Genomic DNA, 57,265 nt, shown 5'->3' on the forward strand with positions numbered 1-57,265 from the left:
TCTTTCCAAAGAATTGCCGCCGCACCCTCTGGTGTAATAACAGAATACGTGGAATTTTCCAGCATATGAATGTAATCTCCTACTCCAAGACCTAACGCACCACCACTACCACCTTCACCGATAACAATACAAATAACAGGGACAGTTAAGCCCGCCATTTCAAATAAATTACGGGCAATCGCCTCACTTTGTCCACGTTCTTCAGCTGCTTTACCAGGATAGGCTCCCTTCGTATCGATGAAACAAATAATAGGACGATTAAACTTTTCCGCTTGTTTCATTAGACGCAGTGCTTTTCGATATCCTTCTGGATGAGGCATCCCAAAATTACGACGAATATTTTCTTTCGTATCTTTTCCGCGTTGGTGCCCAATTACAGTTACAGGCATCCCCTTATATTTCGCAATGCCGCCGACAATCGCTGCATCGTCGCCAAATAGGCGATCTCCATGACATTCAAAAAAATTAGTAAATAAGTGCTCAATATAATCGAGCGTTGTCGGTCGTTCTGCATGACGAGCAATTTGAACACGGTCCCATACTTTCATATTGCCGTATATATCTTCCTCTAATTTTTCTAGCTTGTCTTCCAAAATACGAATCTCCTCACTGAAGTCCATCTGGCTGTTTTTCGTATAGTCTTTCAGTTCACGAATCTTATTTCTTAGCTCAACAACTGGTTTCTCAAATTCTAGCTCTGCCATACAGCCATTTCCCCTCCTTGATGAACTTCTAAAATCTTACGGAGCGATTCTCTCATATCATCACGATGCACAACCGCATCTAATTGACCGTGCTCTAATAAAAATTCTGCCGTTTGGAAATCTTCCGGTAGTTTTTCACGCACCGTTTGTTCAATTACACGTCTACCAGCAAATCCGATAAGTGCACCTGGCTCTGCAAGATTGTAATCACCAAGTGAAGCGAAACTCGCTGAAACCCCGCCCGTCGTTGGGTGAGTCATAACAGAAATAAATAACCCTCCTGCATTACTATGCTTTTTCAAAGCTACGCTTGTTTTTGCCATTTGCATTAAACTTAATATCCCTTCTTGCATACGGGCACCACCCGACGCAGTAAAGATAATAAATGGAACTTGTAAGTCGTATGCTTTTTCAACTGCACGGGCAATTTTCTCTCCTACAACAGAGCCCATGCTGCCCATTCGAAAACGAGAATCCATTACTGCAACAACAACAAGCATGTCATCAATTGTTCCTTCACCAGTTACAACCGCTTCGTTCAATTTAGTCTTCTTACGATCGCTCTCTAGTTTCTCTTCATATCCTGGAAACTCGAGTGGATTTAATGAAACCATTTCTTTGTCATACTCACGGAATGACCCTTCGTCCAATATACTATCAAGACGTTCCCATGCATTCATAGGATGATGATATCCACAATTCACACATACTTTTAAATTTTTTAGAAGCTCTTTCGTATACATGATTTTTTTACATTTCGGACATTTTGTCATAACGCCATCCGGTACATCTTTTCGTACTTGTTCTGAAGGTATTGCAGCGTACTTTTTCTTTTTCACGAATAAATCTCTTAGCACAATTTGACCCCCTTCATTGAGAGCTAAGGTTAGCGCAAGAAGAAAATTGGGCTAACACCAAAGTTTGATGTTAGCCTTATCTTCTCAATCTGTCTAATAACCTCACTCTTTACGTTTAACTTTAACCGCTACGCGATAGAATGTTTGTCATAACGTGTCATGGTCATTTCGACAAATTTTATACATTACGAGTGAAACTGTATATTCTCTACTAATTCATCGTAAATTTTTAGTGCATCATTTTCTTGTTTTTCTTCCAAAGTAGCATAAAGCTTTCTATACATATCGATAGAATCTCCTGAAACTTCACAAGAAAGAGTTGATACGTAATCATTTACGATCATCCAAATGCGATATAGTAAATAATTATCGACTTGTTCAATGAGTGTTTTAAAGAACGTTTGATGAAGCATCGGAATTGAGTTTTCATTTTCTTCAAGCACTTGATTTAATTTTCTTAGCACTTTAGAAAACGTTTCTTTCGGCAAATTACATACAATTCGAATCATATCTTTCTCAAGCAATCGTTTTGTTTGTAATAAATCACGAATTGTTTTCTCATCTTGCAGCAAGAACGGCGCAATCAATTGTACAAGACCGTTATCGTAAAAGTTTCGAATAAACGTCCCTTCACCACGTCTCGTTTCAATCAATCCTACCAGTTCTAAAGCACGCAATGCTTCTCTTACAGAGGAACGCCCTACGTTTAAACGTGAACTTAACTCACGCTCAGACGGCAAACGATCCCCCGCCACCAATCCATCTTCTTCCATAATGGAACGGATTTTTTTACAATTTCGAGATATACTTTTGTATTTGATGATGTCAATGGAAATTCCTCGCTTATTCTTTACCAATCAGCGCTAATTGTTTTGTTTTCTCAGCAATCTCATTTGGATCTACTTGACGGCGAGCTACTCCTGTCTCCATTGCAGCTTTCGCAACGTAAGCTGCCACTTGAGGCGCTACACGCGCGTCAAACGGTGCCGGAATGATATAGTCTGCATTCAACTCATCTTCTGCTACAAGCTCAGCAATAGCCTGTACAGCTGCCATCTTCATTTCTTCGTTAATTTGTGTCGCATGTACGTCAAGTGCACCACGGAAAATACCAGGGAACGCTAGTACATTATTTACTTGGTTCGCGAAGTCAGAACGACCCGTTCCAACAACAGCTGCGCCCGCTGCTTTTGCCAATTCTGGCATAATTTCTGGAACTGGATTCGCCATTGCAAAAATAATTGCATCGTCATTCATTGTACGAACCATCTCTTCTGTTAATGCACCTTCTGCAGATACACCAATGAATACGTCCGCACCTTGTACAACGTCAGCTAAAGAACCTTCGATACGATTCTTATTTGTATATTTTGCAACTTCATCCTTCACCGGATTCATACCTGTAGGACGACCATCATAGATTGCGCCTTTACGGTCACACATAATAATGTCGCGTACACCATAGCGATATAAAAGTTTAATAATTGCAATACCTGCTGCACCTGCGCCATTTGCGACAACTTTAATGTCAGACATTTTCTTTCCAACTAATTTTAGCGCGTTCACAAGACCTGCTACTGTTACGATAGCTGTTCCGTGTTGATCATCATGGAAGATAGGAATATTTGTTTCTTTTTTCAAACGTTCTTCAATAATGAAGCAGTTTGGTGCTGCGATATCCTCTAAGTTAACGCCGCCAAAAGTTGGCTCCATTAATTTTACAGTTTCAACAATTTTATCTACATCGTTTGTATTTAAGGCAATTGGGAATGCATCTACACCAGCAAAGCTCTTAAATAATACAGCTTTACCTTCCATTACTGGAAGAGATGCTTCAGGTCCAATGTTACCAAGACCAAGTACAGCCGTGCCATCTGTCACAACTGCTACCATATTTCCCTTCATCGTATATTCATATACCTTACTTTTATCGTCATAAATTTCTTTACAAGGTTCTGCAACCCCTGGAGAATATGCAAGACTTAAATCTTTTGCATTTTCTACTTTTACTTTTGATACAGTTTCTAATTTTCCTTGATGCACTTTATGCATGTGAAGTGCTTCTTCACGAAGTGTTGACAAACTATCCACTCTCCTCAAATTATTCTAGCTGATATCAATTTCTCCAAGTGGTCTGACCACGAACACTACTACTATAATAATCGAAGTGTAGGGAAATTGTCCATTATATTTTCACAACCACATTTTCTTCCCCGACAATTTCACGAAGTGCTCCTAAACATTCTTCACTTGGATGAATCGATAAACTTCGAGATAATTGTACCATTTTATGTTCCTTTTCATAATAAATTAGTACTTTCGCAAAACCTGAATAGTCAAACAATATTTTAGTAACCTGATTTAAAAGCTTTTTCTCATACTGAGACGGCAATTTCACGTAAACAGATGCGTCTTTCTTTTCTTCATACACATCCATTTCTTCTAATGGATATAGTCCATTTACAATCCATTGTAACTTATGATTTCTTAGCTCAATCATGCCGTCAACTAAAACAATTGCTCCTTCTTGTAACTTATCTGAGAAATGTATATACGTTTCAGGGAAAAGAACTGCTTCCATTTCATCATTTTGATCACAAAATGTAATAAACGCCATCTTTTGCAACTTTTTCGTACGAATCACTCTCACGCTTGTTATATACACGATAGCCCTTTGTACTTTTTTCTTATGTCGCATCGCCTGAGCAAGGGATGGAATTTCTAATTCTTTCGCTAACTTCACATACTGCGCTGTCGGATAGCTTGATAAATAAAAACCTAGTGCTTCCTTCTCTTTATTTAACTGTTCAATAAAAGAGAGCTCTTCTCCTTGCACGTATTTTGATTTTGGAACAGCATCTCCTAAATCACGTGCAAGATTTGCGTACTCTAACGCTCCTTTAAGGCTTTTCCATAAGTTTGTTCTCGAAACACCAAAATCATCAAAACACCCAGACCAGACGAACGCCTCTAAATTTCGCTCTGTTACAAACTTTGATGGCATACGAAGACAAAATTCAAATAAATCTTCAAATATTTTTTTCTCTCGTTCTTCGAGTAATGCTGTCACTGTAGCCATTCCAATGTTTCGAATTGAAAGTAAGCTGTAACGTATCGCATTACCTTCTATTTGGAAATTGTAACCACTTCTCTGAAGAGACGGCGGCAAAACGTGAAAACCTTTCCGCTTCGTTTCTCGTATATACTGCACAATCTTATCTTCATTTCCAATTGCACTTGATAATAATGCTGTCATAAATTCCAGCGTATAATTCGCTTTTAAGTAAGCAAGCTGATATCCAATCATACTGTAGGCTACAGCGTGACTTCGGTTAAAACCGTAATTTGCAAATCTTACAATTAAATCATAAATTTTCTCTGCGGATGTCTCGTCATAACCATTTTGTAAACAGCCTTGTACAAAATGCTTACGCTCCTGATCTAAAATATCACGATTTTTTTTACTCACTGCACGGCGTAATAAATCTGCTTCTCCGAGCGAGAATCCCGCCAACTTCGACGCAATTTGCATAATTTGTTCTTGGTATACAATTACACCGTACGTTCTTTCTAAAATCGGCTTTAAATCCGGATGTAAATATTCAATTTTTCTTTTTCCGTGCTTTGATTCAATAAAAGTTGGAATTTGTTCCATTGGTCCTGGTCTATATAATGAGTTAACAGCGACAATATCTTCAAATTCATTCGGTTTTAACCCGCGAAGTACATTTCGCATACCACCTGATTCAAGCTGGAATACACCTGTTGTATCCCCTCTACCTAACAATTGGAACGTCTTTTCATCTTGAAGTGGTAAATTTCTTAAATCAATTTGTGTCCCCGTCTTTTTCACAATAAACTTTATAATATTTTCAAGTAACGTTAAATTACGTAATCCTAAAAAATCCATCTTTAACAAACCAAGTTCTTCTAATGCATCAGCTGGATATTGTGTAACATACACATCGTTATGCCCTTCTTGAATCGCAACACTTCCTGTTAACGGCTCTTGGCTCATAATAACGCCAGCTGCATGAATAGACGTATGACGCGGTAAGCCTTCTACACGTTTTGCAATTTCAAACACACGCTCATGCAACAGATTCCCTTGTATGAACTCACGGAGTGATTGCGATTCCTCATATGCATCTTTTAACGTTATACCGAGCTTTGATGGGATAAGTTTTGAGAATATGTCAATATCTCGCGGCGGAAGCCCCATTACACGCGCAATATCTCTAATTGCCGCTTTCGCTGCAAGCGTCCCGAACGTTACGATTTGTGCAACACGAAGCTGACCATATTTATCTTTCACATATCGAATCATCTCATCACGTCTTATATCTGGAAAATCGATATCAATATCTGGAAGTGTCACACGTTCGGGGTTTAAAAATCTTTCAAATAATAGATCATATTCAATCGGATCAATATCTGTAATTTCTAATACGTAAGAAACGAGTGAGCCAGCTGCCGATCCACGTCCTGGTCCTGTTAAAATATGATTTTCATGCGCATACTTCATAAAATCCCACACGATGAGGAAATAATCACTAAACCCCATACTAGAAATAACGTTTAATTCATGATTCAAACGCTTTATATGTACTTCTTTCGGCGTACCATATCGTTTCTGCAAGCCTTCTTCACAAACGCGGCGTAAATACATATCATTCGTCTCGTTAGCTGGAACAGGAAATTTCGGTAATTGATTTATATGAAACGGTATTTCTACTCTGCAACGTTCTGCAATTTCTACTGTGTTATAAATCGCTTCTTCTACGTGAGAAAATAGTGCTTCCATTTCATCTGATGATTTTAAATAATATTGATCCGTTTTCAACCTTGGTCTATCTGGATCAGTCATTTTCGTTCCACTTTCAACAGATAATAAGCACTCATGAACAAGTGCATCACTTTGATTGATGTAGCGTACATCGTTTGTTGCAACAACTGGAACATTTATCCTACTCATAAATGCAGGTAATTTCTCTTGCAGGAGCAGTTCATCTTGAATCGCATGATGCTGCAAACTCATATAAAAATTGCCGAACATGCTTTGATACATGCGAGCTACTTCTTCAGCTTCACTCTCTTTGTCTTCTAATAATAATTGTTCAATTTCCCCATCTTTACCTGGTGAAATAGCAATTAATCCTTTCGCATAATGGGCAAGCCACTTTTTCGGAATACCTTCTTTTGACTTCGTCATAATGCTACTAGAAATCTTTAATAAATTTTGATAGCCCATTTCATTTTCAGCAAGTAAAACAAGCGGATAAGATTTTTCCTCTTCTTCACTAAAAATAGAAGCTGTTAAGCCGATAATAGGCTGTATACCATGTTTCTTACATGCTTTATAAAACGGAATAACGCCATACATAACATTTTCGTCCGTAATAGCGAGTGACGAAAAACCAAGTTCTTTCGCCCTGACTACAAGCTCATCAATTTTACAAGCACTTTTTAATAAACTAAAAACGGTTTGACATTGTAAATGCACAAACTTCACTGTTGTACCCTCTCTTTACCAATCTGACTACTTTTATTATAGGTGATGAGGAAAGCGGAAATCAAAACATACTTCTTATACTTTGTCCATATATATGAAGAAGAAAGGGGAATGACGATGGATGTAAGAGAACATACTTTTTTCTCTCTGCTTATTATTAGTTATTTTATTGCCTTTGGGGTTATACTTGGTGGTTCATTAATTGGTGGATTTGGTGCATTTCTTATCGGAAAACCAACTCTAACTTACATTAATCAATTCGCCCAAAATTTAAGAATTTGGGCACTCGTTGCAGCAATTGGTGGAACATTTGATACTTTTTATAGCTTTGAAAGAAGTTTCTTTGGCGGAGATATGAAAGATATTGTAAAACAAATTCTCCTTATTTTTTTCGCAACGGGTGGTATGCAAACAGGTCTTACTATTATTAAATGGCTAACGCAGGAACATGTATGAGAGTACCAAGTGCCAATACAGCAAAAAAATGGTATTTAGTTTTAGCTGGTGCTGCTGTTGGAGGCGTGTTGAGCTGGTTTGTTTTTTTGTACATATACGGTGTTTTTCAAGAAGAACAAGCTAGTAAAATAGCAGAGCAACGAGAAATTATAGAAAAACAAGAAGCAAAGCTCCACGTCCTTCTCGAAGATCAAGAAAAATTGAATACAGAAAATAAACGACTCTTAACTATTCAAGAGATTAAAATAAAAATAATCAATCGAGAAAAATACGATTTAGACAATCTTACACTCGAAAATATGACCACTTCTATTCATAATGACCTCCAGCATCTTTTAACGAAAAACATACAAAGTATCGCAAAAAATAAAGACCTACTCAAAAAAGCAATCGAAAATAAAACGTATAAACATTACGATCGTCTATACCGCTTTAAAGTCGATACAATATCTTTTGATACCGTGCTTGAAATTAGCATTGCTATAGAAAAAGAAAAATAAAATCCCTCCACTTTATCGACATATATGACTCGATAAATGGAGGGGCTTTTTATTTTATTATCGTCATGAGGGTTCTCTTAAAACATAAAAAAAGACGTTTTTGGGAGTTTTTCATTATTTCATCAAATCAATCTCATAAATAACAAAAAACCCCTATTTATTGATGTTTCATTTTAAAAACAAAAAAGAAGGGCTTAAGCGTCCTCCTTCTCTTTCGTTCAACATACAATTTTTTATCTACACAGCTCACGTAAATCAGCAAAAAGACGATCCGCTTCTTCCCAAGAAGATGCTTTTGCACCAGAAGCCATCGGATGCCCTCCGCCATTATATTGCATCGCTAATTTATTTATCACTGGTCCTTTTGAGCGAAGACGAACACGAATCACATCGTCTTCCTCTAAAAATAGAACCCACGACTTTAATCCATCAATATTACCAAGTGCTCCAACAACGCCAGATGCCTCAGAAGGAAGTACATCAAACTTTTCTAATACTTCTTTCGTTAATTTAATGTAAGCTGCTCCTTCTTCTACCATCGTAAAGTTTTGTAAAATATAGCCGTTTAAACGAGCAATTTTTTCTTTCGTCTTATACATTTCATTGTATAAATCTGTGAATTTCACATCCATATTAACAAGCTCACTTACGTAACGAAGTGTTTTCGCTGTTGTATTCGGGAATAAGAAACGACCTGTATCCCCAACAATACCCGCTAAAATAAGACGAGCTGCTTCTTTCGTTATCTGTAATCCTTTATCTTTTCCATAACTGTAAAACTCATAGATCATTTCACTTGTAGAACTTGCTGTCGTATCTACCCACGTAATATCTCCGTACGGATCTTCATTCGGATGATGATCAATTTTAATTAACATCTTCCCTTTTGCATAGCGTTGATCGTCAACACGTTCTTGGTTCGCAGTATCACATACGATAACAAGTGCATTTTCATATACACTATCTTCAATATCATCCATTACTCGTAAATATTCTAGTGACGGTTCATTGTACCCAACCGTATAAATATTTTTCTCTGGAAACGATTCTTGTAGAATTGTACCAAGACCGCCCTGTGAACCTAATGCATCTGGATCTGGACGCACATGACGATGAATAATAATTGTATCAAACTCTTTAATTGCTCCTAAAATTTGCTCATGCATATGTATAATCTCCTTTTTACTCAACTTCTCCACTTTAACGTGCAGTAACATCCCAATCGGTGCAGGCTAATCATTAGCACGCAGTAACATCCCCGCACTAATTAAAGTTTCACTTTATCCTTCATTATAACGGAAAGTATTTCATACATGCGAACAATTGCTTTATAATAAAAGTTAGAAAGTTTAGATATTTATTTTTTCTCCACTATTATTTTTCACAAAGCGATGGGAGTGTGCATTATGCCAGTATTAGTCTTCTGTATTATCGTCTCATTTATGTTGTACCTCTTCTACAAAACAAAATACTTTCGTACAAACCGCCCAATGGAGAAAGGTTGGCTCTCAGGAAAATCCGCAATGGCACTTGGTTCATTCGTCTTATTCTTCGGGATAAACCAATTCTTTTTAGAACTTTCAACCGCTCGTATTATCGTTGGTGTTTTATTTGTTCTATTTGGTAGTGCAAGTGTATTTAATGGATTTCGCCAATACAAACATTTCTTACCATTAGCAGTTGAAGAAGCTGAATCTGTCTGAAGCAACATAAAAAAGCATCAATATTGTGATGCTTTTTTACGTCCCCTAACTTTTAAAATCATATATGCAACAAACGCAGACGGTATATTAAAGGGGTTGCCTTGTACGTGAAAATGTAATTGTTCTTCTTCAAAAGACATTTTTTCATATAATTCTTGCTGAGATAATCCTGTTCGTTTCTTTTTTTCATGTAAACCTTGTAAATATAAATATTGAAGCGGTATCATCACAAGAAAGTAAAATAGTGCGATCCCACCAAAAAAGAGCACTTCTGATGACATAATGCATACCACCTTCCCTAAATCCATTTTCTTACAATTTAATTATAACATAGTATAAACTCTAATTAAATTAATATTCTGTTTTTTAGTTATACAATTGTCTCACCACATAATTCCTCTTCAGCATACTGAACATATCGCCGAATAAAAGCACCGGGATCTTTTCTAATAGGCTCGATATCCAGTCTTAACGGAATCTTTCCCGCCATATAAAAAATTCTCGAAGCAGTCCCAAGTCGAATAGCTGCTTCCGAAATATTTTCCCCATATCCCATCATGAAATTCCCCCATGCGTCTTCTAACTGTCCCGAAGCAATTAAATGCAATCTCGGAACACCAATATCAAACTCTTTATAGCCAAATCCACATTCATCAAAATCGAGTAAATACCAATCCTCTCTGTCTACAAGAACATTGCCAAAATGCATATCACCGTGAACAAATTGTTTTTCTCCTAGTTGAGTTGAATTTTCGAGTTCTTGTATTCTTTCTGCAATTCTTATGCACTTATGCTTATCCGCATGCGATAGAAATGAAGCATTTAGTAATCGTTGTAAAGGTTCATGGTTTACCTTTTGCTCACTATATATAGGCCTTTCATAACCTCTCCAAGTTTGCGGTACTCTTTTGAGCACTCCATTTGTTTTTTCATGAAACATTCGCATTAATGATCCAAGCTTTTCATAATCTTTATCCTTTGGTTCTAAAATTTCACTTCCGTTTATAAACCTAAAGACAACAAAATACTGGATACTTCCCTCACCTTTCATAATAGGTGTGATCAAATCACCACTTTTATTGACAACTACTTCTGGTACTAACATTTGTTTTTGTATCGCTATTAACCAATGTATTTCAGCCTCTATTTGCTCGCATGTATAACGTCCTTCTCTGTACTGCCTAACTACAAATTTATTTTTGTCCGATTCGAATATATATGTTTGATTTTCTCCCCCATGTAACAATGAAACTTTCGTAAGACTATTTAAATTATATTGCTTACATAACTGCTCTTTAGTGTGAAAATCCATTCTTCTCCCCCTAGTTCCTATAGTGAAGCGTAGTCTCTTTTATCCAATTACATTATTGTTATCTCTTAACGATTAGTAGCGTAATCGACTAACAACCAATTTTCTATCCACATTGATACATATCCTTCTATTTTTTCACTTCTCTACTTAAAACGCCCACCGAGCTTAAATAATAACTTCAAAATCCAATAAAACAATATAAAGTTAAAGAAAAAGCCTAATGGATTAAACGAAATTTCCCATTCGACACCTCCATAATTATTGTTCAAGCATCTTCAAATGATTACGTGTTCCTATTTATAAATATGAAACAGAATGTGATTTATTTTTCGCTTTCGCAATTCAAACCATGATAGATTCAGTTGCTAACTACATTTTAAAACTCCCTAATGTAGCGTTCTAAAAAAAAAAATGGAACAAACCAAAGCGGTCTGCTCCATCTTTTTATTTATCGATCAACTGCACCATAAGTAATGCTTTCCCGACGACATTACCTTCATGATGCACTTCTACATCAACCTTACCAAATTTACGTCCAATTTCTAATACTTTCGGATGAACCGATACAACATTGTCAATTTGAACTGGTTTTACGAAATAAATTGTTAAGTTCTCAACAATTAAATCACTCTTCTTTTGCGCACGAATAACGCGATTCGTTGCTTCCGTCACAATTGTTGCGAATACACCGTAAGATAACGTTCCGATTGAATTCGTCATTTGCGGCGTCACTGAAAATTGATATAAATGTTCATTTTTCGCTTCTTTCGGCGTCATAAATTGATTCGTTACAATATCATCGATTGTTTCGCCGACTTGTGGTTGGCGCTGAATCATTTGCAACGCCTGAAGTACATCTTGACGACTAATAATACCTTGCAACTTATTTCCTTCATCAACAACAGGAAGTAACTCAATACCTTCCCACACCATCATACGTGCCGCAGCTGCGACAGACATTTTTCCATTTACCGTAATTGGATGCTTTGTCATTACTTTATCAATTGGTGTTTCTTTTACAACACCAATCATATCCTTAGAAGTCACAATACCTAATACCTTTTTATTTTCATCAACAATCGGATATCTTCCGTGCATCGTCTCTTCGTTATACGCATGCCATTGCTGCACTGTATCATTTGGTTTTAAATATAACGTTTCTTCAATTGGCGTTAAAATATCTTCAACGAGTACAATTTCTTTCTTAATCAGCTGATCGTAAATCGCACGGTTAATTAACGTTGCAACTGTAAATGTATCGTAACTACTTGAAATAATCGGCAGTTTTAATTCATCTGCTAATTTCTTCACATGATCTTCCGTATCAAATCCGCCCGTAATTAATACAGCGGCTCCAGTTTCTAACGCTAATTGATGCGCGTTCGTACGGTTACCGACAATAAGTAAGTTTCCAGCTTCTGTATAGCGCATCATCGCTTCTAATTTCATTGCCCCGATTACGAATTTATTTAACGTTTTATGTAGTCCTTCTCTGCCTCCAAGTACTTGGCCATCAACAATGTTAACAACTTCTGCATATGTCAACTTTTCAATATTTTCTTTCTTCTTTTGTTCAATTCGAATGGTTCCGACACGTTCAATCGTACTAACATACCCTTTATTTTCTGCATCTTTAATTGCACGGTAAGCTGTCCCTTCACTTACACTCAAATCTTTTGCAATTTGCCTTACAGAAATTTTATGCCCTACTGGCAGGCCATTAATATGTTCTAAAATTTGGTTATGCTTGGTAGCCAAATGGTTTCACCATACTTTCTTTTCCCTAAATTCTTCATGTGTTGTATTTTTAGTATACTATATTTTCAAAACTGTTACACTCTCTCTTTATATATCTGTACTATTTTTTTTATAACAAAATACGCCTTACATGACACTACTTCTTCTATTACAACAATGTAATGGTATTGTCATCTCGTTCGATAGTTTGTCCAGCCGCTTCAATATACAATGAAGACAAGAAATGAAACAAAGGAGCGGATATATGATGAAAAAATTATTAGAAGTTGTAGGTGCTGTATTTTTAGCTTTCGTAGACGGAAAAAAAGTTGCAATGGAATTGAATGAAACACCTGAACAGCCACTTCCAAAAAGAAAAGAATCACCAAAACAAGTACAACCTTTAAAAGCTGTCCTACACACGTAAAAAACCCTTCACTTGTCTTTTCAAATGAAGGGTTTCTTTTCTATAGTGTAATACTTTCTCCAGCTTCTAATACTTTTCCTGTACAATCTTGTAGCTTTTCTACAAATTGATATGGGTCTTGCTCAATTACTGGGAACGTATTGTAATGCATCGGTACAACAGTTTTCGCCTGAGTCCATTTCGCTGCTAAAACAGCATCTTCTGGTCCCATTGTGAAATTATCACCAATTGGTAAAAACGCTATATCAATGTTATTCAGTTCCCCTATTAATTTCATATCAGAGAATATAGCGGTATCTCCTGCATGGTATACAGTTTTCTCTTCTGCTGTAAATAAAATACCTGCTGGCATACCTGTATATGTAATCGTCTTATTTTCTTCATCAATATAACTAGAACCGTGGAATGCTTGTGTAAACTTCACTTTTCCGAAGTCAAATTCATGCGAACCACCAATATGCATCGGATGTGTATTTACACCTTGCCAACTTAAAAATGTCGCTAGTTCAAATGGTGCCACAACAACTGCATTATTTTTCTTCGCAAGCTCTACTGTATCTCCAACATGATCACCATGTCCATGTGATAAAAGAATCGCATCTACTTTTACATCTTCGGCCTTTAAATCTGTCTTCGGATTTCCAGTTAAAAATGGATCAATTAAAATCACTTTTCCATTCGTTTCAATTTTTACAACTGAATGTCCATGATAAGATACTTTCATTATTACATTCCTCCCCTATTCACATTCTCACTTTTTATTCTACATGATTTTTCAATTCCCTGTCTTTTCTAACATCGATTTACTTGTCATAACGCTTTCCTCCGATGTAAAGTTATATTTGTAATTAAATATCTCGGGGGTGCCAATCGATGAATGCTAGATTAGAAAATTTAATGCAATGGCTAAAAGAAAAAAACGTAGAAGCTGCGTTCTTAACTTCTACACCAAACGTTTTCTACATGACAAACTTCCACTGTGAACCACACGAAAGACTTCTTGGCATGTTTGTATTCCAAGAAAAAGAACCTATTTTAATTTGCCCTAAAATGGAAGAAGGTCAAGCGCGTAACGCTGGCTGGGCACATGAAATTATCGGATTTACTGATACTGACAGACCATGGGATATGATTGCAAAAGCAATTAAAGACCGCGGCATCAATGCAAATGCAGTTGCAATTGAAAAAGAACATTTAAACGTAGAACGTTACGAAGAATTAACAAAACTATTCCCAAATGCAGCTTTCAAATCAGCTGAGGAGAAAGTTCGTGAACTTCGTTTAATTAAAGATGAAAAAGAACTTTCTATTTTACGCGAAGCAGCTAAAATGGCAGACTACGCTGTTGAAGTTGGTGTAAATGCAATTAAAGAAGATCGTAGCGAGCTAGAAGTATTAGCAATTATCGAACATGAATTAAAAACAAAAGGCATACATAAAATGTCATTTGATACGATGGTATTAGCAGGTGCAAACTCTGCTCTTCCACACGGTATTCCAGGTGCAAACAAAATGAAACGCGGCGATTTCGTACTATTTGATTTAGGCGTAATCATTGAAGGTTATTGCTCTGACATTACACGTACAGTAGCATTCGGTGAAATTTCTGAAGAACAAACTCGCATTTATAACACTGTACTTGCTGGACAACTACAAGCAGTTGAAGCATGTAAACCAGGTGTTACACTTGGTGCAATCGACAACGCTGCTCGTTCTGTTATCGCAGATGCAGGTTACGGCGACTTCTTCCCACACCGCCTTGGTCACGGACTTGGAATTAGCGTACACGAATATCCAGATGTAAAAGCTGGTAACGAGTCTCCATTAAAAGAAGGTATGGTCTTCACAATCGAGCCAGGTATTTACGTACCAAACGTAGGTGGCGTTCGTATTGAAGATGATATTTACATCACAAAAGACGGGTCAGAAATTTTAACGAAATTCCCGAAAGAATTACAATTTGTGAAATAAGAAAAAGGCAGCTTAATTGCTGCCTTTTTCTATTTTTCTACTATTTCACATTTCTCTACAATCATTTTTGCTGGATAACTTTCAAGTATTTGAGAAAACCATACTTTTATTTTATCCCCTGTTTTTAATTGATTATATGCGCTTTTATCCTTAAAGCTCAAAACCGTATGTGATGGATATTCTTTATTCATTTGTTGTTCTATATAATTTTGCAACTCTACTTTTGTTTCAAACGTTTTATCATCGACAAAAAATGCCGTGTCATTTCTTAATATGACATACCCCTCTTCAGATACTTTTTTTACTGCTACTTGCTCTACTTGTTTTGTAGTACACGCTGATAATATGATTAGAAATGCACCTAAAAACATAAACATAGAAAATTTTATATGCCTATTCATTTTTATCCCCTTACTCTATGCTATTTCCGCTTTAAAACCATTTTCTCCTCATACTTATCATCCCATTTAATCACAACTTCTATCGGTTCATCTTTAGATAGAGGTGCACAACTTACACAAGAAGATTTCATTTCAATCCTTGCTCCTTTATGAACTTCTGACGTTTCTTTCATTGCACTAAAGGCTCTATTAATAGCAATCTCTAAATTCTTAAATTCTGTATTCCCATCTCCGCCCTTATACTGAAATGTAAACACTCCATCTTCACTGTCATCCTGAATATGCCCTTTATATTGTCCCGTCCAACTTTTGCTCTCGCTAGAAAAAGTAACATACGAAATCGAACAACTTCCTAAAAAGAAAATACTAATAAAAAAGAATAATGCTCTCTTCATAACGTCCCTCCATTCAAAAGCACTTATTTATTGTCTATTTCTTCCTCTTATTATATTATAAAAATACAGAATTTTCTAAAACAGGAGGTTTATATGTTACAACAACAGTTAGAAGAAATTCGTAATAATAATTACATACTGAATAACACACTTAACATTGATTCTTTAAGTTCCAATATGCTTGAGCATATCGGTGTTACCGATAGCTATTTAAGAGACAAACTTATTTACTCTACTTTTTTTCATCTCATCAAAAAGGACTACATTTCACACACGCAATTAGAGAAACTATTATTAGAAAGCATTAGTGAAAAATATTTATTGTATAAAATTCATTCGGATGACGAAGATGCTGTATTTACCCGCGCATTTACGACATTATTACTTGCGCTCATTATTGATGCTGATACAAAATATAATTTCTTATCACAGAATGATATTTTAACTGTAAAAGATCAATTGATTCTATATATGAACAATGAACATGATTTCCGTGGATATGTTCAAGACCACGGCTGGGCACATAGTATCGCTCATGCTTCTGATACATTTGAAGCGCTTGTTCGTAGTCCTAAACTGGCAACTTTATATTACGAAGAAATATTACAAACTTTATTAAACAAAGTTTGTGTCCATTCTATTTACTATAAATATGAAGAAGACGAACGACTCGTTTATCCGATCGTCTCAATGCTACAAAATGGTCTAAAGGAAGAAGTACTCATAGCAGCCCTTCATGACTTAGTAGCCCAATTACCAGTCCAAAAACAAACACTACATATTGAATCGTACGAGTTTCTATACGGAAATATAAAATCTTTCTTACGTAGCTTATTTTTCAGACTACGCACACTTTCTATATGTGAAGAAACCGAATGCGAAATTGAAAATTTGCTACGAAAGCTTCCAAAATATTATTAAAAAAAGAAGGCCACTTAGAAAGTGCCTTCTTCTATTTCACTAATATTTAATTGAAATTTCACGATCCAAACTGAGAAAAGGTGGACAAGAAGTGCAAACGCCATACATGCTCCGCTCAAAAAAGTTAGTATAGGATGCGAATACACGTGCCCTAATCCATAGGATATCGCCACGAAAAACATTGTTATGTAAATATAAATTGCTCCATGTATTTGCCTCATATGAACCTCCTTTTCCCATATTATAACATAAATTTTCTGATTATTCACATTAATAGCTTGTAATCAATATTTCTCAACTGTTACACCTCTAACAGCAGCCTTAATATATGGTGCTCCTTGTAAACTTTGTAAATCCTCTGTTTTGCCTGTTACGACTACACCGTATATTTGTAAGTCTTTCGGTTCGGTGTTTTTTATTTCTTTATACGAATCTTTCGCATCATCCATATGTCGTTCATCTTCTGCTAATGTTTTCATTGCTCCTATAAATTCTTTTGAATTCCTCTCAAAATCCATTTTCATTTCCTCTTCCTTTTTTGCATAACTTCCCGTAAATCCATAAACACGATTAGACATTGTCGCATTTAAAACTGCACCTGTTGAGTCTATTAAGCCAACATATTTATCCGATTTCTTTTCATCATATGTATCAACCCAAAACCAAACTGGTTGTACATTTTTTGGTAGTATTCCCATAATTTCATCCATCGTATACGCTTTATCAAACGATAGGGCCACTTCCGCAACTTTATTTTTCAAATCCCCAATTTGTTTTAAATCATTCACGTAATTTATATATTTCATGAAAGGCAAGTAAAACCTCATTTCGCGTTGCATCGTTTGTATATTGTAATCCGGCAATTTCTCAGCTGCGTCTACATTAAATCTCTCTTCCTCTAAATGCGTATTTCCATTATGACTTCTTGACATATATCCCCACACATCATATTCATATATTTCATCTATCCACTTAACTGGTTGACCCGAAATATTTTTATATGAACTATACATAATAGAATCGCTCATTAAACCCATATTTAATTTTCTGTGAGAATAAAATTTTATGTTAGGACCCTTTACAGTTTGCTCTGCAAATACTCTTCTTTCCATCTCATTAAAGTTTTTTTGTTTCAAATATACTATTAAAGTGAAAGATCCAATAATCACTAAAGTAGATGCAAAGATTGAGATGAAAAAATTTCTAAAAAACTGCTTCCTCTTCGCTCTCTTCATCAAAGTCTTCATCTGCTTATCATCCATATTCAAATCAAAGTCCTTCCGACTCATCGTTTCTCCTCCTATACAATTTTTTAAATTGATTTCTTGCACGGTACAAACTTGTTTTTACTGTATCTTCTTTCATACTTAATAAAATGGCAATTTCCTTATAAGATAGTTCATATTCATATTTCAACAGTAAAATATGACGATAATCCTCCATCATCGTCTCCAATATTTCTTGTACCTCGCCTTGTAGTTCACTTGTTAAAAGCACTTCATCTAATGACTTTTGGCCAATAAGCACAACAGATTCAATCGCAATGGGATTTAGCCTTTTTTCTTTCCGATATAAATCTCGGTGTTGATTGATTGCAACCCTAAAGAGCCACGGTGTTAAATGCTCTAACGGTATTTCCTCCATAAGCAATAAAGCTTTATACAGCGTATCTTGCACAATATCTTCCGCTTCTTTTCTATCTGCTCCAATCTTAATTAAGTATCCAAACACAGCTTTTGACTTCTCTATTAATAACGATTCAAACGTATCATGACTCATTCTGCTCTCCCTTCTATATACTCAACGTTTGAGAGCGTAAAATGTATACAGCTTTTCTATAATTTTTTTCAACATAAAAAGCACACCTATTTTGATGTGCTTCTCTCCAACATACTATTCTATTATTTCATCGCTTCCTTCACAACATCTTGAATCATAACGACTTCTGTTTTCATATCAACAGACGGTGCTTCTTCATCAATACATTCATACCAAAACGCTACATGCTTTTTATCAATTTCATGATGAGAATTTTCGACAAGAGCCCCGCCTTCTCCTTGCACAGAATACCAATATAAGTACTCTTCTCCATCTCTTATTTCCCGGAAAATTGTCTCAACGTACATCTTCTCGTCGTTTAGTGTCAAAAGCACTTCTTTCATATTGTCATTAAGAAGCTGCATCCTTTCATCTACACGATGACTTTTACCTTGTTTCACTTTAAATCTCGTTAACTCCACATTCATTTTTATTCCCCCGTTTTCTTACGTACAAACAATCTATATTCTATTGGATTATAAAAACGTAATTTACTAGCTAATTTCCGCGAAGGAATATTGTCTACATAACAATCCCAGCACGGTGTAATATCATTTTGCATGCAATGTTCAATGAACCGTGTTGCAACAGCTTGGGCTAATCCTTTCCCTTGATATGCTTTATGCGTCGCAATATCAATTTCAGCAAATCCATTCCCATTAAATATCGAAACACATTCAGCTACAATTATCCCATCTTGTTCTATACAAAATCCGAAACCACCGTTCAAAAATAGCTCTTTTGATCCCCAATATTCTTTATAATACTCCTCTGTAAATTCATTGCTTCGTTCTATATCACTTTTATCAATACGCTTCACTTCATATGTATTTTTGTTTGCATTTCGTTTTCTCTCTTCAAAAATTTCTCGTTGAAATTTCATTCGCGGGATGTTCCGAAGTGTATTACTAAAACGCTCTTCTAACATCATTTCCCACTCGTCACTCGAAGTGAACAACGTAAATCTCTTCTCTGTTTTTTCAATAGCCATTTTTAAATGCGCAAATAAATATTCGTTATAATTTTGATCATCCGTATCACCAAATAAATAATAGATACCGTTAGCTGTACGAATTAGTCCTGCTGTTAACTTCTCGTTTGCAAAAACTTCACCATCTATCATTTGATCACATACCGCATGAGCAAAGGTTGTTGTCCTTGTATGACCTTCTAAAGTCGGAAGGATTTTTCTATACTCGGCTACAGATAATTTTTTCATAATTGCTCCACTTTAATCGTATCAGCCTCTATATTTTCAAAACAAAGATTTACCGTTCTCTTGAATGCTCTCGTTCTATGAATCGTGCATGCTGGAATTAAGATAGAATCATTTGGCTTTAAAACCGCCGTTTCTCCATCTTCAAAATCGATCAGTAGTTCTCCCTCTAGCACAATAAATAATTCATCCGAATTAGAATGATAGTGCCAATCATATTCACCAGTAAATACAGCGATTCGTAAGCAATGACTATTTACATTTGAAACGACAAAATTTTTATGTTGATCTTGAATGTCCTTCGATAATTCTATTAAATTCACAGTTTTCATCTTTCGTCCCACCCTTTCATTAGTCGTTCTTCTGAAAAACTAATTTAGTCTCCACCACCTCCGCAATCTCCTCCACTATCACTTGAGCTGCTACAATCATTGCTACTGTAGTCACCGAATCCACTTGATGAGCTTGAATAATAAGACGAATTTCTTTTCTTTTTTTGCCTTTTTTCTCCACCATTCTTATTAGTTGATAGTAATGTTCCAAACACTAAAACATGTACTAAAATGGCTACCATTAAAAAAATAATAAGTACAAATACATGTAAGGATAAATTTGAAACTGGTAACTTAATTAAGTTAATAAAAATAATACACATGACAATAAAATACATAACATTCGCCGCATCTATTAAACCACTTTCAATTTTAGACCTAGGTCTCTTTTTCGTAACTACTAACTCATGTTTACTCCTTATTACTCCTCTTTGTTTTTTATGCTTCCTCCGCTTACTTTTTCTTCCCAATCTAATCCCCCCTCCCAAATTTTATATAATTCTAAATTATCACAATCCCTACTTATTAACAGTAATACACAACAATTTTTACAATTTATTACCTTATAAAAAAAGACCCTCCTCATAAAGGAAGGTCTCGAATTTGTCTCTATTATGATAAAGCAGGAGCTTTTTCAAGAAGCTCTTTCGCATCAGCGTATTGTAAGCCGTGAGCTTCTGCAACTGCTTCGAATGTTACGTATCCATCTAATGTGTTAATACCTTTTAGTAATGCAGTATTGCCTAAGCAAGCATCTTTGTAGCCTTTGTTCGCAATTTGTACTGCATATGGTACTGTTACGTTTGTTAATGCAAGAGTTGATGTACGTGGAACTGCTCCTGGCATATTAGCAACTGCATAATGAACAACGCCATGTTTTTCGTAAGTTGGGTTGTCGTGAGTTGTAATACGGTCAGTTGTTTCGAAAATACCACCTTGGTCAATCGCGATATCTACAACGACAGAACCTGGTTCCATTGATTGAATCATTTCTTCTGTTACAAGTTTTGGCGCTTTTGCACCTGGGATTAATACTGCACCGATTACAAGATCAGACTCTTTTACAGCTTCTGCAATGTTGTATGGATTAGACATTAAAGTTTTTACTTGGTTTCCGAAAATGTCATCTAGTTGACGAAGACGTTCTGCACTTAAATCGATGATTGTTACATCTGCACCTAAACCTACTGCAATCTTCGCTGCGTTTGTACCAGCTTGACCACCGCCGATAATTGTTACTTTGCCGCGTTTTACCCCTGGAACGCCTGCAAGTAAAATACCTTTACCGCCTTTGTTTTTCTCAAGGAATTGTGCACCGATTTGTGCAGACATACGACCAGCTACTTCACTCATAGGTGCAAGTAATGGTAAAGAACGATTGTCTAACTGTACTGTTTCGTATGCAATTGATACAACTTTGTTATCAATTAATGCTTTCGTTAATTCTGGTTCTGGAGCTAAGTGTAAGTATGTGAATAAAATTAAACCTTCGCGGAAATAACCGTACTCACTTGCAACTGGCTCTTTTACCTTCATAACCATATCTTGATTCCATGCTTCTTCAGCAGTTTCAACAAGTTTTGCACCAGCTTGTACGTATTCTTCATCTGTAAAGCCAGATCCTAAACCTGCTCCTTTTTGAACAAAAACTTCATGACCATTTTGTACTAAGTGTACTGCTCCCGCTGGCGTCATTGCCACGCGGTTTTCATTGTTTTTAATTTCTGTTGGAATACCGATACGCATTATTAGTTCCCCCTTGAGTTATGAAATGACCCCTGAATCATTTTTTAAAGCGCTTTCTACGCTCTTATATTTTAACATAATATCTCAATATTTGACAAAAAATAATACAAGTTTTCCGATGGATTTAATCTTACATGAAAGGACAGTATTATCCACACCTCTCAGCATACAGGATAAACTGTCCAATTATACGAAACTTCAATTTATTTCGCTCTATCGATGTCTATGAATAACATCTACTGCACCAGTTACTTCAATAATTGTACCGGTAATCATATCGGAATCTTCCTCACATAAAAACGAAATCGTTCTTGCGATATCTTCACCTGTTCCAGATCTACCAATTGGTGTGTTACGTTCTTTCAACTGACGTGCTTCTTGAATTGTCGCTTCTTTCATTTCACCAATAATATCACCAGGACATACCATGTTCGCAGTAATACCATATTCTGCTTCTTCATAAGCAACTGTTTTAGTCAATGAAACAAGTCCTACTTTCGCTGCTGCAAAAGCTGAACGATAAATCCATCCTGGTGCGCTATCTGCCCCTTGGAATCCGTAATTAATAATACGGCCAAAGTTCTGTTTTCTCATAATCGGAACGACAAGTTTCAACAAATGAAACACCGCTGTTAAATTACCCTGAATCATTTCATTCCATTCGTCTTCTTCATAATCGACTAACTTTTTTCGTTCAAACACATATGGACCAGCATTATTAATTAAAAAATCAATTTTGCCAAAACGGCTTATCGCTTCTTCTACTATTTTATGTAAATCTTCCTTTTTCGTGACATCCGCTTGCACGAATTGTAGACGCTCTTCCATATTTTTATATGTTTCTTTCATCGTTTCCATAGCAGTTATATCGCTATGATATGTTACTGTTACTGAATACCCTTTAGCCAATAACTTTTCTGTTACTTGCTTTCCTAAACCTTTCGTACCGGCTGTAATGAGCGCGTGTCTCACAAACATGCCTCCTTTTAAATTGCTATACTTCATATGTAACAAGTTCTCGCCCCAATTACAACTAAAATGAATTAAAGCAAAGTTTTCAAAATTCTGTAACGTTTCCGACAAGCACATTACCAAAATTTGTTTTATAATAAAGTTGTAAACGGTAATAAAAATGATTGGGAGGAATTTACTATGAATAATACATATACAAATATTTTAATCGCGGTGGATGGTTCTAAAGAAGCAGAAAGAGCTTTTAAAAAAGCAATTCAAGTCGCAAAACGCAACAATGCAACATTAACAATTGCTCATATCGTTGATGTAAAAGCATACTCAGCAGTAGAAGCTTATAGCCGCGCAATTGCTGAACGTGCAAATCTATTTGCAGAAGACTTATTAGAAGACTACAAAAAAACTGCGCTTGAAGCTGGCCTTGAAAAAATTGAAACTGTATTAGAATTTGGTAATCCTAAATCTAAAATTTCAAAAGAAATCGCTCCAAACCATAAAGTAGATTTAATTATGTGTGGTGCAACTGGTTTAAATGCTGTTGAGCGTTTCCTAATTGGTAGCGTCTCTGAACATATTATTCGCTATGCGAAATGCGATGTCCTTGTTGTTCGTGGTGATGAGGAGCAAGGTGAGCTTTAATTCATAAAAATAAATAGGGTAGATAAGAGGCTTTCTCTTATCTACCCTATTTTCATTTATACTTTAGGAATTCTGTAATCCGGATTATGTTGTTCCCAGCCACCTTGTGTATCTACACTCGTATCACCATCACCATCTACCCATATTGTTCTCCCGTCAGGTAAAACTCTTTCATGGGGTGTTACATGATGAGCATTTGGATTTTCCTCCGTCGTATATTCTACGTCAGTTGCATCTGGATGTACTGCTTGTGCTATGCTATCACTTCCTACTCCCTCAGCAATTCCATCTACACCATCAACTATATCTATAACTCCAACCGAGAAAACACCTACAGCCGCAACCTTTGCTAATTCTTTTCCTGCCTCTATCGCTTTATCAGTATCTCCCTCTCGTATCGCTTGCACCGTTTCAACTCCCTTTTCTGAAACATGTACAATACCTTTTCCAATTGTCGTTGCCGTATCTTGAACCGTTCCAAGTATTTCTTCGTACCCTCGCTTCGCTTGCTGTTTATCGTCTGTAATAAGCCCACCTATAGCATCATATGTACCATCAGCAAGATTTCCAACAATTTCCCCAGTTTTCACAGTAGCTTTATTAACGCCTTTTCCAACATCTTTTATGAAATTACTATTCGTAACTTCTCCTACCGCTTCTATCGCACCACCCACTACTTCAGCTGTAACTTTGGCCACTGCTCCAGTTATTGATTTTATTAAACCCATACCGCATCCCCTTTTTCTCTATAAATCATTATATAATATTATTACAATTATAATTATATAGTTGTAGCCTATATAACTACAACTTATTTCACATACTTCACTATAAATACAAGACAAACCACCACAACAATGACGATTGCCAACACATAAGATGGTAAGAACTTCATAGACCACAGTGCCATCATAATCGTCGCAATCGTTAAATACGTTTGCTTTGCATCTTCTGTCATTTTTTTACGAAGCAAGAACACATACAAATAACCGATTGGCGGCGTAATGAAGCACAGAACATATATGACTTTAGATTTTAAATACCATTTTTGTTCTCCGAGTTTCTTTATATCTTCTTCTATTCTCTTATGCTCTTGTTCTCTCGCTTCTTCTACAAACGGATCTTCCTCTTCTCCTCGCTTTTCTTTCATATAAGGAAGAAAGTGCACGAAAAAATAGTATGCAAATACGAACGCTCCAAATCCAATATTTAATCTTTCTAATGGAATATGCTCACTAAAGAAAACAGCAGTAAGTACTAAAGACAAACAGTACGTCATCATCCAAAATGAACGTTTTCTCTTTTTCCGTTCGATTTCTTTTTTATCTTGTACATGTTTTCTTTTCGAAAGCCATATTGAAATACAGCAATCTACTACAAATAGAATAAAGATAAATATCCCAACGTGTACTGTTTCTACATCCTTAAATGAAAAGATATTTGGGAATGCAACGTGTAATACAATTAGCGTGTACAAAATTAACCCTATAAAATAAATACGCCTCATTTTCCATTCCTTTCTTATTTTCTAACTTTAGGTTAACATACATTTTTTAGAAATAGATGGACAAAATATATGTGTTTAAAAAAGGAGGATGCTGCATGGATGATTCCGAACGCATTATTTTAGATGTGAATGGGAAAGAAATTGAAATGCTAGATACGATTCGTACTCATTTTAAAGATAAGCATGGCGTGGAACTAAGTAATGGTGCATTACTTAGAGATTTGATGGATATTGAGTATATTCGAATTACGGAAGATCGACATAAGTATGATTAATCGATGAAACTTTAAGCCTAGAGCAAAATGCTCTAGGCTTACTTACCTCCTCACGAAAAATGTTATGATTAGGAAAAAACAAGTATGGAGGATGCTCTACTATGAAATCTGAAAATATCTCAAAACATTTTCACACATTACATGTACAAAGGAACGAGTTCCTTCCTCATCTCCATTCATTATCACAAGAACAATTATGGTATAGGAAAGAGGACAAAAAATGGTCTACTGGTGAACACTTTTATCACTTATATTTAATTACAAGGATGCTCAAAGTAGCGATTAAATTCTCTCTCACTCTTATCCCTTATGCAAAGCTAAGAAAAAATACCCCATTTGAAACTGAAATACACGACATTTATGCCGAATATAAAGAAAAGCATGGTAAAGGAATGAAAGCACCTTGGATTTTAATCCCCTCAAAAAAAATCTATCACTCTATGAATGTAACTGAATTAGAAGAATTACTTTCCCGTGAAACAGATGAAATAAAAAAACTTGTTCAAAATATAGAAGAAAATATCGCCGGACATATCGTATTTTTAGATCCAATCGCTCACTATCCTAACCTGATTCAATCTATCCAACTATTAGCGATACATGAGAAACATCATTTTATGATTATGAAATGATAGATCCCCCCTAAAAATCTAAACACAAAAAAAGTAAGGTGCTTTCTAAAAAAGCACCTTACCTTCTCTCTCATACATCATTTAATTCCTACAAACTCTCCAACTAACGCTTTCGCCTTCTCCAAAGCTTTTTCAATTTGCTCAAACCCTGTCCCACCAGCACTGTTACGACGCTTTACAGCTGCATATGGTGAAAGAACTTCATACAAATCTTCTTCAAATAATGAGCTCATTTCTTTATATGTTGCTAGTGGTACATCTAGTAAATAAATTCCTTTTTGTGTGCAGTGTAGCACTAGCTTCCCAACAATTTCATGAGCTTGTCGGAATGGGAGTCCTTTACTTGCTAAGTAGTCAGCAATTTCTGTTGCGTTTGAGAAATCTTGCGTTACAGCTTGCCCCATCTTTTCTTTATTGACAGTCATCGTCTCTAACATGCCTGCCATAATATGAAGGCATCCTTCTACTGTTTTTACTGTATCAAACATTCCTTCTTTATCTTCTTGCAAGTCTTTATTGTAAGCGAGCGGTAATCCTTTCATGACTGTAAGTAAACTAAATAAATTACCGTACACTCTGCCTGTTTTACCGCGTATTAGTTCCGCCATATCTGGATTTTTCTTTTGCGGCATAATGCTGCTTCCCGTTGCGTATTGATCGCTCATTTCAATAAATTGAAACTCTTGGCTACTCCATAAAATAAGTTCTTCGCAGAAGCGTGATAAGTGCATCATGAGCATAGATGAGTTACTTAGGAACTCCAGTATGAAATCACGATCGCTTACTGCATCTAAACTATTTTCATAGATTCCATTAAATCCAAGAAGCTCCGCACTATATTCTCGGTCAATCGGGAATGTTGTCCCAGCTAATGCTCCTGCTCCTAATGGTGAAATGTTAATGCGCTTTAATGAATCTTCATAACGATTCACATCACGCTCTAACATCCAAAAGTAAGCGAGAATATGATGCGCAAATGAAATTGGCTGCGCACGCTGCAAATGCGTATAGCCAGGCATAATGGTTTCAATATTATTTTCTGCTTGATGAACAAGAACCGTTTGCAATTGTTTTGTAGCTTTAATAATATGTTCTACTTTTTCTTTTAAATATAAATGCATATCAGTCGCTACTTGATCATTACGACTTCGGCCTGTATGAAGTTTCCCTCCTACTTCGCCAATTTGTTCCATTAACATTTTTTCAATGTTTAAGTGAATATCTTCTGCTTCTACTGAGAATTGAAGCTTATTCTCTTTTGCTTCTTTTAATAAATACTGAAGCCCTACCTTTATTTTCTCTGCTTCTTCTTTCGTAACGATGCCTTGCTTTGCTAGCATCGTTACGTGTGCAATACTTCCGTTTATATCTTGATTTACTAATTGTTGATCGAAGGAGATGGATGCTCCAAACTCTTCAACCCACGCTTCCGCTTCTTCTGTAAAACGTCCGCCCCAAAGTTTGCTCACGCTTCCACCTTCTTTTGATTCACTTGGCTGTATACTTTCGTCGGTAAACCGAATAATGAAATGAATCCAACTGCTGCATCATGATTAAATTCGTCCTGAGCAGTATATGTTGCTAATTTTTCGTCATATAAAGAGTACTCAGATTTACGTCCTTCTACAATCGCATGGCCTTTAAATAATTTCACACGCACTGTACCTGTTACATTCTTTTGCGTTTCTTGTAAGAAAGCGTTAAGCGCTTGTTTTAAAGGAGAGAACCATAAACCGTTATAAATAAGTTCTGTTATTTTTTGCTCAATCATCGGTTTAAAATGCGCTACTTCTTTTACGAGTGTTAAATCTTCTAGCTCTTTATGCGCCGTGATTAACGTCATTGCTGCTGGACATTCGTATACTTCACGCGATTTAATACCAACAAGGCGATTTTCTACGTGATCGATACGTCCAACGCCATGTTTTCCAGCAAGCGCATTTAACGTTTTAATTAATTCTGAAAGTGAATATGCAGTACCATTTAAAGTAGTGGGTACTCCTGCTTCAAATCCGATTTCTACAAACTCTGGTTTATTCGGTGTATCTTCTAACGCCAATGTCATCTCATATGCATCTTCTGGCGGCGCTGCCCATGGATCTTCTAAAATACCACATTCGTTACTGCGTCCCCATAAGTTTTGATCGATTGAAAACGGGCTGTCTAAATTAATCGGAATGGGTACATCTTTTTCTTTTGCATATGCAATTTCTTCTTCACGTGACCATTTCCATTCACGTACAGGCGCAATCACTTCTAAGTAAGGATTTAACGCTTGAATGGAAACTTCAAAACGAACTTGATCATTCCCTTTCCCTGTACATCCATGTGCAACTGCAGTCGCCCCTTCTTGTTCTGCAATTTCTACTAATTTCTTAGCGATAAGTGGACGAGATAATGCAGAAACGAGAGGGTATTTCCCTTCGTATAACGTGTGTGCTTGCATAGCCATCAATGCATATTCATTTGCAAATTCCTCTTGAACATCAATCATATACGATTTAATTGCACCTACTGAAAGTGCCTTTTCTTTTACAAATGCTAAGTCTTTACCTTCCCCTAAGTCTAAACAAAGCGCGATAATATCATAATTCTTCTCTTGTAACCATTTAATTGCAACGGAAGTATCAAGACCTCCGGAATATGCTAATACCACTTTTTTCTTCTCCATTTTGCATCCCCCTAAAGAATAAATATTCATTTTATTTTATATTAATACACACTTTAACACCTTTTATAAAATGTATCAAGAGTCATTTTCAAATTTTTTCAAACAATTTCGTCGAGCTTATTTCTGTTTTCATGTACAATATAAGCAGGAAAACGGAGGTGAACTTATGGAAAAGTATTTCTTATACAATGAACATCTAGGAATTGAAATTCCGCATTTACAAGAAGACTGGGAAAGTATCCCCGAAAAAATGCAGCATGCTATTTTATTAAAATGGGAACAAGTTCGCGGAAAGATTCCTGATCGTATAAAAGAGCTCGAACACTATATTAATGCAAAACAGCATCATTTAAATAACGAAGAAAACTTCGAAATTTCTTGCAAACTTAATTCAGAAATTGCCGATCTCGCTTCCATCATTAATGACCTTTGGCTTTGGTATCGACTCACTCAAAATGTATCTGAGGGGAAAGCACACCAATGAAAAAAGCATGCCCCTCAATTACTTTGGGTCATGCTTTTTTGTCGTAACACGATTTACAATATATTTCTTGTGCTGTTTTTGCCAAACACACATCAAACGGACCAACTAATATACTTCTTTCTTTCGGCAACTTTACAAAAGCAACTAGCTCTTCTTCATATTGAATCTTTTTCTGACATGAAACACATACTAATTCTTTTCTTTTAAACATGTCTTTTAGCATATCTTCTCTCTCCCTTTCATCTATCTATACTGATATAATCTCATAACAATTAAGACTTGTAAAAAAATGACACATTCTGAAACAAATTATTCATATACTATGTACAAAAGGAGGTCTCAATTTTATGCGAGCTTTCATTATTATCGCTTTAACTTTTTTAAGTGTGATTAGCTGGGATGCGTTTTTTAAAGATAAAGGTGACCAGAAAGATACAACTGAATAAACGCCATCTTTTTCTTACTTATTGGACAAACTTTTAAACACTGTCCGATTTCACGAAATAACTTAGGCTTTTCTACAAAAATATTTAAACATAACAATTTTTGTAGATTCCCTCCGTTTATTGTCGGTTTCCATCCGCATACATTTTTTGAAAGTATGATATAATAATATAAATCTTGAAGGAAGGGATTTTGATATCATGATCGCTCGAAGGAGCATGTGGCATCGTATTGACGAATCATACACGTAGCGTATTTTTCAGCTTAGATACTTTAGTCTAGCGAAAAAAATACGAGAGTGGGGAAATTATGATTGCCCGAAGGATAATTTGGCAAAAAAAAGACTCTTCTTACACATAGCGTTTTGTTTAGGACTTAATTGTTACTAGCTAAACAAAACAAAGAAGAGCAGGATTGCTAAATGAAGAATCCTACTTCACGTTTTGTTTAGTCGTTTTAAGACTTAAACTAAAACGAAGGTAGGGAGAATTGATGGACGAGAGGATTATTCGTTATTTCTTCAGCGACATATAGCGTAGTTAGTTTTTTTCGTAAACTAACTGAAGCTACATGTGAGCTCGTAGTTAGTTTACAACACAAAAAGGACTACTAACTACGGAAAGAAGGAATAACGATGAGGAACATCCAAAGTCGACAAATTATTAAAGAAGTTTTTATGGTTTTAATCGGTTCATTTATTTTAGCAGCAGCGCTATATCACATTCACTTCCAAAACCACTTAACAGAAGGTGGCTTTGTAGGTATTGCACTATTCATCCAAAATTTTTATGATATTTCACCATCTATTTCAACTGTAATTATGGATATCCCAATTATTTTACTGTGTGCTTCATTTTTAGGTAGAAAAATGGTTGGTTATTCATTCCTAGGTTCGATTTCATTCGGAGTATTTTATTCTCTTATGGAAAATTATTCTCCATTTACGGTAGATTTATCAAATAATTTATTTGTAGCTGCAATAGTTGGCGGTGCGTTAGCTGGTATTGGACTCGGTTTTATATTGCGATTTGGCGGTGCAACCGGTGGAGACGATATTTTAACAATTGTATTAAGTAAACGAACTCGCTTTACAATTGGGCAAATTTTCTTCGTCTTTGACGCGATTGTTCTTGCGCTTTCATTATATTATTTAAATTGGACAGAAATTGCTTTCACTATTCTTTCGATTGCCGTACAAGCAAAAACATTGGATTTAATTTATTATCCAAAAGCAGAAAAAAAAGCGGAAAAGCAACCAGTATCTGTTCCAATGCCAAAAAAACATGCAACAAATTAAAAAAGCGAAAGGCTTCGGCCTCTCGCTTTTTTTACGCTCTCTTTTCTTTTTCAACTATGTGGCGCACTTGATAAAATCTATTTGCAAATTCAGTAACGTTTCTTGTTAAACGATAGTTCACTGTAGACCCGATTGCCATTCCAATTACCGGAATACCTTGGAATAATTTACGACGAAGAGCATAAATCGAAAATGTTTTCAAAATTTGTTTTAACACAACTTCAGTAGAAGCTGGTTGTAACACCGCTTCGTCTCCTTCGTAGAAGAACGAATCTTCTTGCTCTAGCTCTTGCAGTAAATTGTACCATGCGTATTGCTGAAGCCTTCCTGGTAGTAATGACGCATGAAACACTTTTAACGCAAGCATCATTTCATAAGGCTTGTTCACATCATGTCCAAATGATGTTGCAATAAGTTGAACAGCCTTCACATTTAATGCGATCATAACCGGAAAATCGGCTGTTAATAATAATAAACCCCCAGCACCCGTTGCTCCGCCTTGTACGAATGAATATAGGCGATGTCGCGCTGTTTGCTGCTCTGCTATGTATGTTAACTGATCAATAGATAATGCTTTCAAATCTTCTAGTTGCTCAATTGATTCATCAAATAATCTCGACGTTCCTAAAATACGATTACGCGCGTCTAACTGTGATTGTGAACTTTGAATCAATGCATGCAAATGAAAGAGCCATCCATCTGCTTTCGTAAAGAAATCTTTTCGTTTTTTCTCAGGTAATTTCGCAATTGTCGTATGTACCCATTTATCAAACATTTTTTGAAAATCAGTCGCTTCTTGCTCAACTAATTGCGATTCCCATTCTTTTATATTGTCTAAAATGGCTTGTTCTCGCTTCGATCGCATCGTAACAACCACCTCGTTCGATTTTTTTCTATTGTAACATATTTCTGCTTATTCTTTGCAAATATGCTTGTCTATCTTTATTCACATACCATTTTTTAATGACATAAAATATTAGCAAAAAGGATGAGATAAATCACATGAATCTATCCAATATAAAAAAAGAATATAATGCAGTATTCAGCTTAGGACAAAACTGCTGGCCTGCTTGGGCGTTATATCAATTCAAATTATCACCCTTTTTTGGCGTTATCGATTTTATGCTAAGCCCTTCATTAGAAAAAGTGAATGTATTATTACAAAATCGATTTGACCGTTTTTTACAGTTCGAAAACTTATCTTTCATCTCATTTTGGGATGATGGTGCGAAATTAAGACTCCGTGACAACCTATATGAAATTGACTCCTGCCATGACTTTAAAACAGATGTAAACACACCAACTTCTTGGCCTTCTTATACAGAAATTAAGTTAAACTATGAGCATCGAATTAATCGTTTTCTAACTACAATGGAAACGGCAGAATCCACATTGTTTATTCGAACGGGAGGAACATACGAAGAAGCACGTTCATTAGAACAAATTTTATCTCAAATAGTTAAACATACATTCTCTGTCCTATTACTCATTCCTGCAGATGTACCAACTATCGCCCACGAAGATTGGGGATTACAAAACATTTGTGTTATAAAATGCCCTATTATGGATGTATACCAGTACAATGAAGCATTTTGGAATGATTTATTTGATGGGATCACGATTAGACCGCAGGCCTAAATACACGATACTTTTTATTACAAAACACATTATAATCATCCTTATACAAAAGAAATAAGGAGTGATTATATATGTATCCACGTGCAAAAGCTTTTGGCATTGCTATACATCACGATCGCCTTCTCGTACAAGAATATCATACAGGCGATGAAACATTTTACCGACCTCTTGGCGGTTCAATTGAACTTGGTGAAAAATCAGCATATACCGTTATTCGTGAATTTAAAGAAGAGCTTCATACGGAAGTGGAAATCACCCATTATTTAGGCTGCTTAGAAAACATCTTTCATCTTGATGGAGAAATTGGTCATGAAATCATTCAACTATATTCTTTACGCTTATTAGACACATCACTATATGAAATGGAAATACTGAAGATACAAGATGAGCAAACCGTATCATATGCGAAATGGATTCCTACTACGGCATTCATTCAAAATGAAAAAATATTATATCCAGATGGAATTTTGAAATATATCCCAAAAAAAGACGAAACCCTATAGGATCTCGTCTTTTTTTCATATAGTATATTAACCAATATCTCCAAGACGTAGTACGTCACGAGCGATCATAACTTCTTCGTCAGTTGGAATTACGATAATTTTTACTGGAGAGTGTGGGAAGCTGATGAATGCTTCTTCACCAAATACGTTATTACGTTTTACGTCGAAGTATACGCCCATGTACTCAAGGCCTTCTAATACACGCTCACGAATAATCGCACTGTTTTCACCTACACCAGCTGTAAAGATGATAGCGTCAACGCCTTTCATACGAGCAGTGTAAGAACCGATGTATTTGTGGATACGGCTTACGAATACATCAAGTGCTACTTTCGCACGGTGGTCGCCTTCTTCTTCTTTCGCAATGATGTCACGTAGGTCACTAGAGTAACCAGTAAGACCTAACATACCACTCTTCTTGTTTAATACGTTAACTACTTCTTCTACTGTTTGGCCTGTTTTTTCCATGATGTATGGAATTAACGCAGGGTCAAGGTTACCAGAACGTGTACCCATTGTTACACCAGCAAGTGGAGTGAAGCCCATAGAAGTATCGATAGATTTACCGCCTTCTACTGCTGCGATACTTGCACCGTTACCTAAGTGACAAGAAAGTAAGCTTAAGCTTTCAAGTGGACGACCTAATAATTCAGCCGCACGCTCAGTTACGTATTTATGAGAAGTTCCGTGGAAACCGTATTTACGGATACCGAATTTTTCATAGTACTCATATGGTAGGCTGTATAAGAATGCAGATTCCGGCATTGTTTGGTGGAATGCTGTATCGAATACTGCTACTGCTGGTACGTTTGGTAATACTTCTTGGAATGCTTTAATACCAACAAGGTTTGCTGGGTTATGAAGTGGTGCTAAATCGCTTAACTCTTCGATATCAGCTAATACTTCATCAGTAATTAAAACAGAGTCAGCAAATTTTTCGCCGCCGTGAACAACACGGTGACCGATACCGCCAATCTCATCTAGAGACTTAACGATTCCGTTTTCAGTTAATTTTTTAAGAAGCATATTTACTGCTACTGCATGATCTGGAATATTTGTAATTTCTTTTTGTTTTTCGCCATCTACAGTAATAGTGAAGATACTATCTTCTAAACCGATACGTTCTACTAAACCTTTTGTTAATACTGTTTCACTTGGCATTTCAAATAATTGGAATTTTAAGGAAGAGCTTCCTGCGTTAATCGCGATGATTTTTGACATCTAGTCTTTCGCCCCTTTTTCTCTTGGTAGTTGTGTGGATATGTCCACAAACCGCTCGATTTTATCTGATTAAATTCACTAAATATGAAAACGTTTCATCATTAGTGAATTTTATACTCACGATTTTAATTTAAACATCGTCCGACATATATTTCAAGTGAAAAAATTGTAACACCAAGAAAAAATATATATTACAGATTTCAAAAAAATTCAGTTTAATCTAGTATATATTTAAAAATATGACATATCATATAAAACTGTACTACATGAATTACTAACCCTGTTACATATACCTCGCCTTATTTGTGGGTTGCAAACCAAGTATTTAATTGATCCATAATGTTCTCCATCGCCTTCATGTTGGAGAATTTAGGTAACTCCACTAATAACGCCTGTTTTGGCATTGTTACACTAGGACCTTTCTTTTGGAGAACAAATATACTTTTTGCATTTTTCTCGTTTTTAAACATGGAAACAGGTAGCTGTAATAGCCCTTGAATAAAACATGTTTCTTTAATAAATGCATGTAATTTTGGTGCTTGATCACTTTCAAAAATGAAGTTTGGTACTAGGAAGAATAAGTACCCGCCTTCTTTCGTATGTTTCACACTTTGTTCAATAAATAGGTGATGTGCATACGACATTCCTTCATCTGCTTTTAACTTATATTCACTTGCACCAATTTCATTTGGATAGTAACCAATCGGTAAGTCTGAAACGACTGCATCAACCGGATCGATATAAAGTGGCGCTAGTCCATCTTGATGGAAGAATTCGATTGCATGCTTTTGTAAATTCGCATTTACTAAAGCAAGTTTAATTAGCACTTCATCCACTTCTACACCAAATCCACTCATTGCTAGTCCTTCTTTGGCGCTATTAAATACTGTAGTCATTAAGTTACCTGTTCCAATTGCAGGATCTAAAACAGTAATTTCGTTTTGCCCTTGCATAAATTTATGGAATAAGTAGCTCATGAACATTCCAACTGCATCAGGCGTCATTTCGTGATTCGCTTGCACGCCTTCTTTCATTCCTTTTAAGATGGCTAACTGAAATGCTTTACGAATTTCTTCCCCTTTATATGTTTCTTCATTAAACGTACTATATTCACGATTCAGCCTTTCAATTGCTGATTCAGATAATTCCTCTTGTAAAATTGCTCCTTCAAACAAGTTATCACCTGTTTCTACAAGCGCCTCTAAATATGTTACATCTAATTCTTTACGTAAAACTACCGCAGAAGAATCAAAAATAGAAAATAATGTTTCTACTGTCTGACTCACGTACATTCCTCCTTCTCTCTTTTACACATAACTTATATCATACCACAAAGTATTTTTTTCCAAAAAGAAAAAGCGACCTCCTACAAAGAGCTCCCCTTTAAGTTATATATGATATAACGTTTTTTCTCATATATTGGTACCATTACGCAGCAATATATGAGAAAAAACGACCTCTTTATAAGAGGTCATTTCTTTCACATTATTTTGCCGCTTTAGCTGCTTCTAATGCTGCTTCATAGTTTGGATGGCTTGTACCTTCGCTTACGTATTCTGCGTAAACTACTTTGTCGTTGCTATCTACTACGAATACTGCACGAGCAAGTAAACGAAGCTCTTTCATTACTAAGCCGTAAGCTTCACCGAATGAAAGGTCACGGTGGTCAGAAAGTGTTACAACATTTTCTAAACCGTTTGCTGCACACCAACGTTTTTGAGCGAATGGTAGGTCAGCGCTAATTGTTAATACTTTCGCGTTTTCAATACCTGCTGCATCTTGGTTAAAACGACGTGTTTGTGCATCACACACACCTGTGTCGATTGAAGGTACAACACTAATTAATTTTACTTCGCCTTTGTATGTTTCTAAACTTACTGGAGATAAGTCATTTGCTAATACTTGGAATTTTGGCGCTTGATCGCCAACTTTAACTTCTGTTCCAACTAAAGTCATTGGGTTACCTTTAAAAGTTACGTTTGCCACTTGAAAATCCTCCCTTATTTAAACAAAATATGTACAATGTAAATGATAGTTTGTCCCTATCGATAATGCAAATAAAATCGCTTTATTTACAAAAAAATTAAAGAAGCTAATCCATTGATTAGCTTCTTATTTGTTAAATTTGAAATTCAGGATCGTCTTCTTTTCGTTTATCCATCATTTCCTTCACTTTATCAACAGCTTGTGGCGCTAATTCAATTATTTTATCGATGACGTGTGTTTGCTTATCTAAATGCAACACTTTTACACCCTCTCCATTTATAACAAGAAAAGCAACAGGATTAATAGAAACTCCTCCACCACTTCCCCCGCCAAATGGATGACGGCCTGAATGTTCTACTTTACCAAATTCACTTCCACCAGCGGCGAATCCGAAACTAACTTTCGAAACGGTAAGAATTACACTTCCATCTGCCGCTTTAATCGGATCACCAACAATTGTATTCACATCAGTCATTTGTTTTAAATGCTGCATTGCGGTTGTCATTAAACCTTGAATTGGATGGTCCATTCTATATCCCCCCTATGCTTGAACTGATTTTTCATTCGTACCAGATCTTTGTCTTCTCATAAACGTGAGTAATTTGATACCAGTTTTTATAGCACGAAATATACGAAAAGATGCTGTTAACTCACATCTTGATGCAAATCCTTTCCCTTGAAAAACAGGGGTAATTTCAAATTCTGGTACGTCGACAATATGCATATATTGTCCTACAACTCCAGCAGCCATTCCTTTTGTCCCCCATGCATATCCAGTGACAATTCCAGTGCTAGCTGCGTCGCCTGTTCCAATTTGCGTGTGCCATTTCCACCCATTGATTTTCACTCGTTTGAGAAAATCTTTAACAATAGTATGAACTTCTTGTAGCTTTTTTATCAGCTCCCCCATACTATCAAGTTGCGCCATAATTTTATTATCTAATCCACCGTCTTTTTCAGCTTTTTCGATTTTCTGCCCTGTCTTTTTCTGTTGTTTTTCAATTCTTTCCAATACATCAAACGTATATCGAATCATCCATATTTTCACTTGAAACAAACATTGCTTTTCCATTTCTGAATATAAAAATGTCACTTTAAGCTTTATTTTCGACAATAGTATAAGCAAAATAAAAAGGAGAAGAATTATTATTCCAATCACGAGCCACTTCATACGTATCATCCTTTCACTCCGTACCCATTATCGACAAGTTTATTCATCATTAAACAGAATCCTTTAAGATTGAATATAAAAATTTTTCTAAAAATAAAAAAGGATTTTGACATTTTATATCGAAATATATTATTTGAACATATCGTCGGGGAACGTATTTGGATGATATGTAGCACGAAGAACAGAAAATTTAACTGCAGTGGAGGGATACATAATGGCAGATCGTCGCAATTTATTTTTCTTTTATGGTGATGACAAAGCAACGCTCGTTGAAAGAATGAAACCAATCTATCGTATTTTAGAAGAGAATGGATTCACCATATTAGATCATCCAAAAAATGCAAACGCTATCGTCAGTGTTGGAGATGATGCAACTTTCTTACAAGCCGTTCGTAAAACTGGTTTTAGAGAAGATTGCTTATACGCAGGGATTTCTACGAAAGATGAAATTTCGTTCTACTGCGATTTCCATATTGATCACGTTGATACAGCCCTTCAAGAAATTACAAAAAATGAAATTGAAGTGCGAAAATACCCAACAATTCAGGTAGATGTAGATCACGGTACATCTTTCCATTGTTTAAATGAGTTCTCATTACGTTCTAGCATTATTAAAACATTCGTAGTAGATGTTCACGTTGATGATCTATATTTCGAAACATTTAGAGGGGACGGTTTAGTTGTTTCTACCCCAACAGGAAGTACAGCTTACAATAAATCGTTACATGGTGCGGTTGTTGATCCGCTCATCCCATGCTTCCAAGTAAGCGAACTAGCATCATTAAATAACAACACATACCGTACGCTCGGTTCACCTTTCATTTTAAATCACAAGCGTACATTAACTTTAAAACTAAAACCAAACGGTAACGATTATCCTGTTATCGGTTTGGATAATGAAGCGCTTAGCATTAAACAAGTGGAAAAAGCTGTTGTACGCTTAAGCGATAAACAAATTAAAACAGTTAAATTAAAAAACAATTCCTTCTGGGAAAAAGTACAGAGAACGTTTTTATAGCATTAAAATAACCGCTGAATTATGGGATTCCATAATTCGGCGGTTATTTATTTCTCTCGCTACCGGCCACTCTTCGTGTCATTTTTTGTCGGTAAGTCGATATATTTTCACGCGTCTTTCCTATACACAATCTTCCCATCAATTACAGTCATTTCTGCTTGTACTTCTTTTATTTCTTCTGCCTCTATTTCAAATATGTTTCGATCTACTATCGTAAAGTCTGCCTCATATCCTTTTGCGATTTGTCCTCGCTTCGCTTCTTTTCCGATTGCATAGGCACTTCCTGTTGTAAATAAAGAAACAGCCTCATATACCGTTAATCTTTCTTCCGGTATATAACATACGCCGTCAATAAAACTTCTGCGTGTAACAGCACTATATATACCTAAAAATGGATTCACTTGTTCTATTGGCGCATCAGATCCACCGTTGCAGTGTAATCCCGCTTCCAGTAACTTCTTCCAAGCGTACGCATAGCGAAGACGATGCTCGCCTAGTTTTTCAATGACTGATGGGAAATCCGATGAAACAAAGACTGGCTGTATATCAATAATGGCTTGCAAGTTTTTCATTCTCTCAATTAACTCTTCACGAGCGAGCTGGCAATGAATAATGCGATCACGCAATCCTTCTGCAGGTGGATATAATTCAAGTGCATCAATGACATATTCAAGCGATAAATCACCTATTGTATGAATCGCAACTGGCATATGTAAATCACGTGCTTTTTTCACTAACTCCGCAAGCTCTTCACGCGAGAAGATTGCAACTCCATTTGTTTCCTGCGCATCTTCATACGGCTCACTTAATAAAGCTGTTCTTCCGCCAAAAGAGCCATCAGAAAAAATTTTCATCGCACCAAATTCAATATAATGCCCATTTTCATATTCTTTTCGTTCATGTGCTACTTCATGGTGAACGAGTAAATGTGCTTTAAATGGCATTTCTTTTATAACATGAGAAAAAGCATTGTGCGTTTTTCTAAAACCACCGTAATAATTTAAATCTTCCGTATGCCCGCCAACAAGTCCATATTGCCAACAATCTTTAATTGCTGTTTGCAGGGCTCTTTGTAAATAAGCTTCATCAATTTCTGGCTGCACATGTTTAATTAATTCTTGTCCTTGTTCATATAAAAGGCCTGTTAACATATTTGATGAATCCCGGCCGATTTTCCCGCCTTTCGGGTCTTGCGTCATTTCTGTTATGTTCGCTTCTTGCAATATGTATGAATTCACCCATGTAACGTGGCGACAAACCCGCTTTAATAAAATTGGATGTTCTGTAGAAATTTCATCTAAATCACGTACATGCACTTGTTTTGTATCTGTAAAGTTATTTTCATTCCAGCCTTCTCCAATAATCCAAGAGCCCTTTGGAGCTTCTTCCACTCGCTCCCGCACAAGAGTCAGCACTTCGCTATAAGATGTACAGTTTGATAAATCTAAACGAAGTAATCTCTCTCCATGACCAATAAGATGCATATGACTATCAACGAGACCTGGAATCATCGTTTTCCCTTTTAAGTCGCACAACTTCACGTCTGAATATTTGCTTTCTAGCTCTTCCTTACTCCCGGCATCAACGATCATACCCTTTTCAACATAAATAGCTTCTACTTTTTCATTCTCTTCTCTCATCGTGTAAATGGTGCCGCCATACCAAATTTCTCCCATATACCCATCCCCTTTTTCCTTAAGTCTACGAAATTAATCCGTATAAAAAAAGCACCATTTCGATTAAAAATGGTGCTTTTCCAAAAATTAATTTTGTTCAGTAGGATTCGTTGTGATTTGCCATTCAATGCTAAATTTATCTTTTAGTTGTCCGTATGCTGGGCTCCAGAATGTTTCTTGAAGTGGCATAATAACTTCTCCACCTTCTTGTAACTTTTCGAATACTTCTTTCGCTTTTTCTGCATTACTAATTTGAATTGCAATTGTTACTTGAGATCCGATTGCATGCCCTTGACCTGGGAATGTATCAGAAATCATAAGGTCCGTGTTACCAACTTTTAAAGTAGCATGTAAAACGCGCTCTTTTGCTTCAGCTGGAATCGGGTATTCTGGATTTTCAGGCATGTCACCAAAAGTTTGCATGACTTCTACTTTTGCGTCTAACGCCTCTTTATAAAACTGTACAGCCTCTTGCCCACTACCATCTAAAACTAAGTACGGATTAATACCTAAAATCATACGGACACCTCTTTTTTAAGTTTATAAAATCGAACTTGTGTTCGTTTTTATATTATCATTGTTTGCCATTTCATTCAACTATTTCCTTCACTGTTTTCAAAATTATTTTGACGGAATCTCCATCTCTTGTTTTCTAAGTTCAATACGGCGAATTTTTCCGGAAATCGTTTTTGGTAGTTCATCTATAAATTCAATTTTGCGAGGGTATTTATATGGTGCAGTGAGTTCTTTGACGTGTTGTTGGAGTACTGGAATTAATGTTTCTTCGTTCTTGTCTATATTCTCTCTTAATACGATAAATGCCTTCACGACACTTCCGCGAATTTCATCAGGGCTTGCAACAACCGCACACTCTCTTACATAAGGATGTTTTACGAGTGCATCTTCTACTTCAAACGGCCCAATTGTATAACCAGAGCTAATAATAATATCATCACCGCGCCCTTCAAACCAGAAATAGCCTTCTTCATCTTTCTTCGCTTTATCACCAGTAATATAATAATCACCGCGGAATTGCATTGCTGTGCGCTCATCGTCTTTATAATATTGTTTAAAGAGGGCTGGTGTTTCAATGTGAACTGCAATATCACCAACTTCTCCTACCTTTACCGGAATACCTTCCTCATCTACAATATCAACGTGGTTGCCTGGCGTTGGTTTTCCCATTGATCCTGGTCTAATATCCATTCCTTTCATTACACCAACAAGTAATGTGTTTTCCGTTTGCCCATAGCCGTCTCTTACTGTAATATTAAAGTGCTTTTGGAACGTTTCAATGACTTCTCTATTTAACGGCTCACCTGCGGATACAGCGCTATGTAACGCTTCTAAATTGTACTCACTTAAGTCTTCTACTTTTGCCATTAATCTATACTCAGTCGGCGTACAACAAAGCACATTCACCTTATTATCACCTAATAAGTTTAAATACGTTTTTGGTTCAAACTTACCGTGGTATACAAATCCGGTTGCACCTGAACCGAGAGTTGCTACAAACGGGCTCCAAATCCACTTTTGCCAACCTGGACTAGCCGTCGCCCATACAACATCATTCTCTTCAATCCCGAGCCAGTTTGGAGCGCTCGTACGTAAATGAGCGTATGCCCATGCATGCGTATGAACAACACCTTTTGGATTTCCTGTCGTCCCTGACGTGTAAGATAAAAAGACCATATCTTCTTTATCTGTCTTTGCCATTTCTAACAGGTCACTTTCTGTTTCTAACGCTGTTTTTAAATTAATCCATCCATCTACTGACTGCTCGCTCAGAACGAATTTTTGAAGAGATTTCATCGCTTCTATATCATCAAACTGCCCAATGTACGGCTCATAACTTACGATTGCTTTTACTTCCCCGTGCCCAATACGATATTCGATATCCTTCTTGCGTAACATTTCCGAACTCGGAATTACGACAAATCCTGCTTTAATCGCAGCGATATACGTCATGTACGCTTCAATTAAACGTGGCATCATAATGAGGAGCTTGTCCCCTTTTTGCAGACCACTCTTTATAAAAGCGTTTCCAATTTTGTTCGCACCTTTCATTAACTCAGCGTATGTAACTTCTCGTCTATTCCCTTTATCATCTTGCCAAATTAAAGCAAGCTTCTCTTTATCACTTGTATATTTCTCTATTTCAGAAACTAAATTATAAGACGCTGGCGCCAACAATTCTTCTCTCTTCATACAATATCCTCCTCCATTTCTATGCCTCCCTTATATAATAAAGAATTTTCAGTCAATTTTGAACCCTCTTCTTTTGACAAATTTTTTATATCTATGTCGAAATGAATGTATAACGGTGCAAACAACAAAAAGAAAGAGCGGGAGAACCCGCTCTTTCTAAGCCATCATATATGGGATTATTTTTGGAAACCGCCTAATTGTTGCTCAGCTAGTGAAACTAGACGTTTAGTGATTTCGCCACCAACAGAACCGTTAGCGCGAGATGTTGCATCAGCTCCAAGTTGAACACCAAACTCTTGAGCGATTTCGTATTTCATTTGATCTAATGCTGCTTGAGCACCAGATACTGCTAATTTATTGTTGCTTGCCATGTTGTATCACCTCCTTGTGAGTATAGAGTGTGATAAACAACATGACTTCATACACGTTTTAGATATGGTAATTTATGGTTTTAGAAAAGTTCTTCGAATTTTTCTTCTTCCGCCACTACTTCTACCGTTTGTAATACCATTGTTTCTTTGTTCGCTACAGCTTCATCGATTAATGGTGTGAAATCGTATTTCGCTTCAAAACGATTCGCTTTTTCACGCTTCGGCTTCGTCGCTGGGCTTGCTGGTGTGAATACTGTACAGCAATCTTCGTACGGACGAATTGAAATATCATATGTGCCGATTTCTTCAGCAATTTTAATAATTTCTAATTTATCCATCGTAATAAGTGGACGAATAACCGGATAGTTTGTTACTTCGTTAATTGTATGCATACTATCTAACGTTTGGCTTGCTACTTGTCCAAGACTTTCACCAGTCGTGATTGCAAGTGCATTACGTTCCTCTGCAATACGCTCTGTAATACGCATCATCATACGGCGCATAACTGTCATTGAATAGCTAGATGGAATTTCTTTATTAATCGTTTTTTGCACTTCTGTAAATGGAACAAGGTGAAGCGTTACACGTTTACAGTACTTCGTTAACTCTTGTGCTAAATCGATTACTTTTTGTTTTGCGCGCTCGCTTGTGAAAGGTGGGCTATGGAAATGAACTGCTTCCACAGACACGCCGCGTTTCATCGTTAAGTACGTTGCTACTGGGCTATCGATACCACCAGAAAGAAGTACCATTACTTTTCCGCCAACGCCAACTGGTAAACCACCAGCTCCCATGTGCTCACCACACATAATATAGCTGTAACCACTGCGAATTTCTATACGTACATTCACATCTGGATTATGAACATCTACTGTGATATCCTCTGTATTTTCTAAAATGTGCCCACCGATTTCTGGAAGTAACTCCATCGTCTTCATTGGGAAGCGCTTATCAGAACGGTGCACTGTAATTTTAAATGTTTTCACATCGCCTTTTACTTGTAAGAAAGCTGCTAATGCACCTTTTTTAATATCTTCTAATTCTGATGGTACTTTCATCGCTAAGTTAAACTTATGAATACCAAATACATCTTTCAATCTTTCAGAAATTGCTTCATGGTCTTCGCCATTTAATTGGATGTACATACGATCATGTGTTGCATCGATTTTAATATTTGGGAACTTTTTCAGTTTGAACTTTACGTTATCTTTTAATGTGCTTACAAATTTAGAACGGTTCTTACCTTTAGTCGTCATCTCTCCATAACGAACTAAAATATATTCATATGTCATCATATTTCTTTACCTCATCACTTCATATAATTTTGGCATCGTCTCTTTCACAATACCTTCAAATTGTTTTACTTCTTCCATCGTGTTTTCTGGTGCCAAACTAATACGAATAGCACTTGCAGCAGCGGCATGGGGTACTCCCATTGACACTAACACTCTGCTCACTTCATTTGCTTTTGAAGAACAAGCAGACTTCGTCGATACATATACACCGTGCTCTTCTAAAGCATGAACGACCACTTCTGGTTTTAAACCAACAAATGATACATTTAAAATGTGCGGTGCTGCATATGCAAGCGACGTATTGATTGTTACATCTTCCATCTCTTTCAAGAAACGGACAAGCTCTGTTTGTAAATTGTGCAAATGAGCTATCTTTTCTTTCACTTGTTCCATTGTCATGCGAAGTGCTTTCACCATCGCTACAATGCCAGGTAAGTTTTCTGTACCAGAGCGATACTTAAGCTCTTGTTGACCACCTGATAAAATTGGATCTAACCTTACGCCATCACGTACATAAAGAAGACCCGTTCCTTTTACACTGTGGAATTTATGTCCAGATATTGAGCAAAGATCAATATGAGAAGCATATAAATCAAGCGGTACTTTTCCTATCCCTTGTACATGGTCCACATGGAATCTTATTTTCGGATAGTTCGATAATAACGTTCCAATTTCAGCAACAGGCTGAATTGCTCCAGTCTCGTTGTTCACGTGAATAATTGACACAAGAATCGTATCTTCACGAAGTGCTCGTTTTACATCCTCTACCGATACAACACCATGCTCATTAACCGGTAAATATGTTACATCAAAACCGAGATCTTCTAATTGTTTATATGCTTCAAACACAGACGCGTGTTCAATATTTGTTGTAATGATATGTTTACCGCGCGAACGATTCCTCATCGCTATTCCTTTAATCGCAAGGTTATTCCCTTCCGTTCCACCTGATGTGAAAATAATCTCAGAAGGTTTAACGTGAAGAAGCTGCGCTGCAATCGTTCTTGATTGTGTTAATAGACGCTCTGCCTCTCCTCCAAGCGAATGAATAGAAGAAGGATTACCAAAATATTTCCCAGCAACCGTCACGTACGATTGAAGGGCTTCTGGATATGGCTTCGTCGTCGCACTATTATCAAAATAGATCATCGTTCTTCCCCTTTCAGCGCTATCACATCATATAATCATATCATAAATACTTGTCATTACGCTAAGACTACGCAAAGGTTCCGTTTTATCCCGATTAGTGAATAATAATAATTAGTGAGATCCCCCACTGATTACAGTTTCACTTTATTTTGAAACGAATAACCTTGCTGTATTCCGCTATTCATTATAGCAACATCGCCTGCAAAATTACACAAAAAAACAAACCCTTATGAAAGGGTTTGTTCATTGTCTACATATTCAGCTATTTTTTGAACAACGCCAGGTTCAAGTTGCTCTAGTACAGAAGCCGCTTGTTCTAAAGCTGCATCGTATTGATATTCACGGAATAATTTCTCCGCATAATTTAAGCTCTCTGCAAGGTTCTCATCATGACTGCGGTAACGATTACCGTATTGAATTAATTTTTCAACTAAATACGCTTGTCCAATTAACTCTTCTGTCATTTCAGCTACACCATTAACAGTTGTGTACGCTTCTTCTAAACTGCTATTTACAGCGTTCATATTTAACGGTTTCACTTCTAACTGTTCATATACAGCTTGCATTGCCATTTGTCCTCTTTTTAAATCTTCCATAATGCTTTCTGGAAGACCTGGCAAATTCGACTTTTTCATAAAACGTTTCGTTTCAAAAATGATATTTCGCATTTCTTGTAACTTCTCACGCGCTTCAAATTCTTCTTTACGCATCGTTTGCAACATTTCTTTATATTCTGCATGAAGTACTTTTAACGTTTCACATTGCTCATAAACCTCTTCTAGTTCCTCACGAATAATAGAGAAGGCAATATCTTGTTCCGCAACGCGTAATTGCAGCATTTCAAAACGTTTCATTAAAATGTGCATTTGCTTTTCAATTACTTTTTGAGACTCAATGTCCTTATCTTGTAACTGATAACTTTGTTTCACAAGTTGTGTTTCTGCTTTTGTTTCAATCGTTTCAATGCGAATTTCTTCTAAGTCTTCATAAACAGAAAGTGTTTTTTGCTCCACATAATGTCTCGCATGTACTTCTTGTTCTAATTGATCATAGAAGCCATCTAAACGCGTTTTTAAGTTTTCTACTTTTTCAGCTGCTTCCGTTATATGAAGCTCCTGTATATCCATTAAACATGTTTGTAGTTGTGTCGTCATATCACGAACTTCTTTAGGGACTTCCAAATACTCTAATACATAACCTTGTCTTACCATGTCATTATGTCCGTGTAATAAATCTTCCAGCTGAACTGGTAACGTCGCTTGACACTCTACCAATAAATCTGGAATTTGATGAATAATGATTTCTAAGTTTGCTAAACCTTCTTCTAAACTAATGACAATTTCTCTCGCCTTTAAGTAGTCGCCATTATCTGTTGCCTCTTCAAAGCTTTTAAACTTATTAGATTCAGCATCTAGCATCTCTTCGATTTTCTGCTCTGCTGCTCCATACATATGTCTATGAGCAAGAACACTCTTCTTCATACTACGATATGTATCACGTAACCCTTCAATTTCCGAGCTATTTTTTTCATGGCTTTCTAACAATTGCTGTAATTCATTTAAAATGTCTGTAATACGATTATCAGCGTCATCTAAACCACTTATGGATTCATTCATCGCATGCTTTGCTTTTCGGAAGGAGAATTGCGAGGCGAATTTTCGCGCTTGCGCTAAATCTTTGTCTGCTTTCGGAAGGGTTGTTGATACAATCTCATCCCATTCTTCACGCCATTTACCAAACAGTTCTTCTGTTTGACCTGTCATATTTAAGTCTTTCACCCGTTTTAGTTCATCTGCCACAGGCTTATCTTTTATCTCTTGTTTCCACTGCTCCAGTGCTTCAATATCTTTATATGAACGATTTCTTATCACAAGCTCTATCATGAGCAGCACTAGAATAGAGCTTACTACAATGATAACGATCGTCAGGATAGAATCCATGCAAAAAAGCCTCCTAGTTATATCTCTTTTTTTGTCCGTTCCGTTTATGAAATGGAAGGCATTATGTATAAAAAGGGAATCCCCCTATATTTAACAACTAACAATGTACTAATCATACCATGTAATGGCGTGTTTTTGACCTAGTTTTTTTTAAAATTTCATGTTTCTTTCAATGCAATTGTAATCTTTCTCAATCTTCTGTTTGGATTATCTCCCATCATCAAATGATTGTAATAACAGGTTCTCTTTCATATGAGATACGAAATAAATTTTGCGCACAAGTGGTGGCTCAATTGAAATCGCATGCACATTTCCTTGCTTTACCGCTTGCTCTACTGCGATTTCTGGAAGTAACGTAATACCAAGTCCAGCTCCGACCATTGCAAGCATCGGTTCTGCATAAGAAGTTTCAAATGCAATGATTGGTTTCGCCCCTATCCCTTGAAACATATTCGTAATCATTTTCCTTACATCACAAATTTCTGGATATACGATTAACTTTTCATTTTGCAAATCTTCCATTCGGATTACTATTTTCTCTTTATAAAGATGATCACTTGAAACTACACAAACAATTTTTTCTTCTCGCATTTCTTTTATACACGTAGCGTCTTCTACTACTGAATCGACGAACATCGCTTCAATCTTCCGCTCTTTAAAGAGTCCCGTTAGTACTTTCGTATGCTCAATTTTCCATTCTACTTCGAATCCTTCACCTAATACATCTTTACATTTTGATATATAATGCGCTGCTAAACTTGGCAATATGCCTATAGAAATTTTCCGCTTCTCTTGAAAATTCTTCATTTCGGCTTTCACTTCATGGATGTGTTCCAAAATCGGTAACATTCTTGTTATAAATAACTCTCCAGCTTCTGTTAATTCCACTCCTTGCGCGGAACGCTTCAGTAAAGTAACCTCTAAATCCGCTTCTAACCTTTGAATTTGCTTACTAAGCGCCGGTTGAGAAATATGTAAAAGCTTACTCGCCTTTGATAAACTTCGCGTATTCTTCACTTCAATAAACGATCGTACTGCTTCCAAATCCATCGTACACACCTCTAACAAAAAGTTATAACTGTCATAAAAAATCGATATTTCCCTCTATAAACAATTACTCTTTATACTTATTTCATCAACTTACTATAACGAAATGAAAAGGGGAAAGATACTCTTGGACAAAAAACAAATGCTACTCGGATCCCTCCTATGCTTACTTGCCGTAACGGCTTGGGGATTTATGTTTCCTGTCATGGCAAATGCTCTGCAGTTTATCGATCCGTTCTTCTTCACAACTATCCGATACGGATCAGCAGCTATTATTTTTCTTATTTTGCTATTCATTACTGAAGGAAAAACTTCACTCCACTTAGAAAAAAGAACACTTTCGTTATTCTTTTACGGAACAGTCGGTTTCGCTGGATATGGTTTTCTCATTTTTTACGGCCAACAACTTGCCGGGCCTTCTGGGGCCATTCATGCTGCGATGATTCAATCTCTTATGCCGCTCATCGCTTTATTATTGCAGTGGATAACAAAAAACAAACGCCCACAAAACTACACATTCCTTTGTATGTTCGTTGCATTGCTCGGTGTTATGCTTGTCATTTCAAAAGGAAATATTCACTTTTTATTTGGAGCTGCCAGTCACCTCTCAACAAATATACTTATGCTATGCGGCGTTACTTGCTGGGTCATTTATACGAACGGTGGTGCTCGTTTTCAATCTTGGTCACCACTTCGATATACGACGTTAACTTGTTTATTCGGCTCGGTTTCACTCATCGTTATCGTCACTTTCTTCACTTACACAAACATCGTTACTATGCCGTCACTTCGTACAATTATGAGCGTTCGTTTTGAACTCTTGTATATGTCGATTGTTGCAGGTGTTATCGCTGTATTTTGCTGGAACACAGGAAATCGCTATATTTCATCTATTAACGGCATATTATTTATGAATTTAGTTCCTGTACTTGCACTTATCGGTTCCATCTTTCGAGGTTATACAGTCGACAAAATTGAAATTGCCGGAGCCTCATTAACAATTATCGCGCTATTATGCAACAATGTATGGCAAAGGAAAGAAAGCACAAAAATCCCCACCTCAGTTCGTTAGGTGGGGATTCTTCACATATGAACAGCTCTTGGTAATTCATAGTATATATTCGTTATACATAATGTGTGTTCCATCCATTGTTCAATTTCTTTCGTGTACATTTCTATGAAAAATGTCTCAGACGGAAAAGAATGCAGCACTTCTGATATATATTGCGGATATAAAAACGGCATATTCATCATGCCTTTTAATTGCGTCATAAACATTGTAAAAGATACCTTTTTAAATTCTTGCTTCATTTGTCCATGCTTTATAATTTGCTCTATATAATATCTTTCTTTAGAAAAGTAAATGGTCATCACTTCGCGAATTAATGTCGTATCAAGCGAAAGCTCTCGGTAAAAAAAACGTGTCAATTCCCTATTTTCAAATTGATATCGTAAAATCCCACGCACCATTTGCACCATCATATCTTTAGCCGACAAATATTCTCTCTGTTCAAAGGACGTTTCAATCACATGAATATATCCTTCTAAAAAGTCAGTAATAAGCTGTTCTAATAAACCTTGCTTTCCAGCAAAATAATATGAAATATTCGCTACATTCACATCCGCTCGCTTTGCAATTTCTCGCACCGACGTTCCATCATAACCTTTCGTGTTAAACAACGATATTGCCGCATCAATTACTTTTTGTTTCGTCTGTTTCATGCGCTCACTTCCTCTCACTGAACAGCTATAGTTTAAATTTCTTGACTTTTAAGACAAATTCCTTTAATTTTCTATCGACAAAGTCATGTGAAATACATCGTATTTTGCTAATATTTTACACATCTCGATAAAAAGGGAGTTGTTTCCATGTTTACAAAAGAAAGTTATGCAGGTTCTCGTGAAGAACAATACGAGACAGTAATTAAACAACTGGATGCATTATTAACTGGCGAACCGAACGTAGTCGCAAACTTATCAAATGCGTCCGCATTATTAAATCAATTTTTAGATCGTGTGAATTGGGTTGGCTTTTATGTAACAGAAGGAAATCAGCTTGTTCTTGGACCTTTCCAAGGAATGCCTGCTTGCGTGCGCATTCCATTTGGACGAGGCGTTTGCGGCGTTGCAGCTGAAACGAAAACAACGCAGCTTGTAGCAGACGTTCACCAATTCCCAGGACATATCGCTTGCGATAGTGCTTCTAATTCAGAAATCGTCGTACCGATTGTGAAAGAAGGAACTGTTATTGGTGTACTTGATATCGATAGCCCTGAAAAAAATCGTTTTGACGAAGTGGATCAGCGCTATTTAGAAAAGTTTGTGGAAACACTCCTAAAACATATTTAAAAAAGAAAAGAGCGAGTTATCGATTGCGTACATCACGTACGAAACCGATAGCTCACTCTTTTTTATTGATTACTAACAGTAGATATTTTCTTTAGTGCCTGTTCTAAATCAGAAACGATATCCTCCCATGATTCTAAACCGACAGATAAACGTATTAAATTATCGTAAATACCCATTTCTTGTCTTAGCTCAGCTGGAATCGCAGCGTGCGTCATCGTTGCCGGATGCTGAATTAACGTTTCTGTATCTCCTAAACTTACGGCAATTGTAATAAAATGAAGGTCATTGATAAACGCTTGCGTCTCTTCTTTTCCGCCTTTTACTGAAAAAGAAATCACACCGCCGCCCCGTTTCATTTGGCGAGATGCTAACTCACCTTCTGGATACCAAACGCCCTCTACTGCATCATGATTTTTCAGAAACGATACAATTTTTTCGGCATTATCACAATGGCGGTCCATTCTTACCGCTAACGTCTTTAATCCGCGTAACAATAACCATGCATCAAACGGCGCCATAATACCACCGATATCTTTTCGCATCGGGCGAATTTTTTCAGCTAACGCTTTCGTTTTACAAATCGTTACACCCGCCACAACATCACCATGACCGCCAATATATTTTGTCGCACTATGAACAACCGCGTCACAGCCAAGTTCAAGCGGTCTTTGTAAATAAGGTGAACAAAACGTATTATCAACAATAACAAGTAAGCCATTTCGCTTCGCAACCCGAATCACTTGTTTTAAATCGATTAATTTCATCGTTGGATTAATCGGTGTTTCAACGAAAATAAGCTTTGTATTTGGGCGAATCTTATTTTCAATATCAGCCTCTGTCTCCATATCACAAAACGAATGCGTAATCATAAATTTCTCTTCTAACACTTCTAAAAAACCGTACGTGCACCCGTATAATCCATTTGAACAAATAATATGATCTCCAGCTTTTAAAAAACCAATTAACGTTGCGGAAATGGCTGCCATACCGGATCCGAAAGCAAGTGCTTCTTCTCCTCCTTCTAACACCGCCATACGTTCTTCAAATAATTTTACAGTTGGATTTCCAAGTCTTGAGTAAATATAAGATGGATCCACTCCCGCAAAACTCGCCTCTCCTTGCTGCGCAGTCTCAAATGTAAATGTAGACGTTTGAAATAGCGGTGGTGTTAAACTTCCTTTATGTTCCTCAGATGTATAACCGTGATGAATTAACGCTGTCTCCATATGCTTCTTTTTCATAAAAACATCCCCTTTTATGTTTTTATACCGCATATTCATCAACAAAAAATTAATGAACATTTTTTACCACATTTTATGTAAGCGTTTTATTTGTGTTTCTATCAATTCTTGTATATCGTTTTAAATTCCTTCTTATTAATTTCCAAAATTTATATGCATAAAACAAAAACGTACCCGCTTGACGAAACTCTAGGTAAAAGATATAATAGCGTTTGTGTAAAATAAAAAGGCAGCCTTGTAATGTGAGTTTATCGTTTGTATTTTGTTCCTCTACGGAGGTGTATCTCGTAACTCCCTGCTGCTGGAGCGAAGGTACATGAAAACAAAATGCCCGTAAATATCGATTACGTCTGTTTTTATTTTACGTAAATAAAAACATTTTTAAAGGAGGAGTCAACTATGGCTCGTTATACAGGTCCAGCTTGGAAACTGTCTCGTCGTCTTGGAATCTCTCTAAGCGGCACAGGAAAAGAATTAGAAAAACGCCCTTACGCACCAGGTCCTCACGGTCCTAACCAACGTAAGAAACTTTCAGAATACGGTTTACAATTACAAGAGAAACAAAAACTTCGTCACATGTACGGCATGACTGAGCGTCAATTCCGTCGCACATTTGACCAAGCAGGTAAAATGCCTGGTAAGCACGGCGAAAACTTCATGATCCTTCTTGAAGCTCGTCTTGACAACCTAGTTTACCGTATGGGCTTAGCTCGCACTCGTCGTGCAGCTCGCCAATTAGTAAACCACGGCCACATCACAGTTGATGGATCTCGCGTAGATATCCCATCTTACCGTGTAAAACCTGGTCAAACAATCAGCGTTCGCGAAAAATCTAACAGCCTTGTTGTTGTTAAAGAAGCGATCGAAGTTAACAACTTCGTACCAGAATACTTAACTTTCGATGCTGATAAATTAGAAGCTACTTACACTCGTCACGCTGAGCGTTCTGAGTTAGCAGCTGAAATCAACGAAGCATTAATCGTAGAGTTCTACTCTCGTTAATCTCGGTACTCTGAAAAGAGTAGTATTAAAAGCCTTAGGAACCTTGTTTATCAAGGGGCCTGGGCTTTTTTTATTGAATATAGCCGGTATATGTATAGAAACAGAACAATGTAACAAAATAAAAAAGAACTGCAAGTCTATAGTTAATAAAAATTAACCCTCTCTCTAGAATTTCATCAATTTTTTATCCACATTAATAAAAACCTCCCCCTTCTTCTAACACTTAAAAATACTATATTCTCCCCCATAACTCATTTTTCTTTGCTATACTCTCCTTTCGTTAACATGATTTTTACAACGTATTTATTTGTATATAATCTATACCTTCCCTTTTTCTATTTACATTCAACCTTAAAAACCTCTTCATCACCAGAGCATCCGAATAAGATTAAAAAACTTAATGAACAAGCAACTTTTCAGCTCAATAATCAGAACATTACATTTACAACAATTCCCTTAAATTGGTATTATTTTCTTGTAAGGGGAGGGAAAGTTCATGTCTTTAAATATGTATCTCGGTGAAGTACAAGCTCAAACAGAAAGTATGAATGCTTTCTGTAACGCTACTATTCAAGGAATGGAACAAATTATTCATTCTATTGACGCTTTTGCATTGGATACTGTTCTACAAGGACAAACATATAGTAGTGCAAAAGCATATTTCTTACAAACCTTTCGTCCGTTAGCACAAGGAATCATTTACTTATGCGAAGAATTAATCCGTCAAAATGATGCTTTTCCAAGAGACTTTCAATCACAGGTAGCTTCTACAGATGTTATCGAACAAGAAATAAGAGAACAAATCCAAGAAATCAATCAAACCATTGCAAGTATAGAAGCAATAGAGGTACTTACACCAATGCCTGGAGTAGACTCAATTGTGGCTGTTTTAATTACGATGAGAAAAAAGCTTGATGAAAAACTAGAGCGTCTACATGAATTCGATTATACATCCAGTAATAACTACAGCACGGCCCTTCAACTAGCAGCTAGTATTGCTATGGGTTTAGCGGAAGTCCAAAGCGGGAAAGGTTTTAGTCCGGTAAGTGGTACATTTAGTACACAAAGGTTGAATATGGAATGGATAGCCTCTATTCAAAAAATTGCAGAGGAAAGAGTTCAAGAAGCCGAAATAAAAAAAGAAATTGAAGAAAAAATGGCTTTGCAGGAACAAGAAGCTAATAGACCGTGGTACCAAAAAACAGCTATTGGCGCTTGGGAATTCTTCCAAGGAATTTGTAATTCAGCTGCTGAAAACTTTACAGGCGTGGAATTACCAATGGGCAATGAATTAGAAAACAAAACAACCTTTCAAGCCGGAAATCTTGTGGGGAATTTTGTATCAGGGGTAGGATCTATTTTTGAAATTTTGGGCGGTATAGCCATTGTAACAGGATCAAATGTTGGAACCGTATTGTTAGAAGGAGTAACTTTCGGGGCAGCATCACCAATTGTTATCCCAGCTGATTTAGTTCTTACAACCGCTGGAGCAGGTGTTGCTACACATGGTACATTTGTATGGTATAATACGATTCAAAATAGTATTGATACTCTTCAAAAATTCCAATCTTCTAGTAGAATTGCAGCTGATTTTGAAAAAGGAATTAGCAAGTTACCTAAGGAAGAACGTATTCCCAAAGTAAATAAGAAAGCGGAAGAAATCGCAAAAAACAATGGATGGGAAAGAAATAAATCATTAGAAAAAAAGAATAAAGGACGAACTATTTATACTGACCCTAAAACTAAAAAACATTACTCAGTAGATACTCAACATGGAAGATTTGAAGAACTCAATAAAAGAGGTAAACATTTAGGTGAAATTGATTTTGATTTGAAAGGAACTAAAGGACCAGATAAGTCAGGAGGGCATGACATAAATGTTAAATAAAAAAATTGAAGAAGTAAAAAGAAAATACTACGTTGAAAAAAATATAGAAGAATATCTACAAAAGTCTTCTATCAAACTAACTCTCCCTAAACAAATAATTGATTTTTGTAATAAAAATAATATTAAAATTAAAGGAGATAGCGACATAGTATTTCCTTCAAATGATTGGTATATTACTTTACCAAGTTATGTAAAAGGTGAGTTTGAAGTTGAATATACTACATATCTTATCATTTCTAAACTAGCTAATGTATATTCTATCCTTAATTCCTTTGAAATTGTAAATAAAGATGTCAATGGCATGATGCCTACTTTAACTGGAGATTCAGAGCAAGAATATACTAGATTGCAATCTCAATTAATATCAGTTATTGAAACAACTCTAAAAGCAAGCGGATATGAAAGAATTGGTTACACAGATAGTAGCCGAAAAATAGAAGGAATAAAATTTGCAGACGATGTCGCACTATTTGGTCCCGATGTAACTGTTGATGACATTCTATTTAGGGATGTACTCGATGTAACACCTGATTGATATTTAAACTAACGTTTACGTTAGCTTTTCCTTTGTTTCAAATCAAATATCATGGAAAAGGCATATTTGATTTTACTGGTGAAAATATTATAACTAAGATACTTCAAAATGAACTGTATCAAGCGGATTATACATTTGCAAAGACTTCAATTTCACGTACGAAAAAAGAAACAAATTCAGGAAAAATTTTGAGACGTATTTGAAAGAAATGAAAGGTAAATATGCTATTGAGATTAGGTTTAGGGAGGAATAATTGATGGCATATGATTTAGAACTTGAAATAAAAGAGGTACTTGAGAAAATTGATTTTGTAGAAAGATATAAATCCTTATCAGAAAAATTTCCCGATAGAACAAATACATTTGAAAACTATGAAAATCAAAAAGCTATTGAAGTATTCGAGTCTCTTGGCTATAAAGCTCGTTACAATAAAAAAGAAGACTTTTTTATTGTAGGAGAAGTAAAAAACAAAGATGTCTACACCTTTAGATTCAACATCAGCTTAAAATATGGTGTTGCTGAATTGATTTGGGAAGCATGGCATAATGGTGAAGTTAGAGCTGGAGACCCTTGGGACATATTTATAAGATTGTTATCAAATGACACGGAAAAAGTACCCGTGCTATATTTCCACAGTTACAATGAACTCAAAGAAATCATGAAAATTGCCTTTGAAATGTACGAAGATTTTAAGCGAGAATTAATTCCTATTTATTCATGATTTCACCTTAAAGATATATGAAGTAATGACCCAAAAATAAGGATAGACTTAATATTTTAGGAGGAATAACTTTTGCCTTATTCATTAAAACCTGAAATACAAGCCAGTCTTGCAAAAATTGATTTTATTAAGAGATATAAAGCCCTATCAGAAAAGTTTTCTGATAGGGAAAATACATTTGAAAACCATGAAAACGAAAAAGTAATTGAAGTATTCGAGTCTCTTGGCTATAAAGCTCGTTTTATGAAAAAAGAAAACTTTTTTATTGTTGGTGAAGTAAAGAACAAGGATTTCTATACTTTCAGATTCAATATCAGCTTAAAATATGGGCTCGTTGAATTTATTTGGGAAGCATGGCACACTGGTGAAGTTAGAACTGGAACATCTTGGGCTATGTTTGTAGACGTATTATCCAATGATACTGAAAAAGTGCTCCGTCCAGGTTTCCACAGTTATGAAGAACTCAAAGAAATCATGAAAATTTCCTTTGAAATGTACGAAGATTTCAAGCGAGAATTAATTCCTATTTATTCATAATGTAAAAAGCTACCGAAGACAACTAAACAGTTACTTCGAGTAGCTTTTATTTATATATATTAAAGTTATTTATTTTCCTCTTTCTGAACATATACATAAGCATCTTTCTGCTCTTTATGTATATCCACCTTCGAATTCTCTGCAAGCTGACCCGCGTTTAGCAAAGAAAAAATAATGAGCGCTTCTAGTGACATTTTGTTTTACCACTCCTTTCTAGTTGTTATACATTTATCATACCGCTTACATGTGATTTTCGTATGAACTCGAAAAGGAGATTACAACAAAAAGGTTACAAGAATACGAATGCACGCTATAATAACCATTAAATAGGAGGTTGATTCATTTTGACAATAAACCAAATGGTTCAATTAGGTAGTGCATGTATGTTATTTATTACTTCCGCGCTTATTAATTGGTATCAAGGGAGTAATTTGATAGATGATCCTGATGAATGGAAATATAGCGCTAAGTTTACGAATTACTTTAAAGGTACCGTTTCAAATTACCAAGATATTTATCAAATCGATTTCTTTATATATGCGGCAAAATTTCATCCAACAGCATTTGTTGTTATGCTTATTAGTTTACTTTATATGCTCGTATTAATTCTTCATATTCTATTTACAAGAACTCGTAAGGCAATCTAAATTTATACATAAAAACCCCGAATCATAGACTTTTCAGCCTACAATCCGGGGTACTATTTGTTTTATATTCGTTTCTGATTAGTAACGAATTAAGAAATATTTCTTTTTACCGCGGCGAATGATTGTAAATTTACCTTCGATGCGGTCGTTTTCTGTTACAACGTAGTCTAATGCTTGTGTACGCTCACCGTTT

65 protein-coding genes and 1 pseudogene (2 of these 66 cut by a window edge) are annotated in these 57,265 nt (G+C 36.2%); 22 read left to right on the top strand and 44 right to left on the bottom strand.

The window, feature by feature from the left end:
* The 5 genes and pseudogenes from accA to dnaE all read right to left on the bottom strand — a co-directional run.
* Positions 1-704, bottom strand: partial view of an acetyl-CoA carboxylase carboxyl transferase subunit alpha gene (gene accA, locus AC3WTA_RS10615; RefSeq protein ID WP_000818786.1) — the 5' portion only. 271 nt of this gene lie to the left of the window's left edge; only the first 704 of its 975 coding nucleotides appear in the window; the start codon lies at positions 702-704; the stop codon falls past the left edge of the window.
* Positions 692-1,561 (bottom strand): acetyl-CoA carboxylase, carboxyltransferase subunit beta, encoded by an 870-nt coding sequence (gene accD / locus AC3WTA_RS10620; RefSeq protein ID WP_000942866.1) that lies wholly within the window; start codon positions 1,559-1,561, stop codon positions 692-694. The genes accA and accD overlap by 13 nt, the downstream gene beginning before the upstream one ends.
* A gap of 185 nt (positions 1,562-1,746) precedes the next feature.
* Positions 1,747-2,390, bottom strand: a pseudogene (locus tag AC3WTA_RS10625) (FadR/GntR family transcriptional regulator).
* A 14-nt stretch (positions 2,391-2,404) separates the two neighbouring features.
* Positions 2,405-3,613 (bottom strand): NADP-dependent malic enzyme, encoded by a 1,209-nt coding sequence (gene ystJ / locus AC3WTA_RS10630; protein WP_161796084.1) that lies wholly within the window; start codon positions 3,611-3,613, stop codon positions 2,405-2,407.
* Between the two features lie 133 nt (positions 3,614-3,746).
* Positions 3,747-7,073 carry a DNA polymerase III subunit alpha gene (gene dnaE / locus AC3WTA_RS10635; RefSeq protein ID WP_000673712.1) on the bottom strand — a complete coding sequence of 1,109 codons (3,327 nt, stop codon included), beginning with the start codon at positions 7,071-7,073 and terminating at the stop codon, positions 3,747-3,749.
* A gap of 42 nt (positions 7,074-7,115) precedes the next feature.
* Between dnaE and ytrH the strand changes: the two genes are divergently transcribed.
* Both ytrH and ytrI read left to right on the top strand, forming a co-directional pair.
* A complete protein-coding gene (ytrH, locus tag AC3WTA_RS10640) occupies positions 7,116-7,529 on the top strand; it encodes a sporulation membrane protein YtrH (protein WP_073516695.1) in 414 nt (137 codons plus the stop codon).
* Positions 7,526-8,029 carry a sporulation membrane protein YtrI gene (ytrI, locus tag AC3WTA_RS10645; protein ID WP_001265727.1) on the top strand — a complete coding sequence of 168 codons (504 nt, stop codon included), beginning with the start codon at positions 7,526-7,528 and terminating at the stop codon, positions 8,027-8,029. The genes ytrH and ytrI overlap by 4 nt, the downstream gene beginning before the upstream one ends.
* Positions 8,030-8,262: 233 nt before the next feature.
* On the opposite strand, the gene AC3WTA_RS10650 is transcribed toward ytrI, so the two are convergent.
* The gene (locus AC3WTA_RS10650) at positions 8,263-9,195 is read right to left on the bottom strand and encodes a DHH family phosphoesterase (protein WP_000545141.1); all 933 of its coding nucleotides are present in this window, start codon (positions 9,193-9,195) and stop codon (positions 8,263-8,265) included.
* Positions 9,196-9,435: 240 nt separating this feature from the next.
* Between AC3WTA_RS10650 and AC3WTA_RS10655 the strand changes: the two genes are divergently transcribed.
* Positions 9,436-9,732: a YtpI family protein gene (locus AC3WTA_RS10655; RefSeq protein ID WP_001144772.1), complete on the top strand. Its 297-nt coding sequence runs from the start codon at positions 9,436-9,438 to the stop codon at positions 9,730-9,732.
* 17 nt (positions 9,733-9,749) lie between these two features.
* On the opposite strand, the gene AC3WTA_RS10660 is transcribed toward AC3WTA_RS10655, so the two are convergent.
* The 3 genes from AC3WTA_RS10660 to AC3WTA_RS10670 all read right to left on the bottom strand — a co-directional run bounded on the left by AC3WTA_RS10660 (position 9,750) and on the right by AC3WTA_RS10670 (position 12,802).
* Entirely contained in the window at positions 9,750-10,013 is a 264-nt protein-coding gene (locus AC3WTA_RS10660; RefSeq protein ID WP_000093751.1) for a DUF3949 domain-containing protein, read from the bottom strand.
* Between the two features lie 89 nt (positions 10,014-10,102).
* Entirely contained in the window at positions 10,103-11,044 is a 942-nt protein-coding gene (locus tag AC3WTA_RS10665; RefSeq protein ID WP_000345528.1) for a phosphotransferase enzyme family protein, read from the bottom strand.
* A gap of 444 nt (positions 11,045-11,488) precedes the next feature.
* Complete coding sequence (locus AC3WTA_RS10670) at positions 11,489-12,802, bottom strand: CBS domain-containing protein (protein WP_000201567.1); 1,314 nt, start codon at positions 12,800-12,802, stop codon at positions 11,489-11,491.
* A gap of 244 nt (positions 12,803-13,046) precedes the next feature.
* Between AC3WTA_RS10670 and AC3WTA_RS10675 the strand changes: the two genes are divergently transcribed.
* Entirely contained in the window at positions 13,047-13,208 is a 162-nt protein-coding gene (locus AC3WTA_RS10675; protein WP_000976298.1) for a hypothetical protein, read from the top strand.
* Between the two features lie 40 nt (positions 13,209-13,248).
* Here AC3WTA_RS10675 and AC3WTA_RS10680 read toward each other — a convergent pair whose 3' ends face one another.
* Positions 13,249-13,932 carry a metal-dependent hydrolase gene (locus tag AC3WTA_RS10680; protein ID WP_000868942.1) on the bottom strand — a complete coding sequence of 228 codons (684 nt, stop codon included), beginning with the start codon at positions 13,930-13,932 and terminating at the stop codon, positions 13,249-13,251.
* Between the two features lie 149 nt (positions 13,933-14,081).
* Between AC3WTA_RS10680 and pepQ the strand changes: the two genes are divergently transcribed.
* Complete coding sequence (gene pepQ, locus AC3WTA_RS10685; RefSeq protein ID WP_000994030.1) at positions 14,082-15,179, top strand: Xaa-Pro dipeptidase; 1,098 nt, start codon at positions 14,082-14,084, stop codon at positions 15,177-15,179.
* Positions 15,180-15,208: 29 nt separating this feature from the next.
* On the opposite strand, the gene AC3WTA_RS10690 is transcribed toward pepQ, so the two are convergent.
* On the bottom strand, positions 15,209-15,580 hold the full coding sequence (locus tag AC3WTA_RS10690) for a DUF3221 domain-containing protein (protein WP_001079365.1): 372 nt from the start codon (positions 15,578-15,580) through the stop codon (positions 15,209-15,211).
* Positions 15,581-15,600: 20 nt separating this feature from the next.
* A complete protein-coding gene (locus tag AC3WTA_RS10695; RefSeq protein ID WP_000816713.1) occupies positions 15,601-15,975 on the bottom strand; it encodes a hypothetical protein in 375 nt (124 codons plus the stop codon).
* Positions 15,976-16,068: 93 nt separating this feature from the next.
* Between AC3WTA_RS10695 and AC3WTA_RS10700 the strand changes: the two genes are divergently transcribed.
* Positions 16,069-16,896, top strand: coding sequence for a DUF2785 domain-containing protein (locus AC3WTA_RS10700; protein WP_000941479.1), 828 nt, complete (start codon positions 16,069-16,071; stop codon positions 16,894-16,896).
* Between the two features lie 14 nt (positions 16,897-16,910).
* Here the strand turns inward: AC3WTA_RS10700 and AC3WTA_RS10705 are convergent, their stop codons facing one another.
* The 9 genes from AC3WTA_RS10705 to AC3WTA_RS10745 all read right to left on the bottom strand — a co-directional run bounded on the left by AC3WTA_RS10705 (position 16,911) and on the right by AC3WTA_RS10745 (position 23,013).
* Positions 16,911-17,117, bottom strand: a complete 207-nt coding sequence (locus tag AC3WTA_RS10705; protein ID WP_001248905.1) for a hypothetical protein — start codon at positions 17,115-17,117, stop codon at positions 16,911-16,913.
* A 63-nt stretch (positions 17,118-17,180) separates the two neighbouring features.
* On the bottom strand, positions 17,181-18,185 hold the full coding sequence (locus AC3WTA_RS10710) for an anti sigma factor C-terminal domain-containing protein (protein ID WP_000087164.1): 1,005 nt from the start codon (positions 18,183-18,185) through the stop codon (positions 17,181-17,183).
* On the bottom strand, positions 18,166-18,675 hold the full coding sequence (locus tag AC3WTA_RS10715; protein ID WP_000017717.1) for an RNA polymerase sigma factor: 510 nt from the start codon (positions 18,673-18,675) through the stop codon (positions 18,166-18,168). The genes AC3WTA_RS10710 and AC3WTA_RS10715 overlap by 20 nt, the downstream gene beginning before the upstream one ends.
* A 122-nt stretch (positions 18,676-18,797) precedes the next feature.
* Positions 18,798-19,142: a DUF6176 family protein gene (locus AC3WTA_RS10720; protein ID WP_492332873.1), complete on the bottom strand. Its 345-nt coding sequence runs from the start codon at positions 19,140-19,142 to the stop codon at positions 18,798-18,800.
* Between the two features lie 2 nt (positions 19,143-19,144).
* Positions 19,145-19,933: a GNAT family N-acetyltransferase gene (locus AC3WTA_RS10725; protein ID WP_000736762.1), complete on the bottom strand. Its 789-nt coding sequence runs from the start codon at positions 19,931-19,933 to the stop codon at positions 19,145-19,147.
* Positions 19,930-20,262 carry a cupin domain-containing protein gene (locus AC3WTA_RS10730; protein WP_000859795.1) on the bottom strand — a complete coding sequence of 111 codons (333 nt, stop codon included), beginning with the start codon at positions 20,260-20,262 and terminating at the stop codon, positions 19,930-19,932. The genes AC3WTA_RS10725 and AC3WTA_RS10730 overlap by 4 nt, the downstream gene beginning before the upstream one ends.
* A gap of 44 nt (positions 20,263-20,306) precedes the next feature.
* Complete coding sequence (locus tag AC3WTA_RS10735) at positions 20,307-20,732, bottom strand: hypothetical protein (protein WP_000532859.1); 426 nt, start codon at positions 20,730-20,732, stop codon at positions 20,307-20,309.
* Positions 20,733-20,874: 142 nt separating this feature from the next.
* Positions 20,875-22,008 carry an alanine dehydrogenase gene (ald, locus tag AC3WTA_RS10740; protein WP_001219405.1) on the bottom strand — a complete coding sequence of 378 codons (1,134 nt, stop codon included), beginning with the start codon at positions 22,006-22,008 and terminating at the stop codon, positions 20,875-20,877.
* Positions 22,009-22,221: 213 nt separating this feature from the next.
* Positions 22,222-23,013 (bottom strand): SDR family oxidoreductase, encoded by a 792-nt coding sequence (locus AC3WTA_RS10745; protein ID WP_033657720.1) that lies wholly within the window; start codon positions 23,011-23,013, stop codon positions 22,222-22,224.
* Between the two features lie 147 nt (positions 23,014-23,160).
* Between AC3WTA_RS10745 and AC3WTA_RS10750 the strand changes: the two genes are divergently transcribed.
* Entirely contained in the window at positions 23,161-23,619 is a 459-nt protein-coding gene (locus AC3WTA_RS10750) for a universal stress protein (RefSeq protein WP_001066681.1), read from the top strand.
* Between the two features lie 56 nt (positions 23,620-23,675).
* Here the strand turns inward: AC3WTA_RS10750 and AC3WTA_RS10755 are convergent, their stop codons facing one another.
* On the bottom strand, positions 23,676-24,347 hold the full coding sequence (locus AC3WTA_RS10755) for a hypothetical protein (RefSeq protein WP_000522932.1): 672 nt from the start codon (positions 24,345-24,347) through the stop codon (positions 23,676-23,678).
* Between the two features lie 83 nt (positions 24,348-24,430).
* Entirely contained in the window at positions 24,431-25,126 is a 696-nt protein-coding gene (locus AC3WTA_RS10760; RefSeq protein ID WP_001252908.1) for a hypothetical protein, read from the bottom strand.
* A 95-nt stretch (positions 25,127-25,221) separates the two neighbouring features.
* Here AC3WTA_RS10760 and AC3WTA_RS10765 point away from each other — a divergent pair, with 95 nt between their 5' ends.
* Together AC3WTA_RS10765 and AC3WTA_RS10770 are read left to right on the top strand one after the other, a co-directional pair.
* Positions 25,222-25,401: a hypothetical protein gene (locus AC3WTA_RS10765; RefSeq protein ID WP_000342757.1), complete on the top strand. Its 180-nt coding sequence runs from the start codon at positions 25,222-25,224 to the stop codon at positions 25,399-25,401.
* A 101-nt stretch (positions 25,402-25,502) separates the two neighbouring features.
* The gene (locus AC3WTA_RS10770; RefSeq protein ID WP_000834355.1) at positions 25,503-26,033 is read left to right on the top strand and encodes a DinB family protein; all 531 of its coding nucleotides are present in this window, start codon (positions 25,503-25,505) and stop codon (positions 26,031-26,033) included.
* A 77-nt stretch (positions 26,034-26,110) separates the two neighbouring features.
* Here the strand turns inward: AC3WTA_RS10770 and argH are convergent, their stop codons facing one another.
* Together argH and AC3WTA_RS10780 are read right to left on the bottom strand one after the other, a co-directional pair.
* Positions 26,111-27,502, bottom strand: coding sequence for an argininosuccinate lyase (argH, locus tag AC3WTA_RS10775; RefSeq protein ID WP_000041288.1), 1,392 nt, complete (start codon positions 27,500-27,502; stop codon positions 26,111-26,113).
* A complete protein-coding gene (locus AC3WTA_RS10780) occupies positions 27,499-28,704 on the bottom strand; it encodes an argininosuccinate synthase (protein ID WP_000412310.1) in 1,206 nt (401 codons plus the stop codon). Before AC3WTA_RS10780 ends, argH begins: the two co-directional genes overlap by 4 nt.
* 166 nt (positions 28,705-28,870) lie before the next feature.
* Here AC3WTA_RS10780 and AC3WTA_RS10785 point away from each other — a divergent pair, with 166 nt between their 5' ends.
* On the top strand, positions 28,871-29,188 hold the full coding sequence (locus AC3WTA_RS10785; protein WP_000417223.1) for a hypothetical protein: 318 nt from the start codon (positions 28,871-28,873) through the stop codon (positions 29,186-29,188).
* A 28-nt stretch (positions 29,189-29,216) separates the two neighbouring features.
* Here AC3WTA_RS10785 and AC3WTA_RS10790 read toward each other — a convergent pair whose 3' ends face one another.
* The gene (locus AC3WTA_RS10790) at positions 29,217-29,411 is read right to left on the bottom strand and encodes a hypothetical protein (RefSeq protein WP_000910293.1); all 195 of its coding nucleotides are present in this window, start codon (positions 29,409-29,411) and stop codon (positions 29,217-29,219) included.
* An 855-nt stretch (positions 29,412-30,266) separates the two neighbouring features.
* Between AC3WTA_RS10790 and AC3WTA_RS10795 the strand changes: the two genes are divergently transcribed.
* A complete protein-coding gene (locus tag AC3WTA_RS10795) occupies positions 30,267-30,929 on the top strand; it encodes a YitT family protein (RefSeq protein ID WP_001244522.1) in 663 nt (220 codons plus the stop codon).
* A gap of 31 nt (positions 30,930-30,960) precedes the next feature.
* Here the strand turns inward: AC3WTA_RS10795 and AC3WTA_RS10800 are convergent, their stop codons facing one another.
* Positions 30,961-31,794 (bottom strand): EcsC family protein, encoded by an 834-nt coding sequence (locus AC3WTA_RS10800; protein ID WP_001256871.1) that lies wholly within the window; start codon positions 31,792-31,794, stop codon positions 30,961-30,963.
* A 137-nt stretch (positions 31,795-31,931) separates the two neighbouring features.
* Between AC3WTA_RS10800 and AC3WTA_RS10805 the strand changes: the two genes are divergently transcribed.
* The gene (locus AC3WTA_RS10805; RefSeq protein ID WP_001054279.1) at positions 31,932-32,567 is read left to right on the top strand and encodes a DUF1796 family putative cysteine peptidase; all 636 of its coding nucleotides are present in this window, start codon (positions 31,932-31,934) and stop codon (positions 32,565-32,567) included.
* A gap of 71 nt (positions 32,568-32,638) precedes the next feature.
* A complete protein-coding gene (locus AC3WTA_RS10810) occupies positions 32,639-33,070 on the top strand; it encodes an NUDIX hydrolase (RefSeq protein ID WP_000283463.1) in 432 nt (143 codons plus the stop codon).
* A 27-nt stretch (positions 33,071-33,097) separates the two neighbouring features.
* Here the strand turns inward: AC3WTA_RS10810 and ackA are convergent, their stop codons facing one another.
* From ackA to AC3WTA_RS10835, 5 genes are all read right to left on the bottom strand, one after another.
* Positions 33,098-34,291, bottom strand: a complete 1,194-nt coding sequence (ackA, locus tag AC3WTA_RS10815) for an acetate kinase (protein ID WP_000034572.1) — start codon at positions 34,289-34,291, stop codon at positions 33,098-33,100.
* 299 nt (positions 34,292-34,590) lie between these two features.
* Positions 34,591-35,577: a class I SAM-dependent methyltransferase gene (locus tag AC3WTA_RS10820; protein ID WP_000084362.1), complete on the bottom strand. Its 987-nt coding sequence runs from the start codon at positions 35,575-35,577 to the stop codon at positions 34,591-34,593.
* A gap of 199 nt (positions 35,578-35,776) precedes the next feature.
* Positions 35,777-36,277, bottom strand: a complete 501-nt coding sequence (gene tpx, locus AC3WTA_RS10825) for a thiol peroxidase (RefSeq protein ID WP_000024522.1) — start codon at positions 36,275-36,277, stop codon at positions 35,777-35,779.
* Between the two features lie 133 nt (positions 36,278-36,410).
* Positions 36,411-36,806 (bottom strand): GerW family sporulation protein, encoded by a 396-nt coding sequence (gene ytfJ, locus AC3WTA_RS10830; protein ID WP_000350005.1) that lies wholly within the window; start codon positions 36,804-36,806, stop codon positions 36,411-36,413.
* Positions 36,807-36,818: 12 nt separating this feature from the next.
* Positions 36,819-37,457, bottom strand: a complete 639-nt coding sequence (locus AC3WTA_RS10835) for a DUF2953 domain-containing protein (protein WP_492332874.1) — start codon at positions 37,455-37,457, stop codon at positions 36,819-36,821.
* A 205-nt stretch (positions 37,458-37,662) separates the two neighbouring features.
* On the opposite strand from AC3WTA_RS10835, the gene AC3WTA_RS10840 reads away from it, so the two are divergent.
* The gene (locus tag AC3WTA_RS10840; RefSeq protein WP_000785190.1) at positions 37,663-38,466 is read left to right on the top strand and encodes an NAD kinase; all 804 of its coding nucleotides are present in this window, start codon (positions 37,663-37,665) and stop codon (positions 38,464-38,466) included.
* A 107-nt stretch (positions 38,467-38,573) separates the two neighbouring features.
* Here the strand turns inward: AC3WTA_RS10840 and AC3WTA_RS10845 are convergent, their stop codons facing one another.
* The 8 genes from AC3WTA_RS10845 to AC3WTA_RS10880 form a co-directional block, all read right to left on the bottom strand.
* Entirely contained in the window at positions 38,574-40,142 is a 1,569-nt protein-coding gene (locus tag AC3WTA_RS10845) for an amidohydrolase (RefSeq protein WP_078182798.1), read from the bottom strand.
* Positions 40,143-40,229: 87 nt separating this feature from the next.
* On the bottom strand, positions 40,230-40,661 hold the full coding sequence (locus AC3WTA_RS10850) for a VOC family protein (protein ID WP_000600353.1): 432 nt from the start codon (positions 40,659-40,661) through the stop codon (positions 40,230-40,232).
* Positions 40,662-40,763: 102 nt separating this feature from the next.
* A complete protein-coding gene (gene mbcS, locus AC3WTA_RS10855) occupies positions 40,764-42,350 on the bottom strand; it encodes an acyl-CoA synthetase MbcS (RefSeq protein WP_000817724.1) in 1,587 nt (528 codons plus the stop codon).
* A 176-nt stretch (positions 42,351-42,526) separates the two neighbouring features.
* Positions 42,527-42,721, bottom strand: a complete 195-nt coding sequence (locus AC3WTA_RS10860) for an alpha/beta-type small acid-soluble spore protein (protein WP_000157912.1) — start codon at positions 42,719-42,721, stop codon at positions 42,527-42,529.
* 80 nt (positions 42,722-42,801) lie between these two features.
* Complete coding sequence (gene thiI / locus AC3WTA_RS10865; RefSeq protein WP_000989277.1) at positions 42,802-44,016, bottom strand: tRNA uracil 4-sulfurtransferase ThiI; 1,215 nt, start codon at positions 44,014-44,016, stop codon at positions 42,802-42,804.
* 6 nt (positions 44,017-44,022) lie between these two features.
* Positions 44,023-45,165, bottom strand: coding sequence for a cysteine desulfurase family protein (locus AC3WTA_RS10870; RefSeq protein ID WP_000638959.1), 1,143 nt, complete (start codon positions 45,163-45,165; stop codon positions 44,023-44,025).
* A gap of 227 nt (positions 45,166-45,392) precedes the next feature.
* Entirely contained in the window at positions 45,393-47,105 is a 1,713-nt protein-coding gene (ezrA, locus tag AC3WTA_RS10875) for a septation ring formation regulator EzrA (RefSeq protein WP_000377307.1), read from the bottom strand.
* 207 nt (positions 47,106-47,312) lie between these two features.
* Complete coding sequence (locus AC3WTA_RS10880) at positions 47,313-48,155, bottom strand: LysR family transcriptional regulator (protein ID WP_492332875.1); 843 nt, start codon at positions 48,153-48,155, stop codon at positions 47,313-47,315.
* 124 nt (positions 48,156-48,279) lie between these two features.
* On the opposite strand from AC3WTA_RS10880, the gene AC3WTA_RS10885 reads away from it, so the two are divergent.
* Positions 48,280-49,224 carry a DMT family transporter gene (locus tag AC3WTA_RS10885; RefSeq protein ID WP_000358804.1) on the top strand — a complete coding sequence of 315 codons (945 nt, stop codon included), beginning with the start codon at positions 48,280-48,282 and terminating at the stop codon, positions 49,222-49,224.
* A gap of 11 nt (positions 49,225-49,235) precedes the next feature.
* Here AC3WTA_RS10885 and refZ read toward each other — a convergent pair whose 3' ends face one another.
* On the bottom strand, positions 49,236-49,874 hold the full coding sequence (gene refZ, locus AC3WTA_RS10890) for a forespore capture DNA-binding protein RefZ (protein ID WP_000814940.1): 639 nt from the start codon (positions 49,872-49,874) through the stop codon (positions 49,236-49,238).
* Positions 49,875-50,021: 147 nt separating this feature from the next.
* Here refZ and AC3WTA_RS10895 point away from each other — a divergent pair, with 147 nt between their 5' ends.
* Positions 50,022-50,501 (top strand): GAF domain-containing protein, encoded by a 480-nt coding sequence (locus tag AC3WTA_RS10895; protein ID WP_000494320.1) that lies wholly within the window; start codon positions 50,022-50,024, stop codon positions 50,499-50,501.
* Positions 50,502-50,563: 62 nt separating this feature from the next.
* On the opposite strand, the gene megL is transcribed toward AC3WTA_RS10895, so the two are convergent.
* Positions 50,564-51,742, bottom strand: a complete 1,179-nt coding sequence (gene megL, locus AC3WTA_RS10900) for a methionine gamma-lyase (protein ID WP_000726585.1) — start codon at positions 51,740-51,742, stop codon at positions 50,564-50,566.
* 399 nt (positions 51,743-52,141) lie between these two features.
* On the opposite strand from megL, the gene rpsD reads away from it, so the two are divergent.
* From rpsD to AC3WTA_RS10925, 5 genes are all read left to right on the top strand, one after another.
* Entirely contained in the window at positions 52,142-52,744 is a 603-nt protein-coding gene (gene rpsD / locus AC3WTA_RS10905; RefSeq protein ID WP_000135322.1) for a 30S ribosomal protein S4, read from the top strand.
* A 496-nt stretch (positions 52,745-53,240) separates the two neighbouring features.
* The gene (locus tag AC3WTA_RS10910; RefSeq protein ID WP_002096281.1) at positions 53,241-54,632 is read left to right on the top strand and encodes a T7SS effector LXG polymorphic toxin; all 1,392 of its coding nucleotides are present in this window, start codon (positions 53,241-53,243) and stop codon (positions 54,630-54,632) included.
* Positions 54,622-55,167 (top strand): hypothetical protein, encoded by a 546-nt coding sequence (locus tag AC3WTA_RS10915; RefSeq protein ID WP_000932708.1) that lies wholly within the window; start codon positions 54,622-54,624, stop codon positions 55,165-55,167. The genes AC3WTA_RS10910 and AC3WTA_RS10915 overlap by 11 nt, the downstream gene beginning before the upstream one ends.
* 256 nt (positions 55,168-55,423) lie before the next feature.
* Positions 55,424-55,888, top strand: a complete 465-nt coding sequence (locus AC3WTA_RS10920; protein WP_000312812.1) for a hypothetical protein — start codon at positions 55,424-55,426, stop codon at positions 55,886-55,888.
* A gap of 72 nt (positions 55,889-55,960) precedes the next feature.
* The gene (locus AC3WTA_RS10925; protein WP_001147017.1) at positions 55,961-56,425 is read left to right on the top strand and encodes a hypothetical protein; all 465 of its coding nucleotides are present in this window, start codon (positions 55,961-55,963) and stop codon (positions 56,423-56,425) included.
* 65 nt (positions 56,426-56,490) lie between these two features.
* On the opposite strand, the gene AC3WTA_RS10930 is transcribed toward AC3WTA_RS10925, so the two are convergent.
* Positions 56,491-56,619: a hypothetical protein gene (locus AC3WTA_RS10930; RefSeq protein WP_000050940.1), complete on the bottom strand. Its 129-nt coding sequence runs from the start codon at positions 56,617-56,619 to the stop codon at positions 56,491-56,493.
* Between the two features lie 150 nt (positions 56,620-56,769).
* Here AC3WTA_RS10930 and AC3WTA_RS10935 point away from each other — a divergent pair, with 150 nt between their 5' ends.
* The gene (locus AC3WTA_RS10935; protein WP_000154636.1) at positions 56,770-57,072 is read left to right on the top strand and encodes a YjdJ family protein; all 303 of its coding nucleotides are present in this window, start codon (positions 56,770-56,772) and stop codon (positions 57,070-57,072) included.
* A 78-nt stretch (positions 57,073-57,150) separates the two neighbouring features.
* Here the strand turns inward: AC3WTA_RS10935 and tyrS are convergent, their stop codons facing one another.
* Positions 57,151-57,265, bottom strand: the 3' end of a protein-coding gene (gene tyrS, locus AC3WTA_RS10940) for a tyrosine--tRNA ligase (protein ID WP_000512075.1). 1,142 nt of this gene lie beyond the right edge of the window; 115 of the gene's 1,257 nt are visible here — the last part of the coding sequence; its start codon lies beyond the right edge, outside the window — the gene reads right to left on this strand; its stop codon occupies positions 57,151-57,153.

It is taken from the genome of Bacillus sp. EB106-07-01-XG149, assembly GCF_058791555.1.

Bases quoted from the DNA above. Each gene is read 5' to 3' on its own strand.
- ystJ (WP_161796084.1), bottom strand. From the start codon at position 3,613: ATGCATAAAGTGCATCAAGGAAAATTAGAAACTGTATCAAAAGTAAAA.
- ytrI (WP_001265727.1), top strand. From the start codon at position 7,526: ATGAGAGTACCAAGTGCCAATACAGCAAAAAAATGGTATTTAGTTTTA.
- AC3WTA_RS10650 (WP_000545141.1), bottom strand. From the start codon at position 9,195: ATGCATGAGCAAATTTTAGGAGCAATTAAAGAGTTTGATACAATTATT.
- AC3WTA_RS10655 (WP_001144772.1), top strand. From the start codon at position 9,436: ATGCCAGTATTAGTCTTCTGTATTATCGTCTCATTTATGTTGTACCTC.
- AC3WTA_RS10660 (WP_000093751.1), bottom strand. From the start codon at position 10,013: ATGTCATCAGAAGTGCTCTTTTTTGGTGGGATCGCACTATTTTACTTT.
- AC3WTA_RS10665 (WP_000345528.1), bottom strand. From the start codon at position 11,044: ATGGATTTTCACACTAAAGAGCAGTTATGTAAGCAATATAATTTAAAT.
- AC3WTA_RS10675 (WP_000976298.1), top strand. From the start codon at position 13,047: ATGATGAAAAAATTATTAGAAGTTGTAGGTGCTGTATTTTTAGCTTTC.
- AC3WTA_RS10680 (WP_000868942.1), bottom strand. From the start codon at position 13,932: ATGAAAGTATCTTATCATGGACATTCAGTTGTAAAAATTGAAACGAAT.
- pepQ (WP_000994030.1), top strand. From the start codon at position 14,082: ATGAATGCTAGATTAGAAAATTTAATGCAATGGCTAAAAGAAAAAAAC.
- AC3WTA_RS10690 (WP_001079365.1), bottom strand. From the start codon at position 15,580: ATGAATAGGCATATAAAATTTTCTATGTTTATGTTTTTAGGTGCATTT.
- AC3WTA_RS10695 (WP_000816713.1), bottom strand. From the start codon at position 15,975: ATGAAGAGAGCATTATTCTTTTTTATTAGTATTTTCTTTTTAGGAAGT.
- AC3WTA_RS10700 (WP_000941479.1), top strand. From the start codon at position 16,069: ATGTTACAACAACAGTTAGAAGAAATTCGTAATAATAATTACATACTG.
- AC3WTA_RS10705 (WP_001248905.1), bottom strand. From the start codon at position 17,117: ATGAGGCAAATACATGGAGCAATTTATATTTACATAACAATGTTTTTC.
- AC3WTA_RS10710 (WP_000087164.1), bottom strand. From the start codon at position 18,185: ATGAGTCGGAAGGACTTTGATTTGAATATGGATGATAAGCAGATGAAG.
- AC3WTA_RS10715 (WP_000017717.1), bottom strand. From the start codon at position 18,675: ATGAGTCATGATACGTTTGAATCGTTATTAATAGAGAAGTCAAAAGCT.
- AC3WTA_RS10720 (WP_492332873.1), bottom strand. From the start codon at position 19,142: ATGAATGTGGAGTTAACGAGATTTAAAGTGAAACAAGGTAAAAGTCAT.
- AC3WTA_RS10725 (WP_000736762.1), bottom strand. From the start codon at position 19,933: ATGAAAAAATTATCTGTAGCCGAGTATAGAAAAATCCTTCCGACTTTA.
- AC3WTA_RS10730 (WP_000859795.1), bottom strand. From the start codon at position 20,262: ATGAAAACTGTGAATTTAATAGAATTATCGAAGGACATTCAAGATCAA.
- ald (WP_001219405.1), bottom strand. From the start codon at position 22,008: ATGCGTATCGGTATTCCAACAGAAATTAAAAACAATGAAAACCGCGTG.
- AC3WTA_RS10745 (WP_033657720.1), bottom strand. From the start codon at position 23,013: ATGAAGTATAGCAATTTAAAAGGAGGCATGTTTGTGAGACACGCGCTC.
- AC3WTA_RS10750 (WP_001066681.1), top strand. From the start codon at position 23,161: ATGAATAATACATATACAAATATTTTAATCGCGGTGGATGGTTCTAAA.
- AC3WTA_RS10755 (WP_000522932.1), bottom strand. From the start codon at position 24,347: ATGGGTTTAATAAAATCAATAACTGGAGCAGTGGCCAAAGTTACAGCT.
- AC3WTA_RS10760 (WP_001252908.1), bottom strand. From the start codon at position 25,126: ATGAGGCGTATTTATTTTATAGGGTTAATTTTGTACACGCTAATTGTA.
- AC3WTA_RS10765 (WP_000342757.1), top strand. From the start codon at position 25,222: ATGGATGATTCCGAACGCATTATTTTAGATGTGAATGGGAAAGAAATT.
- AC3WTA_RS10770 (WP_000834355.1), top strand. From the start codon at position 25,503: ATGAAATCTGAAAATATCTCAAAACATTTTCACACATTACATGTACAA.
- AC3WTA_RS10780 (WP_000412310.1), bottom strand. From the start codon at position 28,704: ATGGAGAAGAAAAAAGTGGTATTAGCATATTCCGGAGGTCTTGATACT.
- AC3WTA_RS10785 (WP_000417223.1), top strand. From the start codon at position 28,871: ATGGAAAAGTATTTCTTATACAATGAACATCTAGGAATTGAAATTCCG.
- AC3WTA_RS10790 (WP_000910293.1), bottom strand. From the start codon at position 29,411: ATGCTAAAAGACATGTTTAAAAGAAAAGAATTAGTATGTGTTTCATGT.
- AC3WTA_RS10795 (WP_001244522.1), top strand. From the start codon at position 30,267: ATGAGGAACATCCAAAGTCGACAAATTATTAAAGAAGTTTTTATGGTT.
- AC3WTA_RS10800 (WP_001256871.1), bottom strand. From the start codon at position 31,794: ATGCGATCGAAGCGAGAACAAGCCATTTTAGACAATATAAAAGAATGG.
- AC3WTA_RS10805 (WP_001054279.1), top strand. From the start codon at position 31,932: ATGAATCTATCCAATATAAAAAAAGAATATAATGCAGTATTCAGCTTA.
- AC3WTA_RS10810 (WP_000283463.1), top strand. From the start codon at position 32,639: ATGTATCCACGTGCAAAAGCTTTTGGCATTGCTATACATCACGATCGC.
- ackA (WP_000034572.1), bottom strand. From the start codon at position 34,291: ATGTCAAAAATCATCGCGATTAACGCAGGAAGCTCTTCCTTAAAATTC.
- ytfJ (WP_000350005.1), bottom strand. From the start codon at position 36,806: ATGGACCATCCAATTCAAGGTTTAATGACAACCGCAATGCAGCATTTA.
- AC3WTA_RS10835 (WP_492332874.1), bottom strand. From the start codon at position 37,457: ATGATACGTATGAAGTGGCTCGTGATTGGAATAATAATTCTTCTCCTT.
- AC3WTA_RS10840 (WP_000785190.1), top strand. From the start codon at position 37,663: ATGGCAGATCGTCGCAATTTATTTTTCTTTTATGGTGATGACAAAGCA.
- AC3WTA_RS10845 (WP_078182798.1), bottom strand. From the start codon at position 40,142: ATGGGAGAAATTTGGTATGGCGGCACCATTTACACGATGAGAGAAGAG.
- AC3WTA_RS10850 (WP_000600353.1), bottom strand. From the start codon at position 40,661: ATGATTTTAGGTATTAATCCGTACTTAGTTTTAGATGGTAGTGGGCAA.
- mbcS (WP_000817724.1), bottom strand. From the start codon at position 42,350: ATGAAGAGAGAAGAATTGTTGGCGCCAGCGTCTTATAATTTAGTTTCT.
- AC3WTA_RS10860 (WP_000157912.1), bottom strand. From the start codon at position 42,721: ATGGCAAGCAACAATAAATTAGCAGTATCTGGTGCTCAAGCAGCATTA.
- thiI (WP_000989277.1), bottom strand. From the start codon at position 44,016: ATGATGACATATGAATATATTTTAGTTCGTTATGGAGAGATGACGACT.
- AC3WTA_RS10870 (WP_000638959.1), bottom strand. From the start codon at position 45,165: ATGATCTATTTTGATAATAGTGCGACGACGAAGCCATATCCAGAAGCC.
- ezrA (WP_000377307.1), bottom strand. From the start codon at position 47,105: ATGGATTCTATCCTGACGATCGTTATCATTGTAGTAAGCTCTATTCTA.
- AC3WTA_RS10880 (WP_492332875.1), bottom strand. From the start codon at position 48,155: ATGGATTTGGAAGCAGTACGATCGTTTATTGAAGTGAAGAATACGCGA.
- refZ (WP_000814940.1), bottom strand. From the start codon at position 49,874: ATGAAACAGACGAAACAAAAAGTAATTGATGCGGCAATATCGTTGTTT.
- AC3WTA_RS10895 (WP_000494320.1), top strand. From the start codon at position 50,022: ATGTTTACAAAAGAAAGTTATGCAGGTTCTCGTGAAGAACAATACGAG.
- megL (WP_000726585.1), bottom strand. From the start codon at position 51,742: ATGAAAAAGAAGCATATGGAGACAGCGTTAATTCATCACGGTTATACA.
- rpsD (WP_000135322.1), top strand. From the start codon at position 52,142: ATGGCTCGTTATACAGGTCCAGCTTGGAAACTGTCTCGTCGTCTTGGA.
- AC3WTA_RS10910 (WP_002096281.1), top strand. From the start codon at position 53,241: ATGTCTTTAAATATGTATCTCGGTGAAGTACAAGCTCAAACAGAAAGT.
- AC3WTA_RS10915 (WP_000932708.1), top strand. From the start codon at position 54,622: ATGTTAAATAAAAAAATTGAAGAAGTAAAAAGAAAATACTACGTTGAA.
- AC3WTA_RS10920 (WP_000312812.1), top strand. From the start codon at position 55,424: ATGGCATATGATTTAGAACTTGAAATAAAAGAGGTACTTGAGAAAATT.
- AC3WTA_RS10930 (WP_000050940.1), bottom strand. From the start codon at position 56,619: ATGTCACTAGAAGCGCTCATTATTTTTTCTTTGCTAAACGCGGGTCAG.